This is a genomic window from Ulvibacterium sp., from assembly GCF_028285715.1.
Taxonomy (GTDB): Bacteria; Bacteroidota; Bacteroidia; order Flavobacteriales; family Flavobacteriaceae; genus Ulvibacterium.
The window spans coordinates 57672-101314 of sequence record NZ_JANQOO010000005.1; the positions used below are offsets into that span (position 1 = coordinate 57672).

At 41.7% G+C, this 43643-nt stretch carries 49 protein-coding genes (1 of these 49 only partly in view); 8 read left to right on the top strand and 41 right to left on the bottom strand.

The window, feature by feature from the left end; genetic code table 11:
* The 6 genes from Q0993_RS01550 to Q0993_RS01575 form a co-directional block, all read right to left on the bottom strand.
* A protein-coding gene (locus Q0993_RS01550; protein ID WP_299529139.1) for an amidohydrolase family protein crosses the window boundary here: on the bottom strand, window positions 1-1265 show its 5' portion. 277 nt of this gene lie to the left of the window's left edge; the window shows 1265 of its 1542 coding nt (coding positions 1-1265); the start codon lies at window positions 1263-1265; the stop codon falls past the left edge of the window.
* Window positions 1266-1347: 82 nt separating this feature from the next.
* The gene (locus Q0993_RS01555) at window positions 1348-1941 is read right to left on the bottom strand and encodes a Crp/Fnr family transcriptional regulator (RefSeq protein WP_299529141.1); all 594 of its coding nucleotides are present in this window, start codon (window positions 1939-1941) and stop codon (window positions 1348-1350) included.
* Window positions 1942-2029: 88 nt separating this feature from the next.
* Window positions 2030-3580: an ankyrin repeat domain-containing protein gene (locus Q0993_RS01560; RefSeq protein ID WP_299529143.1), complete on the bottom strand. Its 1551-nt coding sequence runs from the start codon at window positions 3578-3580 to the stop codon at window positions 2030-2032.
* A 159-nt stretch (window positions 3581-3739) separates the two neighbouring features.
* Window positions 3740-4774 carry an aldo/keto reductase gene (locus Q0993_RS01565; RefSeq protein ID WP_299529145.1) on the bottom strand — a complete coding sequence of 345 codons (1035 nt, stop codon included), beginning with the start codon at window positions 4772-4774 and terminating at the stop codon, window positions 3740-3742.
* Between the two features lie 27 nt (window positions 4775-4801).
* The gene (locus Q0993_RS01570; RefSeq protein ID WP_299529147.1) at window positions 4802-6721 is read right to left on the bottom strand and encodes a nuclear transport factor 2 family protein; all 1920 of its coding nucleotides are present in this window, start codon (window positions 6719-6721) and stop codon (window positions 4802-4804) included.
* A 124-nt stretch (window positions 6722-6845) separates the two neighbouring features.
* The gene (locus Q0993_RS01575; protein ID WP_299529149.1) at window positions 6846-7760 is read right to left on the bottom strand and encodes a helix-turn-helix transcriptional regulator; all 915 of its coding nucleotides are present in this window, start codon (window positions 7758-7760) and stop codon (window positions 6846-6848) included.
* Window positions 7761-8087: 327 nt separating this feature from the next.
* On the opposite strand from Q0993_RS01575, the gene Q0993_RS01580 reads away from it, so the two are divergent.
* Together Q0993_RS01580 and Q0993_RS01585 are read left to right on the top strand one after the other, a co-directional pair.
* Window positions 8088-8978 carry a leucine-rich repeat domain-containing protein gene (locus tag Q0993_RS01580; RefSeq protein ID WP_299529151.1) on the top strand — a complete coding sequence of 297 codons (891 nt, stop codon included), beginning with the start codon at window positions 8088-8090 and terminating at the stop codon, window positions 8976-8978.
* A gap of 331 nt (window positions 8979-9309) precedes the next feature.
* Window positions 9310-9702 carry a response regulator gene (locus tag Q0993_RS01585; RefSeq protein WP_299529153.1) on the top strand — a complete coding sequence of 131 codons (393 nt, stop codon included), beginning with the start codon at window positions 9310-9312 and terminating at the stop codon, window positions 9700-9702.
* A 45-nt stretch (window positions 9703-9747) separates the two neighbouring features.
* On the opposite strand, the gene Q0993_RS01590 is transcribed toward Q0993_RS01585, so the two are convergent.
* The 7 genes from Q0993_RS01590 to Q0993_RS01620 form a co-directional block, all read right to left on the bottom strand.
* Window positions 9748-10371: a trans-aconitate 2-methyltransferase gene (locus tag Q0993_RS01590; protein WP_299529155.1), complete on the bottom strand. Its 624-nt coding sequence runs from the start codon at window positions 10369-10371 to the stop codon at window positions 9748-9750.
* Complete coding sequence (locus Q0993_RS01595) at window positions 10358-11053, bottom strand: hypothetical protein (RefSeq protein ID WP_299529157.1); 696 nt, start codon at window positions 11051-11053, stop codon at window positions 10358-10360. Before Q0993_RS01595 ends, Q0993_RS01590 begins: the two co-directional genes overlap by 14 nt.
* Before the next feature lie 72 nt (window positions 11054-11125).
* Window positions 11126-11704: a Crp/Fnr family transcriptional regulator gene (locus Q0993_RS01600; RefSeq protein ID WP_299529159.1), complete on the bottom strand. Its 579-nt coding sequence runs from the start codon at window positions 11702-11704 to the stop codon at window positions 11126-11128.
* An 89-nt stretch (window positions 11705-11793) separates the two neighbouring features.
* Window positions 11794-13227: a DUF1501 domain-containing protein gene (locus Q0993_RS01605; RefSeq protein WP_299529161.1), complete on the bottom strand. Its 1434-nt coding sequence runs from the start codon at window positions 13225-13227 to the stop codon at window positions 11794-11796.
* Window positions 13228-13238: 11 nt separating this feature from the next.
* Window positions 13239-16091, bottom strand: coding sequence for a DUF1549 domain-containing protein (locus Q0993_RS01610; RefSeq protein ID WP_299529163.1), 2853 nt, complete (start codon window positions 16089-16091; stop codon window positions 13239-13241).
* 280 nt (window positions 16092-16371) lie between these two features.
* Entirely contained in the window at window positions 16372-17109 is a 738-nt protein-coding gene (locus Q0993_RS01615) for a DUF6503 family protein (protein ID WP_299529165.1), read from the bottom strand.
* A gap of 318 nt (window positions 17110-17427) precedes the next feature.
* Window positions 17428-18420 carry a GlxA family transcriptional regulator gene (locus Q0993_RS01620; RefSeq protein ID WP_299529167.1) on the bottom strand — a complete coding sequence of 331 codons (993 nt, stop codon included), beginning with the start codon at window positions 18418-18420 and terminating at the stop codon, window positions 17428-17430.
* A gap of 135 nt (window positions 18421-18555) precedes the next feature.
* On the opposite strand from Q0993_RS01620, the gene Q0993_RS01625 reads away from it, so the two are divergent.
* Window positions 18556-18936, top strand: a complete 381-nt coding sequence (locus tag Q0993_RS01625; protein WP_299529169.1) for an antibiotic biosynthesis monooxygenase — start codon at window positions 18556-18558, stop codon at window positions 18934-18936.
* A gap of 114 nt (window positions 18937-19050) precedes the next feature.
* On the opposite strand, the gene Q0993_RS01630 is transcribed toward Q0993_RS01625, so the two are convergent.
* The 16 genes from Q0993_RS01630 to Q0993_RS01705 form a co-directional block, all read right to left on the bottom strand.
* Window positions 19051-20247, bottom strand: coding sequence for a putative Ig domain-containing protein (locus tag Q0993_RS01630; RefSeq protein WP_299529171.1), 1197 nt, complete (start codon window positions 20245-20247; stop codon window positions 19051-19053).
* 117 nt (window positions 20248-20364) lie between these two features.
* Window positions 20365-20772: an EthD family reductase gene (locus Q0993_RS01635; RefSeq protein WP_299529173.1), complete on the bottom strand. Its 408-nt coding sequence runs from the start codon at window positions 20770-20772 to the stop codon at window positions 20365-20367.
* Between the two features lie 310 nt (window positions 20773-21082).
* Window positions 21083-22675: an aryl-sulfate sulfotransferase gene (locus Q0993_RS01640; RefSeq protein WP_299529175.1), complete on the bottom strand. Its 1593-nt coding sequence runs from the start codon at window positions 22673-22675 to the stop codon at window positions 21083-21085.
* 112 nt (window positions 22676-22787) lie between these two features.
* Window positions 22788-23255, bottom strand: coding sequence for a GNAT family N-acetyltransferase (locus Q0993_RS01645; RefSeq protein WP_299529177.1), 468 nt, complete (start codon window positions 23253-23255; stop codon window positions 22788-22790).
* A 36-nt stretch (window positions 23256-23291) separates the two neighbouring features.
* Window positions 23292-23756, bottom strand: a complete 465-nt coding sequence (locus tag Q0993_RS01650; protein WP_299529179.1) for a nuclear transport factor 2 family protein — start codon at window positions 23754-23756, stop codon at window positions 23292-23294.
* A gap of 147 nt (window positions 23757-23903) precedes the next feature.
* Entirely contained in the window at window positions 23904-24482 is a 579-nt protein-coding gene (locus Q0993_RS01655; protein WP_299529181.1) for a hypothetical protein, read from the bottom strand.
* A gap of 124 nt (window positions 24483-24606) precedes the next feature.
* A complete protein-coding gene (locus Q0993_RS01660) occupies window positions 24607-25713 on the bottom strand; it encodes a hypothetical protein (protein WP_299529183.1) in 1107 nt (368 codons plus the stop codon).
* 64 nt (window positions 25714-25777) lie between these two features.
* A complete protein-coding gene (locus Q0993_RS01665; protein ID WP_299529185.1) occupies window positions 25778-26581 on the bottom strand; it encodes an AraC family transcriptional regulator in 804 nt (267 codons plus the stop codon).
* Between the two features lie 167 nt (window positions 26582-26748).
* Window positions 26749-27273, bottom strand: a complete 525-nt coding sequence (locus tag Q0993_RS01670; RefSeq protein WP_299529186.1) for a hypothetical protein — start codon at window positions 27271-27273, stop codon at window positions 26749-26751.
* A gap of 214 nt (window positions 27274-27487) precedes the next feature.
* Entirely contained in the window at window positions 27488-27838 is a 351-nt protein-coding gene (locus Q0993_RS01675; protein WP_299529188.1) for a YciI family protein, read from the bottom strand.
* Between the two features lie 256 nt (window positions 27839-28094).
* Window positions 28095-29069 (bottom strand): polysaccharide deacetylase family protein, encoded by a 975-nt coding sequence (locus tag Q0993_RS01680; protein WP_299529190.1) that lies wholly within the window; start codon window positions 29067-29069, stop codon window positions 28095-28097.
* A 65-nt stretch (window positions 29070-29134) separates the two neighbouring features.
* Entirely contained in the window at window positions 29135-29659 is a 525-nt protein-coding gene (locus Q0993_RS01685) for a GNAT family N-acetyltransferase (protein ID WP_299529192.1), read from the bottom strand.
* A gap of 72 nt (window positions 29660-29731) precedes the next feature.
* A complete protein-coding gene (locus Q0993_RS01690; protein WP_299529194.1) occupies window positions 29732-30688 on the bottom strand; it encodes an MBL fold metallo-hydrolase in 957 nt (318 codons plus the stop codon).
* Between the two features lie 116 nt (window positions 30689-30804).
* On the bottom strand, window positions 30805-31221 hold the full coding sequence (locus Q0993_RS01695; protein ID WP_299529196.1) for a hypothetical protein: 417 nt from the start codon (window positions 31219-31221) through the stop codon (window positions 30805-30807).
* Window positions 31222-31296: 75 nt separating this feature from the next.
* Window positions 31297-31593, bottom strand: coding sequence for an antibiotic biosynthesis monooxygenase (locus tag Q0993_RS01700; RefSeq protein WP_299529197.1), 297 nt, complete (start codon window positions 31591-31593; stop codon window positions 31297-31299).
* A gap of 78 nt (window positions 31594-31671) precedes the next feature.
* The gene (locus Q0993_RS01705; protein ID WP_299529199.1) at window positions 31672-32085 is read right to left on the bottom strand and encodes a helix-turn-helix domain-containing protein; all 414 of its coding nucleotides are present in this window, start codon (window positions 32083-32085) and stop codon (window positions 31672-31674) included.
* Window positions 32086-32191: 106 nt separating this feature from the next.
* On the opposite strand from Q0993_RS01705, the gene Q0993_RS01710 reads away from it, so the two are divergent.
* On the top strand, window positions 32192-32773 hold the full coding sequence (locus Q0993_RS01710) for an NAD(P)H-dependent oxidoreductase (RefSeq protein WP_299529201.1): 582 nt from the start codon (window positions 32192-32194) through the stop codon (window positions 32771-32773).
* Window positions 32774-32784: 11 nt separating this feature from the next.
* On the top strand, window positions 32785-33303 hold the full coding sequence (locus Q0993_RS01715; RefSeq protein WP_299529203.1) for a peroxiredoxin-like family protein: 519 nt from the start codon (window positions 32785-32787) through the stop codon (window positions 33301-33303).
* Window positions 33304-33403: 100 nt separating this feature from the next.
* Here the strand turns inward: Q0993_RS01715 and Q0993_RS01720 are convergent, their stop codons facing one another.
* From Q0993_RS01720 to Q0993_RS01735, 4 genes are read right to left on the bottom strand one after another with little or no spacing between them, the layout of a single operon-like run.
* A complete protein-coding gene (locus tag Q0993_RS01720) occupies window positions 33404-34075 on the bottom strand; it encodes an SCO family protein (protein WP_299529205.1) in 672 nt (223 codons plus the stop codon).
* A complete protein-coding gene (locus tag Q0993_RS01725) occupies window positions 34056-34637 on the bottom strand; it encodes a hypothetical protein (RefSeq protein ID WP_299529207.1) in 582 nt (193 codons plus the stop codon). Before Q0993_RS01725 ends, Q0993_RS01720 begins: the two co-directional genes overlap by 20 nt.
* Complete coding sequence (locus Q0993_RS01730) at window positions 34624-35400, bottom strand: YHYH protein (protein ID WP_299529209.1); 777 nt, start codon at window positions 35398-35400, stop codon at window positions 34624-34626. Before Q0993_RS01730 ends, Q0993_RS01725 begins: the two co-directional genes overlap by 14 nt.
* 16 nt (window positions 35401-35416) lie before the next feature.
* The gene (locus Q0993_RS01735; protein WP_299529211.1) at window positions 35417-35716 is read right to left on the bottom strand and encodes an EF-hand domain-containing protein; all 300 of its coding nucleotides are present in this window, start codon (window positions 35714-35716) and stop codon (window positions 35417-35419) included.
* Window positions 35717-35791: 75 nt separating this feature from the next.
* Here Q0993_RS01735 and Q0993_RS01740 point away from each other — a divergent pair, with 75 nt between their 5' ends.
* From Q0993_RS01740 to Q0993_RS01750, 3 genes are read left to right on the top strand one after another with little or no spacing between them, the layout of a single operon-like run.
* Entirely contained in the window at window positions 35792-36415 is a 624-nt protein-coding gene (locus Q0993_RS01740) for an RNA polymerase sigma factor (protein ID WP_299529213.1), read from the top strand.
* Window positions 36416-36470: 55 nt separating this feature from the next.
* Window positions 36471-36782: a hypothetical protein gene (locus Q0993_RS01745; RefSeq protein WP_299529215.1), complete on the top strand. Its 312-nt coding sequence runs from the start codon at window positions 36471-36473 to the stop codon at window positions 36780-36782.
* 5 nt (window positions 36783-36787) lie between these two features.
* On the top strand, window positions 36788-37252 hold the full coding sequence (locus Q0993_RS01750; protein WP_299529217.1) for a Spy/CpxP family protein refolding chaperone: 465 nt from the start codon (window positions 36788-36790) through the stop codon (window positions 37250-37252).
* Between the two features lie 65 nt (window positions 37253-37317).
* Here the strand turns inward: Q0993_RS01750 and Q0993_RS01755 are convergent, their stop codons facing one another.
* The 8 genes from Q0993_RS01755 to Q0993_RS01790 all read right to left on the bottom strand — a co-directional run bounded on the left by Q0993_RS01755 (window position 37318) and on the right by Q0993_RS01790 (window position 43536).
* The gene (locus tag Q0993_RS01755) at window positions 37318-38007 is read right to left on the bottom strand and encodes a DUF3667 domain-containing protein (protein ID WP_299529219.1); all 690 of its coding nucleotides are present in this window, start codon (window positions 38005-38007) and stop codon (window positions 37318-37320) included.
* A gap of 250 nt (window positions 38008-38257) precedes the next feature.
* Window positions 38258-38632: a hypothetical protein gene (locus Q0993_RS01760; RefSeq protein ID WP_299529221.1), complete on the bottom strand. Its 375-nt coding sequence runs from the start codon at window positions 38630-38632 to the stop codon at window positions 38258-38260.
* Between the two features lie 325 nt (window positions 38633-38957).
* Complete coding sequence (locus tag Q0993_RS01765) at window positions 38958-39332, bottom strand: DUF4242 domain-containing protein (protein WP_299529223.1); 375 nt, start codon at window positions 39330-39332, stop codon at window positions 38958-38960.
* A gap of 117 nt (window positions 39333-39449) precedes the next feature.
* Window positions 39450-40313 carry a helix-turn-helix transcriptional regulator gene (locus tag Q0993_RS01770; RefSeq protein WP_299529225.1) on the bottom strand — a complete coding sequence of 288 codons (864 nt, stop codon included), beginning with the start codon at window positions 40311-40313 and terminating at the stop codon, window positions 39450-39452.
* 112 nt (window positions 40314-40425) lie between these two features.
* A complete protein-coding gene (locus tag Q0993_RS01775; RefSeq protein WP_299529227.1) occupies window positions 40426-40806 on the bottom strand; it encodes a DUF2200 domain-containing protein in 381 nt (126 codons plus the stop codon).
* A 94-nt stretch (window positions 40807-40900) separates the two neighbouring features.
* Entirely contained in the window at window positions 40901-41992 is a 1092-nt protein-coding gene (locus Q0993_RS01780; RefSeq protein WP_299529229.1) for an adenylate/guanylate cyclase domain-containing protein, read from the bottom strand.
* Between the two features lie 100 nt (window positions 41993-42092).
* Window positions 42093-42626 carry a GNAT family N-acetyltransferase gene (locus Q0993_RS01785; protein ID WP_299529231.1) on the bottom strand — a complete coding sequence of 178 codons (534 nt, stop codon included), beginning with the start codon at window positions 42624-42626 and terminating at the stop codon, window positions 42093-42095.
* A gap of 268 nt (window positions 42627-42894) precedes the next feature.
* Complete coding sequence (locus tag Q0993_RS01790) at window positions 42895-43536, bottom strand: hypothetical protein (protein WP_299529233.1); 642 nt, start codon at window positions 43534-43536, stop codon at window positions 42895-42897.
* Window positions 43537-43643: the final 107 nt, after the last annotated feature.

Here is a 43643-nt window from a genome sequence, read left to right on the forward strand (position 1 = left end):
TTATTTAAACTGAGTAATTCGTCGTGCAACGAAAAACCGGGTACTGCACAAGGTACATTGGCGTCGGTTCCCGCCAGTATTTTTACACCCTTGTCGTTTAGGTTTCGCAGTGTAATCCTACATGCCTCGGCATAAGCGGCCCAAAATATTTTTATTCGTTCTAACTCCGAGGGCGTAAAGGTTTCCACATCCAAAATTCGATATCGATTCACGGCCGGTAACCATCCCAGGCCGGGAATATTTTTGTCCCACTCACTTAAACCGGGGTTTACATAGGCCAGCTCCACTTCGCTTAATATCTGGTCTATATTGAATTTTTGTTGTACAAAGCTCTCCATGAGCCAGAGGGTGGTGGTTACGACGACATCCTTTTCGGCCAACCTTGGTGCTAATTCCTTGGTTTTTTTGTCCACTTTGCTCAGAAAACTATCGGCATCCGCTTGGTTCTTTATGGCATCAAATCCCCCGTTGTCCCACAGTATCGGCTTCATGAGTTCCTCCAAGTGGGCTACCTCTTCCTGGTTGGACCTTAAAAAGCCCTCATAATCCACATCATAGGGAATATGGCCTATAACATCCAAGTCGCTTTTTGGAGCGAGCTCATTTAAGGAGGTATAACCGTCCGTATTTAATTGAGTATAAATCTTGATGCCATCATAGCCCTTGTCTACCGTTTTTTCGATAAGCCGTTTCGCCTCTTCTTCATTACTGACGGATTCAAATCCTTGGGTCCAATTCATAAACCAGCCCTCAACCCTTCCAAAGCTGGCTATTCTTGGGGAGGCAATGTACATGTCCGGCCCGATCCGTTTCCCTTGCCCAATTTCCTGTCGCCATTGCAAATGAACTTCATCGCCCATCATTTCCCGAATTTCCGTAACCCCATTGGCGATATACAGCAGTAGATCGTTGGGGCTCTTCAACAAGTGCACGTGGGAGTCTATAAGCCCGGGAATCAAGAATTTATGGGTCCCGTCAATGATTTTTGCGTCCGGGGAAGCGTCTATAATCGAGTCAATGGATGCAATGATGCCTTCTTTTATCAATACCGATTGATGGGGTATAAAGCGTTTCCCATCTTCGGATAGGACGCTAATATTTTGAATCAGGACAGGATGTGCATCAAGAAGGAATTTATCGGGGGCCACTTTCTCGGTAAGATCGCCATATATCATCTGTATTTTGCGTTCCGAGAAATACCAAAGTAATACGAAGCTCAGGGTAAGCAACATAAGAATGTATTTCCATATTTTTTTCCTTTTCATAGGGTGCATTTTTAAGTACGTAAGACGATAATGCGAAGATGATTTTTTAAGCTGACCAAAACCTGACACCTTTGTGACAAAATCATTTTTTGGCGATTCTTTTTCGAATCCTACTCAAGGACTGTCTTTCAATTCCCAGAAAGGAAGACAAATGGGTTAAGCTTACGCGATTCATCAATTCCGGATGTTCCCTAATAAATTTCAAATACCTTTCTTCCGCGGTATAAAATAAAAAGCCTTCAATGCGATCGTTTAGGATCGTTAGGGTCTGTTCGGCCATCAATCGACCGTATAACTGCCCGTTCGTGAATTCCTCGTAACTTAATTGAATAATGGTATAGGGTATGCCAATAATTACGGAAGGTTCTATGCACTGTAGAAAATATTTGGTCGGCCGCTGTTGTATAAAGGCCGGATAGTCTGTAAGATATTCGTTTTCCTTGGCAAAGCCTGTTGTGATTTGATTGCCTTTTTCATTGATGTAGTATCGGCGTACAAGACCTTCGGAAATGAATCCCATGTCCTTTTGCACCTCTCCCCGTTTTAGGAAAAAGTCCCCTTTGCCATACGCCGTGATTTTAAGGTCAGGTTTAATGGAATCGATTTCCTGGGGGGTGGAATGGCTCAAATTTTTTAGATAGGAAGTAAGATAGTTTTCATATTTCGTATTCATCATGTGTGTATTGTACGTGTGATAAACTAGATTACTGTTTCTAGGCAATCATGCAAATTATAGGCGAAAGTTAGATTGGGCCTAGAGAATATTACCGCAAATTTTGCTTGATTTCATGTATTACTTTGGTGCTCACCCAATAAATATCCTGATTACTGGTATAAAATAGATATTTTCCATCCTTGGTCACAAAGGGGCAATATTCATAATTTTTGGTGTTTATTTCTTTACCCATATTTAAGGCCTTTGTCCAAATGCCATCTTCGTTCTTAAAACTTATATACAGATCGCCACGGCCAAATCCATTATCCCGTGTTGAACAGAAAATGATGTAAGACTCGTCCGATGAAACAAACACATCCGCTTCATAATCGGCCGTATTGATCTTATCGTTTAATACCACCGGTTTTTGATAGGTGCCGTTTACATTCCTGGAATAATAGATGTCGTAGTCCATTTTGGTCGGATTGTGGCCGTTCGATGAAAAATATAGAGAACCGTCCTTGGTAAAGGAAATATAGTATTCGTTTCCTTTTGTGTTGATATTAGTGCCGGCATTAATGGGTTCCGACCATCCTTGCTTTTCTTTTTCGGCATACCAAATGTCGACGTCCTTTGGTTCTCCCATGCCGTCCAAGGCCCTTTTGGAAATAAAGTACAATCTGTTTTCATCATTGGAAAGAAAAGGGTCATTGTAACCATATTGGGCATGCGAGAAAATGATTTCGGGTTTGCTCCATTGATTGTTTGTCATTTTGGAATACCGAATTTCACTTTTCCCGTTTACATCTACCCCGAAATAAAACTCGGTGCCCTGGGCATTAAAAACAGAACCAAATTCGGATTCTTCGGTCGAAATAAAATTTGGGGCAAATAATTTCGGGATATGCCCCGGAGGTTTTTCTCCCATATATTCACCCTTCATAGTGAAATTACGAATTTGGCTTTCATCGCCACCCAGGGACAGCAACAATTCATAGATTTCCTGGGCATCGACTCGTTTTGCTATTTCCAGTGGGGTACTTCCCCGTTCGTTCTTGGTATTGCTATCGACCCCTAATCTCACTAACTTTTCAACAAACCGTGTGCTCTTGTTTAACAAGGCACGTTCCAAGAGTGCAGTTCCATAATTTTCAACCCAAGAATCGTTTGCCTGTAATTTTTGAAGCCGATCAAAGGAGTATTCATCATTAAAGTTAACGGCTACGATCATAGGTGTCCGTCTTTCATTGTCCTCTAGGTTAATCTCGATTCCCCTGTCGATTAAAAAGTCAAAAACTTCTTTTTTTTGGCAACCTATGGCCCAATGTAGTAGCGACCTGCCCCTGTCATCTTTTTGGTCAATATCTTGATGGACAAGTAGTGAATCCAACTGGTCTAAGTCTCCTCGGCACGCTGTTCTGAATACGTTTTGGGACATAGCGGTAAAACTGGTTAGAAGGAGCGTTAGGAGTATTACCTTTTTAGAGTTCATTTTTCGGATAGCTGTAATGATTTTCATTGAAATCCCAATATAATACCAGGCCAACGAACCATTCTCACGGATAGTATTCCCTTGGAAAAGCCAGTCATCAGTAGGATCTTTCCCAAGAGAAATCAGTCGGCCGCCGCTTGATTTTAAGGTTGGTGTTAAACATGCCATACCCACCCCAATTTACACTTTTATCCTGTGTCATGGGTTGTTGTTGGGAAGTTTGGGAGGTTAAGGTCATTTTCAACCTTTTAAGAACCCCTTTAGTAGGAGCCAAAAAAATAGGACTGTTCTGAACAATCCTATTTTGTCGAAAAAAGCATTCAAAGTTTAATAGACATTCGGCCGCGTATGGATTATGTTTTCCAATTGGCCTCCATAGGTTACGGCCTGTGTGGCCTTTAGAAAATCATGTGGAAATCCCATTTCAATGGCGCTTTCCTTCTCAAGTAGGGCCATGTCCCCGGAATTCAGTTCAAAATCGATGCTCTCCAAGTTAGATTCGATATGACGCAGTTTGGTGCCACCGAGTATGGGAATCAACCCTTGTTGTTTTACAAAACTGATAGCTACGGTAGCCGGGCTTACGTCATTCTTTTTGGCAATCGCTATGACCTTGGCGGCTATACCCAAGTTTCGCTCCGAAAGCGCGGCAAATTCCGATACATCCAACCTCCGGTTTCCTTTATCATCATCCGTATTGTACTTTCCGGTCAAGATTCCGGAGGATAGGGGAGACCAGGCCAGGGTGGTCATCCCTTCATCCTTTGCCATGGGCAACAATTCGCGTTCCCCGGTACGTTGTATCAAACTGTATTCGATCTGGGAAGCCTCGAATGGGGTCAATCCGTTTTGTCGGGCATACATATTGGCCTTGCTGATAACCCAGGCGGGGGCGTCCGAAACTCCTAGGTACAACACCTTACCCTGCCGTATCATATCGTCCATGGATCGCATAACTTCTTCCACCGGGGACATAAAGTCCCAAGAGTGAAGCCAAAAGATATCGATATATTCCGTATCCAAGCGTTTGAGGCTTCTATGTAAGGATTGCATCATACTTTTTCTACTGTTGCCGGCCCTATTGGGGTCGGTTCCGGGCATGGCATCCGTATACTTGGTGCCTAATACAATGGAATCCCTTTCACTTTTAATAAACTCGCCTACAAATTTTTCGCTGGTTCCTCCGGTGTATATCTCGTTGGCGGTATCGATAAAGTTTCCCCCCGCCTTTATAAAGGCATCGTACATCTGTCGACTTGTTGCCTTGTCCGCACCCCAGCCGGCCTCAGTACCAAAGGTCATGGTTCCCAAGGCGATTTCCGATACGCGCAATCCTGTATTTCCCAATAATCTATAGTTCATTTTTTTCGTTTTTAAGGTTACCAATTTTTATTGCAAATAGTTTACCACCTCGGTCATGGCGGCCTGTACCGCATCTTCCTCAAAGTAAAGCTGTTGTTGGTTGTATTCGTTGAGCCATTTAATGTCCTTTTTCCCTTTGATCAATTCATAGAACTCCTTGGTTCCCTGGGGTACGGCACCACTCTCACTGTGTACGATAAACACGGGTTGTGCAATATCCTTACCTATGGAGATGCCGTCAAAGGTAAGCCATGGTTCCCAACTGCTTACGGCAAAACGGTTATCGTATTTTGGTCCGGCGGCCTTGGCCGGATTCAAATAGTAATCAAAGGCACCCTGGGGCACGTACATGGCACTTAGGGGGTCTAGTTCGCTGGCGGCCAATACATATTCCATGGTACCAGTTTCTGCATACTTCCGTTTTGCTTGTTTAGAAGCTTCCAATAAACCCTCGGTACCTCCGGGACGCATGTCATAAATACTTTTTGCTATGGCAGGGTTGTGCAACCAAGGGGCTACCAGGACCAATTTCTTGATACGGGTATCTTGGGCAGTGGCATGTGCCATATAACCGGAGCTGGCGCAGACACCGAGAGCGGATAGCTCATCCGTATCAATATTGGGATGTGTCTCCAAGTAATCCACGGCCGCCCTGATATCCGCTATTTTTAGACGGTAATCCTCCACTTGCCTCGGCTGTCCCTCACTTTCTCCAAACCCTGTGAAATCAAAGGTCATAGTAATAAAACCATCTTGGGCCAATACACTGGCATATTCATCGGGCATCTGTTCCTTGATGCTTGTCCAACTTCCGGTAACGATGGCGGCCGGATACTTTTGAGTCGCATCAAAGTTCGGTGGAAGGAACAGATGTCCTTTCAGGTTTGCACCGTTACTATTAAAGGTGATTTCCTTTAGGGTTACGCCGCTGTCCGTAGCAGCCCCGGCTTTATGTACCGAATAATGGGCAGGCTTTAATCCGGGCCATCCGTTGAGGAGAACGTTGGGATTAAAATACTCCACAAAGTTCTCTATTTTATGGTCTTTCAAGGTGAATATCCCTATGTAGCTGTTATTGTAGGGTTTACCTTCGTTGGTGGTAATCGTACCCTGGTACTTGGCTATATATACATCGGGATTTTGGGTGGTGAAATACGCGGTTTCATAGGACTGCTGATAGCCCATTACACCGGTATACTGATTTTTGATGGCATTTGTTCCCTCCAGTTGTTTTGGAAAGTTCCCAGGGGCAAGGGGCATTATTTGTTTGGCATCGGTAGTAAAGGAGGACAAAACATTTTCCAATTTTCGGGCTTCAAGCGCTTCAAAGAAGTTTTGGATTGCGGCTGTCTTTTGGGAATCGGTCTTGGCAAAGGCATTGATATTTCCATCCTGAACGCGCTTTAGGGCCAATTGCGGTAAGGAGGTGTCGCCGGCCTGATCATAAAGTGAGGCATCGATACGGGCCAATTTCCACGCCCCATTTTCTTTGATGTATTCGGTATCATAACCCACAAAGACGGTCCAATCCCTATTGTCCAAATAATGTGTGGCGATACCGTCAAAAGTGGCCGTTGCCCGATTTCCCGCGATCCAAATCGCAAAGTTGTGTATCTGGTGTACAGTCCTGTCAAAACCGGGTAATAATTGTCGCCATCCGTTAACAATGGTTTCCGGGGTCTTAAATCCGGCGTCGCCGCCCAAAGAGGTGTAATCAACATATACCGAATCCGTCATAGTGGATTTTACGGTTTCCCAATTCCTTTGGTCCGTGGCGCTAAAAAGTAGTTCCGCTACGGTTTGGATGCTTGCCTTTTCGGTCGCCATTTCTTTCTGTATGGTCTCTGTGGTATTCATAGCTTTTTCATTTTGATTTTTGTTTTTTTGATTTCCGTTCGTGCAGGCCGATAATCCGATTATCATTCCTGCGAGTATCCAAGCTTTCATAGTATTTCTTGTTTTTTAATTTGATACTACAAAACTATGGGCCTTGAGAGCCTAATGCACTACGGAATTCGAAGCAAGAAGTACGGAATTCAAATGAACCGCAAAAAAAGAATAAAATGTATACCTATTTCAAGGTATTTCTATACTGTGAAGGGGTCATTTTCATCCTGCTTTTAAAGAAGTTGGCAAAATGATTGGGATAGTTGTAATACAGATCAAAGGCAATTTCCTTTACACTTTTATCGGTATGGGAAAGCTTGGATTTGGCTAGATTTAGAACATGGGCATAAATGATATCCGAAGCAGACCGATCGGTAATTCGTTTTACTATAGCGTTAAAATGATTGGGATGTAAATTCAGTTGCTCGGCATAATACTGTACCTGGCTGGGCAAGGCATTGGGATAGCGCTGCCCGGGATGAAAGGCGAGGTCCAATTGCGTTTTAAAACGACTTACCACCGCTAGGTCCTGGGAGCGTTGTGCCGTGGTTACCGAGGACTTGTCCACGGAATAGTCGTAAAGTCGGGCTACCTTATTTAACGCAATGTGAACGTAGTGTCTAATAATTTCCTCGGCATTGGCTTTATCGGAGCGATGCTCCTTATACATATCCTCAAAAAGGTCCACAAACAAATGGGCATCCTCTTCGCTTATTTCCAGGGGAATGGTATTATCGATAAGCAAAAAGGGAAACGTTTCCGTTATACGCTTGCGCGAAAGGGCCCCGCGATAGAAGTCTTCGGAGAAAATGATATAGAAACCTTCCCAGTCGGGCGCTATATCCCATTGTATGATTTGATAGGGCGAGTTAAAAAATAGCGTGGCTTTTTTGTTTTCCGTGGTATAGTTTCCGGACTTGGCATATCCACCGCCGTCCAGTTTCAAGGCCAGCGCATAAAACTCGTGCTTAAAAGGGGGCATTTGTGGCTTTACTTGGCCCATATTTTCCTCAAAACTTCGGATATCAAAGAAATCCCACTTTGGTTCCGAGATGCCTATACCCTTACAATAGGCCTCCAATGTTGAAAAGTGCTGCATTGCCCTGAAATGCTTTAAGGGTATAAAGTACTAAAGAATCGCAAATCCAAATAATATCGGACACAACTATTTTTAATGGGGAAAGTTGAAATGAAGATTTGGAAATCAAATCCTTTCCTTTTTATAAGGTTTTGAGGATATAGCAGGGCTCGAAATACGGCAACTGTTTCCACACCACAATATCCTCCGGTTTCACAACAAAAGGAGACCTCCGGACTGCGTTTCATCGATTAATTTTGTACTTTTTCCGAAAACATAACTTTTTTGTAAGTAAATTCTTTATAAATCCAGATTTTGACTTAGTACTGGAACCTATACTTTTTAACTATGCAAAAACGTTTCTACCTCGTACTAGTTTTTCTATACACCTCCGCAACACTTTTTGCCGGGGTCTCCAAAAGGGAAAAGGAAATACTTATCGATTTTTATAAAAGTACCCAAGGTGAAGGTTGGACCATTAAGTGGGATTTCTCCGAACCGGTTTCCACATGGCATGGTGTGGAAGTAAGAAAAGGGAAGGTGGTATCCCTTTCGCTCTTCAACAATAATCTGGGTGGGACCTTGCCTTATTCCTTGGGCAAGTTGAAGCATTTGGAAGTATTGAACCTGGCCTTTAACCGTATAAGCGGAACTATTCCGGAAAGTATTGTGCTTTTAAAGGAATTAAGGGTGCTGCGATTGGGAAAGAACGACTTTACGGGCACAATCCCCAAGGCCATAGAAAATCTTATAAATTTGGAGGTACTGGATCTGTTTGCCAATACACTTTCCGGTGAAATTCCCAAAGGTCTGGGAAATTTGAAAAAAATGAAATCACTTTATCTTTCGGACAACCAGTTTATCGGTTCACTTCCTGAGGAATTGGGGAACATGGAATCTTTGGAACGTTTGGAACTGTCCGAGAACCGAATAGAGGGAAGTATTCCTGAGGATATGGCACGGCTCAAAAACTTGAATACCTTGGTCCTTTCCGAAAATGCATTTTCAGGGAGGGTTCCCGAAGGTATTTTGTCCTTGCCACAACTTGGGCAGCTTCAGCTTCAACATAACCTTTTGAATACCTTTGATCTTGGGAATATCGATACAATGCGTGAAAACCTGGCCATTTTTGATTTTGACGGAAATGGGCAGGACTTCAAGAAAAGGGATTTCAAAAACTTTAGTCTCGACGCGGAAATTGGTACCGCGGATACGAAGTTTGAGGATATCGACGATTAGGTTTATTCTTTTCTTCCTTTCTTACTTACTTTCAGATAGAATTTCTACTATCCTATCTACACCTGCGCATTCGGGGAAACGAATGCTTTGTAGAATATCCCTACCTGGATATTTGGGGACTACACCTTAAATTACTTCAAAAAATTAAGAAATTCCATATACTGAATAATCAACTCCGTACGTTTTAAATAAGAGGATTCGCTCAAAAATAAAAATAAAAACCACATGTTTTTTTTGTTTTACAATTAAAAACAAAGGGTTGGCAACAAGTATTTTCCTAGAACCCTTTGCTCTTTTACATTGTAATCCTAATTCATAAAATTACGTAACGATGTACACAGAAATCTATTTGGTAGACGATTTGGAAATGACGAATGTAATGCATCAGGTGCTGTTTCGGCAATTGGGAATGGAGGACAGGATAAATGCCTATACCAATCCCGAAGAAGCTTTGGATTCCTTGCGTATGGACAAGGACAATGCCGCGCAGAAATTGGTTCTTTTGGATATATGCATGCCCGAAATGACAGGTTTTGAATTTTTGGAATTCATGGTTCTGGAGGAATTTCCGGAGAGCATAGATGTGATTATCGTGACTTCTTCGACGGAACCGGCTGATAAAATTTTGGCGGAACAATATCCACAGTTTGTAAAAGGCTTTGTTCAAAAACCCCTACAGATCGAAAACTTGGTGGAGATTATGTCCGGTTCTTATTGTATGTAGTTTTCCCGGGCCTCAACCCCTTTTTGATGGTATAGTAGTTTCCTATCAATTTTTTGCGCCGAGCAATACTAGGGAATCTCCCTGGTCAAATTCGGTATAACTTTCAATGGAAAGGATCTTAAAGTATGGCCCAAAGGCTTCTTTGAGACTTTCTTTGGTATGATACTTTACAAAAAGACCCTTAAAAATTTCTGAACCTTTCCCCTTCCAAAAGGAATGACAGATTACACCCTTCGTCTGAAGCACTTCATGTTGTCTTTTGACCGAGTCAACCAGTTCATTTTCATTGAGATGGTGCAGTACTTTATTGGAATACAGGCCATCAAATTTCGTATCGGTCCGTAAAGTCGTTGCATCCAATTCAAGAAACGTTTGGTTCGGGTTTTCCGTCTTTAGATGATTCAAAAACGCAATAGAGCTGTCCGACCCGGTAACACGGTAGGATTTATTCAAAATTTTCCAATCCGTTCCAGGACCTGAACCTATTTCGAGCAAAGTGGATCCTGGTTCCAAAACGTGCTGCAATTTTTCAATAAGTTGTTTTCCGTTGACATCCTTTGCCAGACGGATGTATTCTTCTACAGATTCTTTGGTTTTATAATATTCCCCTTCCATCCTTATTTCAGAATCCTTTGCTTTCGGCTTTTCGAATTGTTTAATTGGGTTCAATTCCTTTTTTCCTACGTAAAGATAGAATTTGCCCAATACTTGCCAAATGTGAGAGAAATACCAAGGGAACAATTATCGTTGGAAGCCAGACCAACGGAAAATAGGTTACCCCGATATTCGGTTGGTCAAAGGCCATTTTCTGAAACGGTGTTTGCCCACTTAACACGGCAATGGTGAGGATATTCAACAATAGTCCCAGACAAACCATGTTCCAAAGCAGTAGCCCGTTGAGATTAACCTTCTTGTTTACGAAGACCAAATAATACAGAATAGGTGCCGAAAGCCCGGAGAGAATATCAAAATTGTAGCCTTCGAATGTCATCAATTTCGGTACCAAGCCTTCTAGGAACACAGAATAGAGTACCAATTCCACCGGTATCCTGACAACGTGTACTAATGTTAACCATTTTAAATCCAGGTTTTCCATAAACCTTTTACCCTTTTTGGTAATGGGCAATAACAGGACAAAAAGCAGTACGGGCCCCAACAAAAAAACAAACCGGGGCGGTATGGTATCCTGTTCTAGATAAAAACCGTTGAGCCCTAGAATGCCTACTAGGCTACCCCATATAAGGATGAATAGTACCACCCTTCTATTTCCCGAAGCCTTGAAAAATAACCAAACAGAGGCTATTGTGGTAAGGGTAAACCCAAGTGCGGTGAAAACTGATATTCCTGCCATTTTTTGATTTTAGGCCAAAGTTCCAACGAATTTTATGAGGATCAATTGACAAAAGGCAAGAAATGGAAAGGGTTACCGTTTTTTTCGCAACCTGCTTAACGTACTGTCCGTAATACCCAGATAAGAGGCCACATACTTTAAAGGCGAGTATTGTAAAATCTTGGGTTTTGAAAATAACAGATCTTGATAGCGTTGTTCGGCCGTGCGATTGATCATCCCATAGTTTCTTTTTTTAGAGGAGATAAATTCCTTTACCAGGATGGCCCGTCCAAAATCCCTAAAAGCAACTTTATTGTGAAAAAGCGCATTGAGTTCCTCATAGGAAATTCTAAAGCCAAAACATTCTGTAATCGCTTGAATGTTAGCTTCCGATTGGACACGGTTGAAAAAGGAAGTGACCTCAAAGACTACATTGTTTTCCGTAAAAAAATCCGTAGTGATTTCGTCACCATTTAAATCGTACAAAAAAGTCCGCATCAAACCTTGTTGAAGGTAGAAATAATCATCACTGATTTGATTTTCATTTACCAGGAGCTCCCCCTTTTTAAGTTGCAATGGACGGAAAGCGTTGGCAATTTCAGAAGCATCCTCCTGCGAAATGGGAACGATATCCAAAATGAAGTCTATGAGTAAATCCCGATTTTTAGTCATCTTTTCGGGTATTGGAAAGGTTTGTCGGCATGGGTTTCATGTAACAATTGCAGTGTACAGTACTAGCAATCCATATTCTTTGCCTTGATTTAGGCAAACAGATCCAAAATAGGTTTTCCTTGTCCGTCCGGGGTGGTATAGAAAGGTCTTCCCTCAATAACATAGTTTGTTTCGGGATGAATGCCCAAAGCGTGATATAAGGTCTGATGTACTTGGTCTATCACTACGGTGTTTTCAATGGACGAACAAGGTCTTTCATCCGCTGTTTTCCCGTAGACCAATCCTTTCTTTATCCCACCTCCCCATAGTAGAATGGAACTCCCGTCCGTAAAATGTCGATGCATTCCATAGAATTTTTCATCCTCAATGATATCCGGTTGATTTACCTGATCTTTTACTTTTTTTCCAGGACGACCTTCTAGCAAGGCATCCCGACTAAATTCACTTGCCAGCACAATGAGGGTTCTTTCCAAATGTCCCGATTCGTCCAGGTCCTTGACAAGTTGGGCCACAGGACCATCTATCAGTTCCTTCATTTTAACTACACGGCTATGTCCGTTCTCATGGGTGTCCCATCCGAGAAAGGGTTCATATTCCGTTGAAACGCTTACGAACCGGGCACCGTTCATGGCCAATCTTTTAGCGGTAAGACATCCTAAACCAAATCTTCCGGTATTATAAATGGCATATTTCTCCTTGGGCTCTTGAGTTAAATCAAATACTTGGGATTCGGGTGAATTCAATAGGCGGTAGGATTGCTCCATGGATCGTATCAAGGATTCTCGCTGGTAGTCACTGCCTTGTTCCATTAGACTGCTCTTATTGGTCAACTCCTTATATAGTTTATACCGGGCTTCGAACCTTTTTAAGGACATACCTTGTGGAGGCCGCACGCTATCAAGTCCGCTTGACGGGTCCGGGATTAAAAAAGGGCCATATTCACTTCCAAGGAATCCGGCAGAATGAAAAGCCTTTAATTCCTCGCCTTCTCCCACGGTAAAACGTTGGCCCATGGCAATAAAAGGGGGAATGACCGGATTTTTCGGTCCTAGTTCCTTTGCGATCCAGGCCCCGATATGTGGCGCTTGTACGGATTGTGGGGGTTCATAGCACGTATGCCAATGATACTGATGTCTGGTATGAAGAATATGCCCCAGATCGGCCGATTTGTACGATCTAATGATAGCGCCCTTGTCCATAACGTTGCCAATAGATTCGAGACCCTCGGAAAAATAGAGGCCATCCACCGCTGTTGGTACTTTCGGAAATGTGCTAAGGACGCGTTTGCTCTCCACTCCCTTTTCGTAAGGCACATAGGCCTTGGGGTCGAACGTTTCGGTATGGGCCATACCTCCGGCCATCCAAAGCAGGATTACGGTATCCGCCTTGGAAGTAATGGTCGGTGCACTATTGCAGGAGCTCAAGAAACTGGCTGCGGGAATGCTCGTGGTCGCGGCGGCAAGGCTGGCCGCCCCCATTTTTTTCATAAACGCCCTACGTGAATTTTCCACAGGTTCTTCCATAATCCATATTCTTAATAGATGAACTGAAATTCGGGTAATAGTAGGGTGGCCCAAAACAGGTCCTGAATCCCTTCTTTATCCGGTGAATTCCCCAATGCGGTAACGGTAATATCCTTTTCTTTTTTCGTAGGCTTTCGGCCCAGCGATTTTAGATATAAGGAAGTTACTATATTTTCCGCATTATAATCATATTGCCTTAACCACCTGTTTGCCCCTTCTTCCAATACCTTGTTAAAATAGGCCCCATTGGTAAGTTCAAGGGCCTGCAATAGGGTAGCTTGGTCATCCCGGGAGGTGGTCACGTTTTCCCTGCTAGGTCGTCCCAGGGCCTTCATAAAAGGATGTTGCCTTACCAGACTGGCGCGGGCAAACGAAGGGATACTATCCCCGAATTTGAAACCCAAAAGCCTATCCCAATGCTTGGAACCGTAATTTCGTACCGCTTGCCAATGCGTATCATCGAATGCCACATCCCGCCATTTCTCATCCTGAGGTACGTCCATACTTTTCCAACTTTGCCCATTACCGGATTCTATAATCGTTTCTAGGCTATCTTCCTGATGGATTTTCATCCGGAACAATATTCCGGCCGGGTTGGCAATATTCCCTTCATTGGTCCCTTCTATGGCTATTGTATTCCTTCCGGGATTCAGGAACTTTGTTACATCCGGTTTATCTACTTTTCTCCAGTCGGTACCCGTGCAAACCTTTTGGCCATTTAGATAAAATATATAGGAATGATCTACCGAAATCAGGGCATCGGCCTTAATAACTTCTTTATTGGCCAAGGAGAAGGTATGGCGGAAATACCGTTTTCCTGGATTAGGGAGTACATCCCGATCGGATTTTATCTCCCTATGCCAAATTCTGTTGGGGGAGCTTTCCATTCCGGAAGGATCATAGGCTGCTGCATAATACACCGGTGCTATGATCTGGCTAACGACATCCGCAAACTGTTCGGCGCTCATGCGCCTGATTACCGGGCCGTTAAATATATATTGGGCCGATTTTATTTGCTCTAATTTTTTATAACTCACTGCTGGGAGCTGATAGGTCTTTGAAGTCATTATGGTTCGTATCAACTGCTTCAAGTCATGCCCCGAATCAATAAGATCTGCCGCCAACCAATCTAGCAAGGCCCCTTCCCATGGAGTGTTGTCCATCTCGTCCACCGGTTCTATGATACCTCTTCCCATAAGCCTTTCCCAAATTCTATTCGTAATGGTCCGGTATAACCGCCCGTTCTCTGGCTTTACCATGAGTTCCGAAAGTTGGGACAAACGTTCCCCCAGGCTTTCCGCTTTTATCGACCCCAATTCGGGATATAGGAAATTGACCTTGGCCATTTTTCCAATAGGCTTGTCACATCGGTTCAGTTCCAATACCGAATCGGCAAATATGGAAGCGAAGCCATAGGCCTGATCGAGGGTGAGGTTGCTTACAAAACTATTGTGACAAGAGGCACATTTAACATTGACCCCCATCAAGGATTGCCCGATATTTTGGGCGGCCTGCATTTCGGTCCGCTGGCTGGCATTGACCACTCCGCGCCATTGTATGCCTTTAATGAACCCCTCGGACTCGGGAGTGGGATCTACCAACTCACGGATCATACGGTCATACGGTTTGTTTTCCAACAAGGATTTGTACAACCAATCCGTAATCTGTTTCCGTCCTCCGGTAATAAAACCAGTACCCGAATAATCGTTCCGGAGCAAATCGTTCCAAAAACTCAACCAATGTTGGGTGTAATTATGGGTATCGTTTAATAGGCTATCAATTAATTTACTTCGCTTGTTCGGGTCCGAACTGCTCGCAAATCGCTGAATTACCCCAGGCTGGGGGAGCAGGCCTACAATATCTAAATAAGACCTTCGCAAGAACGTTTTGTCATCCACTGTTTCGGGCCATTCCAAGTCATTTTTTTCAAAATAGGCATCGACCCACTTATCTATGGGATGTGCTTCCCCGTTCGATTTTGGCAGATCGGGTTTCTCCAAGGCAAGGGGTGCTTCCGGAAATATTTTAAGGGCGCGATCGGACCAGTGTGCCCCTTTTTCGATCCATAACCGAATCAGTGCAATTTCATTGTCCTTCAATACCTTTCCCTTTTTTGGCATTACCCCGTCCGCATCGGGGGGCAAGGTTATTCTCCTATAGATTTCGCTTTCTTCGGGTTTTCCCGCAATAATCACTTTGCCGGATTCCCCTCCTTTAAAAACCCCTCTTTTGTTTTCTAGGACCAGCTCCCCTTTTTGCTTGTTTTCGCTATGGCATTGATAGCAGTTGTGGGCAAAAATGGCCCGTACTTCCAAATTAAGGTTGTCTAAATCGGTCTCCGATAAGGAATCCGATCTACTCAATTGGGCCAATAAGGCTACTGTTTTACTGTTGTCATAGGAATTGCGGTTTCGAGGTAGGGCACTGGACAAAAAATCCTCTCCATGCGTAAGGCTGGCCCCCAGATGACCGGTTATGGAAAGAGAAATGACCGATAGTGCCAAAACGGATCGATAGGCCATATAGCTCCCAAATTTTCCCAGAAGTGTCCGCTGCAAAAGAAAGGCTGTTATGACACTGAGTACTGCCGTGAGTATCCCTAAATTTTGATGGATCTGTACCAGTTCTCCGGAATAGTCGTCAGACGTGCGGAGCAACCATCCCAGGATAGTGGCCAATACGGCAAAAAATGCCCCGATGTATATCATCCAATTGATTCCTTCCCGAAGTCCGGGGCGTTTTCCCTTTAGGGTCAGGAATTCCAAAAAAAGCGCAACGACCAAAAGCCCTATGGGAAAGTGAACGATTAAAGGGTGTAGCCGACCCAATAGTTGAAGCACCCAAGTCCATGCATTTTCTTCCATGCTTGAAAATACGCATATTTTTTATAGAATCATTCCCTACCCACATGCTTTGCGCACGATTTGACAAAGACCTAAAAAAGGTTTTTTATCTGGGGAGGTTTACGGCAGATGACAGCATTTGGCTCATTGCATGCATCAACAGCCGTTGCCGGTAGCATGAATACCAAAAGTGAGTAGCGCTGTATTTTAACTTCAGGTAATTAAAGCATGATGGTATGACCAGAAGTGCTATTCAACGATTGGTGGGCATTGAGGTTCTAGGCCTTGTTCACAATCCGTTTTAGTTCAGTTCTTCCACAATAATATCCGTTCCCAGATATTCATCGGTCCCTTTGATATACCAATTTCTAATTCTGGGAATCTTTATTTCATCAATTTCAAATTCACCTTCAAACGTCAGGATTTCCTCCTCTTTTCCCGGATCTTCTGGATGATTAAACTCGATTCCCAATAGCGTATAGGTTTCGACTTCAATAAGCAAAGTCCAATGCTTGCTGATCATTTCTTCGTTTAATACCACGGCTACCCGATACACTTCCTTACCCTTATACTCCGCTTTTTGAGCTGGTTGAATCTGTTTCCAAAGGTCATCCGATAGGGACATCGGAAGCCCATACATTAGCTTGTAAAATTTTTTATGCCCTCTGCTCCGTTCCACATTTAGGCTGTATTGCTCTATAATGGTCTTTGGCAGTTCCGACTCTCCGTTGAGAAATATTTTGCTTTCCCCGTCACCGGTAAGTATCCTTTTAACGATTCCATCTTCCCTGAACCTTTCCATTTCAAAGTAGTCATTGGAATTCTTAAGGCTCAGTTTGGTATATCTCTGCGGGTTGTTTACCCTTGGTTCCTGGATGTGTACCTTTATTTCCGATGTTTCCCAAACCTGGTTACTATCGTATTTTTCTTTTACCTGGTCTAGAATGTAAACGCTGTTTTTGCAATTGGGAGTATTCGTTTTCCAGCCCAATGTTACCAAAATGAATAAGAATACGGAAAGTAGTTTAGCTGTTTTCATGGTACTGCTTTTTATGATTGTTTTCAGTGGCCTTTTTTGACATAGCACTAAGATAACTTTTTTGTAGCGGATTTACCGGCTCCCATGTTTTGAAAATGGTTGCGAAACAACTGTTTAAGAGTTTCAATGTGTTGATGGCAAGCTAGTGATTCTTAATTTTTAAAACATAACGGAACAGAATACAATACATCCCATGACCAAACTTGCCGAATCTCGGGTTGGAGGCTGAAAAGACCCTACAATGGATTTGTCTAAAGCCGTATGGATATCTATTCCGAACAACAGGTGGGGTTGTAGATTGCCATTGGTTCTATGGACTTAGGCAATGGCCATTTCGCGGTTGTACTTTTTTTGATACTCCTTGGGGGACAATCCCGAATATTTTCTGAAAGTGGCCCTAAATGCCTTTTCATCATTATATCCGATACCGTACATAATCTCCAGAACAGTTTTTGCAGTAGATTCCAGTTTCTTTTTTGCCGCTTCAACCTTAACCCGCTGTATGTACTCCAATGGTGTATTGTGGGTAGCTTTCTTAAATCTCCTCAAAAAACTCCGACCGTTCAAATTTATCATTTGCGCAATCTCGTCCACGTTCAATTTGTGTTGATAATTATGCTCAATGTAAAGTTGGGCTTTTTTGATGGGTTCATCAGAATGGTCCTTTTGTCCACTAAAAATGATGAATTCACTCTGACTTAATCTATCGAATTCTATTTCGGAAACCTTTGAGCACCATATGGCGGTTTCCCTCCCAAAATAGCGTTCTATGAGATAAAGTGTGAAATTTAGAATGGAATAGGCTCCGCCGCTTGAATAGATACCATTGTCTTCACAGATAATCTTTTCAGGAACAAGTTGTACCTCGGGATATTTACTTCGAAAAAGATTGTGGGAGGTCCAGTGCGTGGTACAGGATTTCCCATTTACCAAACCTGTCTCGGCAAGGATAAATGCACCCTTACATAAACTTGCGATATCGGAACCATTTTCAATTCTTTGGGTTTTGATCCATTTCACAAAATCCATATTATTTTGGATTTCCTTTTCCAAATCCCCACTTATGGGAGAAATGAGTATTAGATCGGTTTGGGATATCTCATCAATGGTGGTGGTCGGTTTAATACTAAACAGGTCCTGATATATTACCGCCTCCTTAGATAACCCTACCAAGTCGATTTTAAAAAGATTCCCCGTCTGTCCATTTAACCGTCTATAATGTGCATTTGCCATTTTAAACAGGTTAAATGGCGCAATTATGGTATCTACAATACTGTTGCCCGATGGAACAATGATGCTAATGTGTTTCACAATCAACAAATTGACTACAAAGATAATTCATTATAGTGTCGAAAACAACCCCCTAAATAGTCGTAAAAGACACATTTTAATACCCAAATTACGTCATAAATTTGATACAGCATCAATAACAAAAAAACAAGTAGTATGGAAAATCAAGAAGTAATGGTAGTGTATTCATGGACGGCGAGAGCAGGTAAATCGGAAGAGTTAAAAGCAATCTATCGAGAAGTTGAAAATCAAATGCGTTCCAATGAACCGGGAGCTTTGAAAGTTCAGTGCTATTTTGACGATACATCTTCTAAGCTTGTGGTCGTGGATCTTTTTCTCGATGCCGGTGCGGTCGGATTCCATTTGGGAACGACAGCCGCTGGACATTTCCAGGATTTACTGGAAATAGCGGTACCTGGGGAGTTCCTTTTTTGCGGTGAAGTCCCTGATGAGATGAAGCAGGCAGCCCTTGGAATGGGCCTTAACGCCACTTTTGCAACGGGAATTTTTGGATTTGAAAGAGCTTTAAATCAATAAAAATACGGTTGAAAAAGGCGGAACCATAGAGATATGCTCCGTCTTTTTTAGACGAAATTGAACAGTTTACAAATACGATGTACCGGTCTAGGGCGGCTATATCCTAATACGGAATTAGTCAACTTTTTCCCCGAGCTTAATTTTGAATTCTCCCGAATTCCCCGAACTATCGGTCGCCGTCACCTTTATGGTCAGAGGAATTTTGGATTTCCAAACCCCTTTTAGGGATAAATCATGCGGATCGAATTCGATCCATTTTGGTAATTCGGAACCATCCGCCATTGCCACCTGATAGGATAATGCCTGGTCATCGATGTCCTTGAACAAGTCTGGTGGAAAGTTCACTTCAAACGCTTCATCATAGCTTACCCTAGTCTCAATTTCAGTGTTGTAGGGATATGGTGTAAAGACCGACTTGGTACTTACCCAATAGATATCGGAGTCGTATATCTCCTGTCCATTCTCCTGTGTGATGTGCATTCTACTAAAAAACAAGAATCTGTTATCCGGCAATACAAAGGGTCGCTGTTCGATTTCTTTACTGTTTATAGTGGAGTCCATCCTTTCGGGAGTTGTCCATAGGCCATCTTTGGTCCTGTAACTGATATAGAGGTCGTGTTTGGACCCAAATTCATTTTTCCATGCTTGAATAAGGATGTAGTCCTCGTTAGGGGACAAAAACAGGCTTTCTTCATCCGAATTGGAATTTAGCACGTCCACTTTTTGAATTTTTACATAACCCTCCGGTTCTAGCTCAGAACGATAGATATCTCCACAACATTCGTTTTGATCGTCTCGGTTGGAGGTAAAATACAACGTCCCACTTTTTGAGATACCGTGCCCGGCCTCCCTGGATCTGGAATTAACTATGGAATCCATGGGCCTGGGGTCAATGAGCTTGTGGTTTTTATATTGCGCTACCCATAAATCCGTTTCCGAACTGTCCGTTGATTTGGCAAAATAGAATTTATCCCCTGTAGGACTGAACATGGGAAAGAAGGTATTGCTATTATCGGGAAGAAATGATCGGTCCGGGGAACTCCACTTTCCGTCCACATAGTTCATAAGATAGATACAGGTTTCCTCGGGATTGGATTCATGGGCCGTTCCAAAAGCCATGCTCCTACCATCTGGTGAAATGGCAAAGCCCATGTCAAACCTACCCTTGACCGACACAACGCCTTCCCCAAAAATTTGGGGAATGGTGTCCGGATTCTTTTGCCCCAAATAGTTGGGGCTTGAATTCTCCGGGTCGTTCTTGCCAGCACATGAGAATAGCAAAAGCAGGATAAGGGGAACACAATACTTCATCCGAAATTATTCATTTTGGTATGCATAAATAGATTAGCGACCTGTTGCCCGTCATAGCGTCTTTTAAAAAACCGAAACAGGCCTTATCACGTTTCTATCTTACAAACCTTAAGCTGGTTACTGCAATACCTCACTAATTTGAACAACGGGCTGGGTATTGGTATAGTTTGGAATATCCCCAACGATTTTTTCCGCATTGGGTCCAAAGGAATTTTGATAGGCCGAAAGCTTGTCAAAGTACAAATATCCAATGGCCAAATACGGAACGGGTTCATCCGGTGTACGGCCCGAAATACCCTTATCGATTTCCAAAAGCTTTAGGGAGTCGCCCATTAGGGTTTTGAGCATAGGCATATGTTTTTTGGAATAGTAGTCCATATCAAAGGTTTTCCCTTCACCGTTGGGATAAAGGATGGTTACTTTTATCATTCCTTTTTTGGATTTGACATCGGCCGAGGTATTCTGCTGAAAGGCGGAAAGGACCAGTACAGCCCCAAAGATCAAGGCGATAATTTTGATTTTCATTTCGTTAGGATTTAATGATTCTGTTGAAAGATAAGACTTTTTCATAAAGGTGCACCTATGCCGGGCTATAGGAAAATCCAACAAAAATTTTGTATGGTAGTCCTCAGCTATTATGTAATTGGGTAATTGTATATCGATTTGCTAAATTCCAATCCCTCAAAGAAATTTTTGAGACAGAAATACGCGCCTTTCGTTAATATTTTTGTCCTTCCCAGAGTGGTTGATCCTAACCGAGAACCATCCTACCGAATTTCAACCTTTCCTGACGAATATTGGGGTGGAACGTTGTTGCGATTTCATAGTATGGGATTCAATAAAAATTCGCAATTCTTTCTGAGCTAAATAATACCCAGCCAATGGAATCCTCAGAATTTTCCAAGGGCCATAGTTGAAGTTCCCAAACCAAATCAGTCGGTGAAGTATTGGTAAATTCGCGAACCATAGACCATGAATTTTTCCTTCCGTAGTCATCGTTGGCATCCAGACTACCATAGGATACCAAAACATTGTTCGTTTCATTTAGAAAATCGACATCGCCCATGGCACTACTCCTAACTCCCGGTAAATCTGCAGTTTCCGAAGACCAGATTAACTCGGCGGACATTTCGGCTTCGTTTATTTCAAACTCCATGGCATAGCTAAAGCCGCTATCATCCTTTTCCTTGAAAGGCCAAGCCCTGATTAAATTGTTATTGAATATGAGTATAGTGCCATTGGGGGTAAAGCTTGCAGAATGTTGATGCCAAAACCAATCGCCATTTTTTAGTTGAAGCGATTTAGAACGCAAGTTTTCCGAAAGTCCGGTAGGCTCTCCAAAAATCCACTTAAGGCTACCATCTTTATTGATTTTTGTCAACGAACTCAGATATCTCGAGTTCATTACAATAGTATTGTCAGTGGAATCATGAAGTATGGTATTGGCATGTGACCAATCCAAAACCCCGGGATATCCCCTGGAGTACCAATACTTACTAAAAGTCTCATAACCAATTCTCATAGGGTCCAGATGGTCAAAGGCATTCCATTTCCATACAATTTCACCTTCCGGAGTGAATTCCAATAAAACATCGCCCATCACCTTTTGTCTTTTTCTTGGCGCATTACTATTGGTTTCCGAGGTATAATAATTATCAATTTCCTTACAATCCGAACCTAAAATCAAATAGTTTCCATTGGGTAACAACGTGGCATCATGGTGAAAAGTAAGGGACTTTACGGGGATGGCATCTTTTAAGGGGCCATCTGGTCTGTCCGATGCAAACCAAGATTTAATAACATTACCCAATAGATCAATTTCTACCAAACGATGGTCCGCTGTCATATAACTGATGTGTTTGTTGGGGAGAAAATTAAAATCACTAATTCTGGCATCACATCTATAGTACCAAACGATATCTCCAAGGGAGTCCACCGCTGCCAGCATACCAAATTTACTGCCATCGTGCCCTTTTGCCCTCAATCTGGGATTAAGTAGCGTTATACCGGGTTCCATAGGTATCCCCTTATTTCGTTTTACGGTAAACCTCAACATCTCATGGGGATCGGAAGGTAATTCCGGGGTGATATAGGTGAGTTTCCCTTCATAATCAAAACTTCTATCCTTTACCTGTATTTTAAGGTAAACCTCATACTTCCTATTGGGTTTCATACCGATAATCGGCAAACCTTTACGGGCATCGGACACATCATCGAAAGAAATTGCGAATGTATGGTCATGAGCCTCGAACTTGGCGGTAACTGAAATAGGGCGATCTGTTGCAAATTTTAAAATGGCCGCAAGGGGAACACTCGCATTGCTGTTTTTTTCTATTGTTGGTGCCTGATCGAACGTTACGTGTTTGCCACATGATAGTATCAATAGGCCGAAAAGTGGGAGCAATATGAGCTTAATCGATTGCTGCATGATTATTCTGGTTTGGAGCACTGCTTTTACGGAACAACTTTCTTATAATCCACTTTTATTTGTTGATGGGCCTTAAGTTAACGAATTCCGTCCTACGGGCCGTACCTATACGTTATGGTACATTGTCCTTATCCAATTTCAATTCATAAATCCTGGATTCCTCGCCCCAAGGATGGTATCCCTGGCCAATGTAGTGAAATCCATATTTTTCATAGTATCCGGTATGTTCCGTGCAGAGATACACATACTCGAATCCCGCTTTTTTTGTATCCTCTTTTGCTTTTTCCATTAGCAAGGAACCATAGGCATTGCCTCGATGCCTTTCCTCGATAAATAGTGCACAAATCCAAGGATACAAATCTCCCCTACTTATAAAATCATTGGTAATAAGTCCGGCGCAACCGATGATTTCTCCGTTTTTTTCCAAAATGTACCATTGGGGCAGGGGGTTCCTTGCGCCTATACTATGAGTAATGCAATCCTCATAGATGATGGGAAGGACACTTTTCCAGTTTTTTTGAAAATAGGCTATGGCCTTGTCTTTGTAGTCCGGGTTTTCCCGTACAGATATTACTTTCATTTTCTTTTAGGTGGTGTTGTTCGCCGAGCTCTAATTTTACCGAATTTGTCTTTTACAATTCTCCTTTTCCACGGTATAAGCCACACTAATAATTTTCCATTTTCCGTCCACTTCGAACAGCGTAAAGGCATCTACGCCACAATGCGAAAATGTATCTTCGACCCAGAATTCATAGGGTACCCATGCCATGGCAATGCCATGCCCTAGAGAGATCTCAAATTCCAACGCGATCTCTTTCACATCGGGCAAGGTGTGCATTTTGGGAAGATCGTCCTTTGAAAAACGCATGTCCGTTTCAATAGGCTTTTTATGGTTATTCCTACGCCATATTTGCGCTTCGTTCATAGTCGTCTTTTGCATAAGTGCGGCATCCTTTTTTTCTAAGGATTCAAAAAATTGGTTTATCACCTGCTTGATTTTTTGTTCCTCGGTAACCTTTGCACCCTGGGAATAAGTGCTAAAGGCAAGAACCAATGCCAAGAAAAATACCATTTTTTTCATTCAAAATGCTTTTTGTGTTATGCTTATGCCGAATGCGGGGTTCTGTGCAATGTGTTATTCATAGAACCGTCCAGTAAGGCCTATAAGATAATTCTTTTAAAGGGTTTCTGGCCATCAAATCTAAAGGTATCTTGTGCATGAAGTGCCTCAGTCCAGTTTTGTGGGATGCCCTTTGGAATTGGATCGGATCATCCATTTTTCCTCGTACAAGGAAGCGTATTCGATCAAGACGTCAAACGGCAACTCATAGGATTCCGAAATGTTTAAGTAATTATTGATTTTGTCTTCATCAATACGCCGGTATTGATAGGTAAAAATAGCAACCGTTTTAGATGCAGGAAGAGCTTCTCCTATTTTTAGTTCTGTAATCTGGGTAAAAACCCCGTACTCCCTCAATTTTGGGTAAACCGTATCAAAGAATGTGAGAATGTCATACGGATTACCCCTGTCCACAATATGATTAGACTCGATTATTGCAGGTCCCAACCCGTCGTTTCTTAAAGTTAAGCTTATATTGATAAGCGTGGACTGGATTGAATCCAAATCATTTACGGTCATGGATTGCGTAATATTCTTGCTGAAACTCAATCTGGGTCGTACTGACAATCTGCTTTGCTCCTTCAACAAATGAGTTTGATATAGAAAAATAAATAGGGTCAGCAGGCTAATTAGTATGGCGGAGGCCCCTATGGCACGGTCTGCATTTATGGCTACTTTCTTTTTCATGTACGGGCCTTTTCTTTATAATATGGATATTCAGGGTGGGGCCGAAGCGGGTCTCGAAAGGGAATATAAGGCCCAAACTCTTTTTCTTTGATCTCCGTATCGGGAAAAAATGTTGGGGTAATCCCTATAAAGTAGTGATGTAGGCTTCTACAGAATCGGCTCCCATGGACTTTAATTTTTTAGAGTGGGCTTTCAGTAACTTCAGCGCAACCCTGTTGATTTCTTTTCTTGAGACACCCTCCCATTTTTCAAGATCAGGTTCAAAGCCCGTTTTCAGTATTTTCTGGGACAAGGATTGGATTACCGTATAGTTTGCATAGGGATGCGCAAAAGAGGCGTCATTTTTCGCGTTGGCAATAAACTTTTTAAGTATTTCATAGGTGGTCTCCTTTGCGAGGGAAAGTTCGGTCAACTTAGCCCTGAATTCCAAGTCTGCCTGTTTTAGTTTTGGAAATGTTTTATAATCCAAAAAGTGTTGGCCTTCATGTGATACATAACTGATTAGGAATTCTTCCTCATCTTTGGGTCCATAGGATTCCTCCACACAGAACAATTCCTTTGAAGTGGCCCATCCACCGCTAAAACTATGACCGAAGGTAGTATAATGGGACCATCCATTGCTGATGAAATCTCGCATAAAGACTATCGGTACTTCAATGGTCTGCCCCTCTGGAAGGTCTATACTGTATTTCTTTCTTTCTTGATCTTTCCAAAGATATAGATCAAATAGGTGGCCGGTCTTTCCCATTGCAATGCCGCGCATGTTCTTGGACTTAAAAAAATCTTGAAATAGCGTATAATATTCTTTATCTATTTGCTCAATACTGAAGTCCGGTGCGACGTATTTTTTTAAAAAATAGGTCATCTCACCCCTAAACAGGCTATCAGCTAGCTTTTGGGCCACATTTTCAATGATTATTGATCGCCAGTAGTTCTGAAAGCGTTGGAATAGGTCTATTATTTCGGGATCATCAGTGTTATACTCAAAATCTTCTGTTCTGTATAAAAAACGTTGGTAGTAATCCTTCTTTGTAGCCTTTTGGTCGTGGGTTAAGGAACTGTCCTCGGCCATTTCCAAAATTTCGAAAACAGCACGCATGTCGCCCCTTAGGGCGTAAGGATATAATGTATCGAAATTACTGCTATCGATTTTCGTGTAGGGAGTCGCTTTGTTTTGGGCCGTTGACACTAAACAAATACCACCAATTAAAAAGGACGCTAGTAGCCTCATAACACAGGAGTTTAATATGAAGGCACAAAGAAAAAGCGGGTGGAGGACAAAAAATTGTACAGGGTTAACCTTTTACAATTGCTCTGTAACGGAATGGGGTAGTACCAAAAAAACGCTTAAAATGTCGTATAAAATGGCTCTGATCGTAAAAACCGCACTCACTGGCTATTTCGGTCAGGGATTTTGAGGAATGCAACATCAGGTCCGCCCCTCTGGAAACACGTTGTCTCAATAAAAATTCGCCAAACGTAAAACCTGTTTTCTCCTTGAATTTTCGGACAAAATAATTGGGATGTATGTGCAATGACCAAGCAACCTCATCCAGGCGGTACGTTTTTTCGGGATACCGCCTAATTTCCTTTTTGATATTTTCCACCCAGAATGCCCTCCCTGTTGCATTTTCAGAATGCTGATGTTGAAATAAATGATATAAATTTTCCTCCACCGTTAGGGTCAAAAGTTCATCGGAAAAGTCATCTTGAAAAGCGTAGAAGATTTTTAGAAGCTCAAGGTTGTTCCGTTCAAACCGTATATGATTCGATACTTTAGAATAATGTCCCTTGTCCGGTAACTCTTTTTCAATTTCAATATTGAAGCAAAAGCTATTTTCCGTCCCGATTTCGTTTTTATGTTCAAATCCTTTGGGCCTAAATAATGAGCTTCCTGGCTTCATATCATATTCCGAGATCTTCGATTCTTCATGGTAAATGCCAAAGAGCAATAAACTTATATAGGGATTTTCATGTTCATGCCTTGGGACTTTCATATTTTGGTCATGGCCCGTTTTTGAAAGTGTAAAACCATGTAAGGTTCTCATTTTCTGCATGTGCCCCATAAAGGTCCCTACTTTCAGTTTTTTAGTTTTCATAAACCGTTATGAATAGCTTGTAAGGTATGTCTTATTTGAATATCTGGATAAATAGTTAATAAATGATTAAAAATGCATTCTTCTTTTTGATTACAGCTTTTGGCAATTCTGTACAGTCCATAGGGGTTTCTTCAACAGGTCCTGATGACCTGTTTGATACGGTCATTTCATTGGGTCAATTTAGTGATCATCTTTTTTGCCCGACCTGAAACCGATTTTCTTTCGTCGGAAGCCAATCGTTCCAAATGTGGTAGTAGCCAGACTTTCAAATCTGCATCTTTTTTGGACCAATTCGTCAAAGTATCCATGGTCTGGTTGAGTACGATCCAATCGTTATGATGTGCAAGGTTGCCTTTCATGATTTTTTTGGCCTGTCCTATTTGCTTTTCGGTCATATCCTGCTCCAGCATCCCGAATAATTGGGCCAAGGTCCACTGGGTCGATGCCTGATCAATTTTGGCAATATCGGTCAGAAATCGGTCAATGTAGGGAATTAGCATAGGTTTTTTCGCCTTACAGATTCGTTTCATGGCATTTGAAGTCCGTAATCGTACCACCTCATCCGTACTGAAATAGCAATGGAACAATTCGTTAAAAAGCTCATTTTCCGCTAATACGGCTTCAACGACTTCTACCGTATTTCCCAATGAGTTGGGATGTCCACCCTTAAGTCGGTTTTCAAAATCTTTCATTTGGCTACATACTTTGTTCCATAATGGAGTACAAGTGAATATAGGCAAAGTAGATGATTTCGGGGCGGTTTTCCCTCAACAATGTCCTCTAAATATTGCAAATCGGTCAATCCATAATACGCAAGTACAGCAATTAAGTTGCTGTACTCGCATTTAGGTATCACGGAAAGTCGATTATCGCTGATATGATCACATTTTCTATGGGAACGGAACGTTACATGCCCTCAAAAACCATAATATCCCGTACTTCTACCTTTCCGCCACTAGCCAACACCGGACAACCCTTACCCAATTGAATGGCCTCTTCAATGGAATCCGCGGAAACCATGATAAAACCTCCGATAATCTCCTTGACTTCTGCATATGGACCATCCGTAATGGCACCGTTGGCATGCATGGTCTTACCTTCAAAACCCAGGGCCTCTCCTGGATTTTTGAGTTTCCCCTGTGCACCAATTCCTTCCATCCAATCTTGCCAAGCTTTTACTTCCTCCTGTATTTGATCGGGAGTGGGGTTAAAATCGGGATCAGGTTCGCTATGGAACAGCATCATAAAATCTTTCATGTTTTTTGTTTTTAGTTGATAAATAGTAAACGTTTACTTATATAATGATTGAAAACTTGAAAACTGGACAGGAATTTAATTTTTTTATCCACTAACATTCTAAAAATTGTGGTTATGTTATGTTCTTGCCTCTTGTGATTCCGCCATTGGAGGAGCATAAAAAGTATTTTAGGATGCTTTGTCCGGTGTTGATTTGACGGTAATTGGTTGGGTCTTGCGGTATGCCATGAATTATAGCTATTGAAGGCTTACATCTTCATAACCCAAGTTGATCCATTTTGCCTTTTTCGTATCGACTGTCCTCTGCGGGATATCGCAACGTAAGGTCATATTCTCCGGATTGTTTGGCCAAAGCATAAATGATACTTTCCCCGGCAAAGTCGGATTTTGGTATTTTTTCAAAAACCGGGTCCTCATAAGCTTCGTCCGCATTTGTCACAGCCCACCCTTTTTCCTTGAATGTTTTGATAAGGTCGCCCAAGAACAAGGCCGAAGATAGGTTATGGTGAAGTAGTAGTGTATGTGGAATATGCCTGCCGTTTATCTCGTAAGAAAGCTTTTCATAGTAATTGGCCCTTTCTAGCAGGTGCTCAACATAAAAGTCCCTGAATTTTTCGATTTCGGTACGTTCAAGGCCTATCTCCTTAATTCTTTTTTTTAGGCGTTGGTCAATGTACCAATCCGAGGCATCAATGGTCACATACCCGTTGCGGTACTCATAATTGGCTAGGACGTTCCTAATGCTATCTACCTTCGCTGTATTCCGGCCTTCCTTCAAGTAGGGAAACCGGAACAGTTTTATGGAGTTGCTGAATTTCGAAATGACTGCATCCGTTTTCTTCAGTTCACGCTCAAAAACCAAGGACGAATTCTTTTCCGAATTGAAATTGGGATGACTAAAGGAGTGATTGGCAATTCTATGCCCACGGTCGTTCCAACTGTTTAGCAGAAATTGGCCTTTTTCGTCCGATTTGTTATTTCCGGTGACGAAAAAAACGGCCTTTAGATTTTCTTTTTCAAGATGGGCCAAAATCATTTGGTTCCATTCCTCAAAGGGGAAACCAACCAAATCCGAAGTGTTTCCATCGTCGAAAGTAAAACTGACGGTGGGTTTGGTCACTGTAATTCTTTCCGGTTTTTCTGGTTCCTTTTTAGATTTGTCCGTTTTTGAATCCTTACAGCCTAGGAAGAGCATTAAAAGTGGCAAGATCAAGCCTATAATTCGTTTCATTGGTTTTGTCATATGCAATGCCTAAGGTTTTGTAGGTTTAGGACCAGTTTTAAGGACAACGTCCGTCATCCCATTTGTTCGCGGCTGGCTTCCTTTAATTTCTTTACACTGTAATACGATAGGGTTTCATTCCCTTTTTTATGATCACCTTGGTATTTTAGACCGAGTTTCTCCAATAGACCAATCGATCTTTGATTATGGGGTAAGGTAATCGCAATGATGTTCCCATATTGATTCGATTGCTTCACTTTCTTCAAGTATTCCCTACTCGCTTCAAGGGTATATCCCTTTTTCTCAAATTCGGGTAATAGCGCAAAGCCAATATCAGGAAACTTTTCATCTGTCCTATGAAGAAAAGTCACTATTCCAATGGCTTTTTGCAATTCCTTGAGCTCAAAAACGCTATAAAAATAGTTGGGATTGTCCAGTATTTTTTGAATATACTTTTTGGCCAGTATTGTATTGGAGATATTCCTGTCTCCAATATACTTCAACCACCCTTTGGAATTGGTCAATGTAAGGATGAATCCCGCATCCGCTAATTTGATCGGTCTTATTCTGAGCCTCTTCGTTTCTAGATTTATGTACATTATCCTGTTTCACTTATGGATAGTGGCATTCTATGTGATTGGTAAGGATCGTCGATCCAAATGCATTCCGTTTTATCCATCATAAATCCACTTCCATTTTTGCCCATTTCTTTCGGCAAATCCAAGGCCGGGGAAATCAAAATGAAAGGCGTTGATTTTCATACTCTCCTTTTCGGCGAGCTCCAATAGTTTACTTCTTGTATCCTTCGCCTTTTTATGGTCTAGGTCAAAGTTAGTCCGCCAATGCAACTGCTCTATATGCAAGGGGTGTAGAAACGCATCGGAAATGTAAAGCAATCGTTCCCTTTCTTCTCCTATTATCAAGGCGATTTGCCCTGCGGTATGGCCTTGGGCGTTCACCGAAATCAAACCCTTACTGATTTTTTGATAGTCTTGGGTGATGAGGTTTAGGTTCCCATTTTTCAGGGGCGTAATATTCTTTTCAATAAAAAATTTGAACAAGGGTGGTTGGGAATCCGATTTTGAAGTATGCCAGAAATCCCATTCGTCCTGGTGTATATGAAATTTCGCGTTTCTAAAGACAAGTTGGCCGTCACTGGAATGAACGCCTCCTATATGGTCTGGATGAAAATGGGTTATTACAACATCCGTTATATTATCAGTATCAATGTTCTCCTTGGCCAATAATTGTTTCAATTTACCCTTAAGGACAAAGGTCTTACCCTTAAAAACTATAGGTTCTTCCGAAAAACCTATTCCGGAATCAATAAGTATTTTTTGATTCCCGTTTTGTAGTAACATAGCAATATAGGGAGAAGGGATGCTTTCAGGATCGACTTGATATTTGTTCAAGGCATCGTTCAATTCACTTTTATCCGCGTTTATAAAATAATCCTTGGCTTGGTAGGTGAACATCAAATCCTTGAATATGGTACACTCAAAACCTCCTATCTTGCATTTAAAAATTTCGGTGTCCATAAGGTCAAAGATTGAATGGGGTTGTAGGTTTATAAAAGGAATTGTGGCCAAAAGACCTGTATTTTTCTTGATAAATTGTCTTCTTTCCATGGCAAGTGGAGATTTCAGATTTCATCACCGCAATGGCGTGCAATTCGTTAGCTCGCCCTAATTTACGCTTTTATCCAATAGCTCGGGGCCGGTAAAATTTTGCGAATATCTTTTGCTTAGGCGTCCTGTTGGTGTTCAGATGAAAACCCAAAACCATGAAAAAGTCCTAACATTAATAACAGGCCCAAAACAGAAGCTGTAAGATCATAGGGATCATATACATTGTTCCCACCCATATTATGATAGCCCAACTCTTGGGCAATGACATAGATTGCGGTTAGAGCTACCGAAATCAGGTAAATGGAAGAATTCCCAATAGTTCGCTTTAAATGTCTTTTCGCTCCAAATGCCAATCCGGTCACTACAATGGTCCCCATAATGGCTTCGATCAAATTGGGTAGGGACAGCACCGAGATTTGAAACACATAGGGCAAATCATTTTTCAAGACCCAAGGCCGTATATAGAATTTGTTCAAGGCAAAGGTGACAAATGAGGTCCAAAACAGAATCCTAAGGTATTTTTTTATTCGCACGCTATGGTTGCTTTTGGCATACTACTTTTTTACGGGTATTCACGATGTTGAAGAATACTTCGCGCATACTTCTTGCTACCTGGTAAAATCGTCCACTTCCCTAAAAATCTCTACGGAAACCCGTTCGCCCAGCTCATGCATAGACTGCATTTGGCCGCGGTCGCTACCTTGCCAAAACTTTTTCCAGTCATTGAGGGAATCCCATTTGGCTATGGTCTTTAGGGCTTTGGTATCCTCATCATTCTGAAGCATAAAACTACCCCTAGCTCCGGTAACCTTTTTGTGGATGGCATTTGTTGTTTTTTTCCAGGTCTCGATGAACGGCTCCAAATTGTCTGGTTCTACCCGCCAACTATAGATTATGCGTATCATATTTACTCCTACTTTGGGTTGTTTTCTTAGGCACCAATTGGCTTCTATATTTTTCTGATGGGTCTAGAAAGGGTTATCCTATTCCCTGGCCTTCCTTTCTTCATTGTAGAGGTCTTCATAAGCCGGTATCTTGTGAATATCAATGATTTTACATTCTTCAAAATTTATTTTGGGGTAGGCCTTATTGGCCCATTCGCTCAATTTTTTTAGGGCTGGTAGTAGTCCGATGGATTTTTCGGTCAGGGAATATTCCACCCTTGGCGGAATCTCCGCAAAGGATTCCCTAAAAAGCAATCCATCGTTCTCCAATTCCTTGAGCTGGTTGGTCAATACTTTCTTTGAAATTGTCGGGATCAAAGCATTTAACCGCCCAAATCGCAAAGAACCATTGGATAATAAGTAGATGATAATGGGCTTCCATTTGTTACCAATGATGTTCATGGTGTGGACAAGTGTGCAGGCATTGGGATTTTCAATATACTTTCTCGCCATTGGTTACTTTTCGGTTACCACTATTTTGTCCTTTATGGATATAAATAGTTTCTATAATAAACTATAATTAGTTTCTTTGTGAAACAAATGTAATAAAAACTATGAAATGAAGCATGTTTTTATAATCAATGGTCATCATAAATATCCATTTTCTGAGGGCAGATTAAATGCAAGCCTAGTGGAAAGGGCCGAACAATTTTTTAAGAATAAGGGTTTTGAAATCAGAAAAACGATTACCCAAGACGCTTATGATGTAGACGAGGAGATTGGAAAATTCAAATGGGCGGACATCGTGTTTTTTCAAACGCCACTCAACTGGATGGGGGTTAGTTGGTCGTTTAAAAAATATATTGACGAAGTCTTTTCAATGGGAATGATGGGCGAAATGTCCGATGGTGATGGTAGAAGCAAAAATGCGCCAAAAAAGGGATATGGCCTGGGAGGGAAGTTGAAGGGGAAATATATGATGTCCATAACCGCTAATGCACCCAAGGAGGCCTTCAACGATCCGGAGGAATCTTTTTTTAATGGAATCAAGGAGGACGATCTGTTAAAACCGATGCATTTAAATTTCAAATGGTTTGGTTTTGAACCTATGCCTACGTTTATGGCGTATGATGTGATGAAAAATCCAGAAATAGAGAATGACTTTAAACGCTTTGACCAACATTTAATCCACAATTTTTAATACGATACAGAATGAACAGACCTACACCAAAACGGACTGCGCCCGATTTAAGATTCCCGGTATTGGGAGGAAACGAATGGAGTTTAGGGGACCAAAGTCCGGATACTTTTACCTTGATCGTATTTTATCGTGGCCTACATTGCCCTATCTGTAAAAAGTACTTGCAACAATTACAGAAACTCCTACCGGAATTTGACCAAAACGGTGTACAAGTGGTCGCAGTAAGTATGGACACGGAAAAAAGGGCACGCCTGTCCCGCCAAAAATGGGAAATTCCAAATCTATCCCTGGGGTATGGTTTAGAGGAAGCAACCGCGAGACAATGGGCGCTGTACCTAAGCGCGGGGGTAAAGGAAGGAGAACCGGATATCTTTAGCGAGCCGGGTTTGTTTTTGATCGATAGCAAAAATCAAGTGTATTATTCGGCGATAAACTCCAATCCTTGGGGAAGACCATATTTGCCCTCTTTTGTAAAGGCGGTCGATTATATCATACAATCTGGATATCCTGCTCGCGGAGAACTACTTTAACAGAAGTTTGGACTAGTATATGGTTGTCTATTTCGTTCTTCTAAGAGGACGGCAAAAGCTATAACAAAGAAGAATTAACCATTTATGGCCCAAGAACATTTTAACCCTCCTTCTTTAAAGTTTTGATATCGGCGATCAATTGGGCTATGGCCGTCATGTTCAATCCATTATAAATGCCGCGGATATGTCTGTTTTTATCCACAAGGATAAAGTTTTCCGTATGCAAGAAATCGTTCTCTCCCTTGGGTACTCCCAGATCTTCCTCTACAAAATACGCATAGCGGCCCAAATCATAGATGATGTTGCGTTCCCCGGTCACCAAATGCCATTTATTGGGTATAACCCCCTTGGCATCCGCATAGGTCCTTAAAATGGGCACGGAATCGTACTCCGGTGTAACGGAATGGGACAGTAACAAAACGCTTTTATCCTCTTTAAATGCCTCTTGTACCAGGGCCATGTTCGCGGTCATCTTGGGACAGATACCAGGGCAGGAGGTAAAAAAGAAGTCCGCTACATAGATTTTGCCGGTAAAGGTCTTTTGGGTAACGGTATCCCCCAATTGGTTTATCAGTTGAAAAGGGGCTATCTGATGCAAGCCAAAAATAGAATCACTATTTTGGGCCAACCATTGGGGCGTAAATGAGGTATCAGTATAATAAGGTAAGGTCGCTACCCGGCTTACTACCTCCTTCTTGGTTTTGGTACGGCATCCTAATGTTGCAAGAATGAGTACCAACAACAAAACCAGTTTATCTTTGAATCGTTTCATCCTTTAGTTGATAACATAGATTTGATCGTCTAAGGCCAAAAACACGTCCGTTCTTGGCCTCATAATTGGCATACAATTTTCCGGTCCTCAACCAAGCCTGCTGTAAGCCTTTTTCTTGACCCCGGTAATACTGCATCAATCGGGCAATTTGTCCATTCGGATACCATTTTTTCTGCTCTCCATGGCGCTGGCGGTGCACATAACGGGATTCAGAGCTCAACACTCCATTGGGCCACCATGTGTGGGCCAACCCTTCCAAACGATTTTCCACATAATTCCTTTTACATGCCAGTATACCGTTGGCGTACCATTTAAGGGCAATACCTTGCTTTTTCCCATTATGGAAGCCGATTTTTTCAGCTAGCGCACCATTGGGGTGACAGGTGAGGGCAAATCCGTTAAAGGGATGGCCCTGATACAACCATTGCCCCGTATTGGGATATAAGCGTAGTTCACTTTTGTGTACCTCGGTTACGGGAATTTGGACGACCTCCTCATTAGGATTCCCCGAGAAGAAAATAAAAAGCAGCACGGCCCAGCCAAAAACCTTAATTGATGGCATACGGCGTTCCTTGATAATCCCCTGGGAAAATAATATAGTAGGCATTCAAATAAAGCTCGTTTTCAATATGATAATGGTAAAAGGCCTCATCCGAATGCTGCGTAGTTGAGATATGACCGCCCGAGGCATCCAAATCTGTAGGATAGTCCCCTGTGGAATGGCATTTTCTTCCATAAATAAAGAAACCATCGGCCATAATACCGATTAGCGCATCATCATCCTCGGACCAGGCGGTGGGCTCCAGATGATAGTGGTATACCGAAGGACCAATATGGCCGCCGGTATAGTCCAAACTGGCCGCGGCCCCGTCCAACGGACCGTTCCCTTCCTGGTCGTTAAAAATGGCTGCGCCGCTTACGGCAATACCAATGGCCCCTAGATTGGTAGAGGTACTACGTGCCGCCAACTCCGGATTCGCCGGTACCGTTAAGGTGGCCGAACCATCAAAATTGGGGATAATGCTCGGGGTAAGCGCTACGCCCGGTTCCTCTTGGTAAAGAGGGTGGCCTTCCCCCCAGTATACCGTACTATGGTTGGGAAAGCCCGTGGTTTCAATGACTACATTGGAACCGTCCAAATAGATATCCGTCTCATCTTCATCGAATTCGGCGAATGCCGCACTCAGGGTTACTTCTCCGGTAAAATCATTATCATCCGTCAAGTCTATGCTTTCATCGTCTGTAATCGCATCGTTGTCCGAGCTACAGGCTAGAAAGACAATGAACAACAATGCCGCGCCTAATACAAAGGGATTTCTTTTCATGATCTGTTTTTTAGTATTATTCTCCTTGTGGTGGTCCGTTTCTTTCCGGTCTAGGGGCTTTTTCCAGTTCTTCCCGGGAGAGGTAGCCATCCTCATTGGCATCTATTTTGGCAAAATCTCTTTTTAAAGGCCCTTTTACCTCTTTTGTGGAAAGCTTGCCGTCCTCATTGGCATCCAGATCTTTGAAAACCTGATCTATTGAAGGTCGGGCCCTATTTTCGCGCCGGCCATCCGTGGACTGGGCCACAACAACATGCGAACTTAAAAGTCCCACGGCCATCAGTACCGTTCCTAGTGTCACATTTTTACGATTCATATCATTTCTATTTAATTGTTTTAGGTTTAGATGAGGAATCCCAAAAAAACTTGCGCTAGGATGCATTATTTTTAAATGCCGTTACTTTGTAGGCACACCAACGCACCCATTTTACTTTTGGACAAGAGTCAATTTCTATCGGAGTTAAAAGCGCAAAGGCAATCGGCCTACGCCCAACTTTTGGACCTTTATCAAAAGAAGGTTTTTAACACCTGTCTTTCTTTTGTACCCAATGTGGAGGATGCCGAGGATATTGCCCAGGAAGTATTTGTGGAGATTTACAATTCCATTGGAACGTTTAAAGGGAATGCTATGCTCTCTACCTGGATTTACAGGATTTCGGTCAATAAAAGTTTGGAGTTTATCCGTAGGAAAAATACCCAAAAAAGATTTGGCTTTATGCAATCACTTACCGGAAATACGGTACTTCTGGACAAATCGCGGTATTTTACGGAGTTCAACCACCCCGGGGTACAGCTGGAGGAAAAGGAAAAGAAGGAAATCCTGTTCCGGGCCATAGATCGATTGCCCGAGGCCCAAAGAATAGTGTTTACCTTGCACAATATAGACGGATTAAGCTATAAGGAGGTCGGTGCCATTTCGCAAAAGAGTATCTCCTCCGTGGAGTCCCTACTGTTTCGGGCGAAAAGGAATCTAAGAAAAATTTTAACGACATATTATAAAAAAGAGGATCGGTAACGCAAGTTTTGTTGCAGATCGGCATCTAAATCCAAGAATACCAATAACCATGAATATGAAAAAGAATACCTCTGAACGCATTGATGAGCTTATTGACTCGGCCCCGGACATTGAGACGGTAAATACGCCGCCCTTTTTTAAGGATAAGGTGCTCCAAAGACTTTCCCAGCCCAGGGACTCCCAACCGCAGTTAGGCTGGCTCCCCTGGTTTACACCGAAATATCAGATGGCGGCCCTGTTCCTTTTTGTCCTTTTGAACGCGCTCGTGCTCTATACCTATAGCGATTCCAACCGGGAAGAAGAAATCCAGACCTTTGCCGAGGCTTATGGCCTGTCATCTGCTCAGGAAGAAACCCTTTTAAATTGACCGTTATGAAGAAAAATCTACTCCTTAGCCTCTTGATGATTTTCTTGATGGTCATGAACGGGGTACTGTTGTATATGACCGTAAAGGAACCGGACGGAAAACCGGGACCACCACGGGATTTTATTTTCAAGGAATTGAATTTTACCGCAGCACAGCGGATGGAATTTCAGGAGATCAATGCGGAGCACCATCGTAAAATGCGGGCCCTTGATGACCGTACCCGGAAATTGAAGGAATTGCTTTTTTCCAATTTGGGTTCGGAGGGTTTTTCAGATCAGGAGTTGGACTCCATAACGTCCAGTATCGGCAATTTGAGCCAGGAAAGGGAAAAGGAAATCTTTTCCTTTTTCAACACCCTGGAGCGGATGTGCGATGCCGAACAAAAAAGAAAGCTCAAACGTATCGTTCGTGGAGCGCTAAGAAGGCCTGGTCCCGGGGGCGGACCACCGCCACCGCCACCGCATCGGTAAAAAAGGTGTACGTACTATCCCTGCTTGGATGCCAAGCATATGTAAAACGTATTCCTTGTACCCTATTAGCCGCTTTTGTTGAAGAGGTCAATTAGAATGCCAATGAGCACCAAGAGGAATGAGCCCGTCATGGTACCAAAAAAATAGGAAAGCAACCCTTTGAAATAACTCAGGATTTTGTTTTTATTGAAAAAGCTTCCAATGGCCCAAACCGAATAGGACATGGCCATAAGATAAGTAAGACCGTAACTTTCAAAACCCGTGATACTTTCTACAATTCCGAAGAAAGTGAAGATCAAGTTTCCGATACCAATGATGAAAAAGACCAAAATGAATATTTCGTAAATATTATATTTTGATTTTAGAAAAAACAACCGCGTCCAAAATCCAATAAAAAACCCCAATGTGATATTAAAGATCCCAAAATTCTCCTCCACCCATTGAAACGTTTTCGTCACTCCGGCGCTATCCGTATTTTGGGGTGCCGCACCCGTATTGAAGTCCAGGATTTTTTGCAGTATTATAAAGACCAATGAACTGAAAATCACAAAAATAATAGGCTTTACCAACCTTTTTCGGTCATATAGGATGAATTCCCGTACAGTATTCCCGGGTCTTAGCAACAATTCCTTTATGGTGTATAAGATACCCTTGTCAAAGTTTAAAACGCTACTAATTTCTCTCCAGATGTACGTTCCGTCAATTCGCTCCAAGGTTTTGGGATTTTCGGGCGCCTCCAATTCTTTATTGTTCATTTTTCATCCTTTCGTAAATTATAGCTAACCCTTTCAGTTATGATTTGTTAGCGCTGTTCACTTTTCTAGGAATAGTATTACCTTCTACGAATCACCAACCAGAGCAGAGGCAGGCACTTTTCCAGAAAACCCCAAGTTAGCAAATAAACCAGGATTTCCTCATCCGATTCGAAACGTTTGGGAACCTGGTATGTGATACGATATTGATTTTGTTAAAGAAAAGATTTCCTTAAATACACAAGAGAGGGGTTTATTCCTTATCGGAAATCATACAGGCCCTCCAGCGATTGTTTTGTAAGGAGATGATAAGATAGCCAAAATCATCGGATTCGCAGGAGCCCCTATTTTTGCCTCCCGAACTAAAAAGCGTTGTAATGTTTCCGGATGCATCCCGGGAATAGTCGATGGTTATGGCCTTGTCCAGATGGTGCAAAATAGCGATTCGGGATTGTAACTCCTTTTCATTCATGTCCTTGTCTATACGAATCAGCATATCGGACTCGGATTCCACCATAGCTTGGAACATCTTGATCTCTGGAATTTTTGTACTATTGCCTTGCCCAAAACTAGGCCGGAAACCGATCAATAGGATAACCGCAATAGAAATCTTTGTGAGGTGTTGCATTACTTTGAATTTTAATCGGTTTATAACAATTCCTGCGTTTATTTGCGGGCAACGTGAAAACAGGTAGTATTGCTCCCTATGAAATCTAGCTTCCCGATAACTATCGGGCAATGATTTTTAATTTTGAGATTGCTGAATTACAGCTACTTGACACCAATAGGTTGGGTAGGTTATAAAACTAGTTGACCCACTTTCTTTCTTTTAAGCACAGTAGCGAACAATACCCTTATAATTTTAAAAAGTAATCTGTGTACAATATACAAAAACGGTCCAGGATATTCCCGAACCGCCATTGCTTTACTACTCTAATTGGCAATAGTTTCAACTATTGTCTTGCAGTCTCTGGGCTAATTGTAGTGGCGACTTCACTTATTGAGTTTGCAGGGAAATTTCCTTTTGTAGCGTGCTCTTCAATCAGGGCCTTATTTTCAGCTTTGTAAACACAATATACCTTGTCACCGGTAACATAGCTGTGTTGCCATTCAATTGTCGGTCCCATCTCGTCCAAGACGGCACAGGATGCTTGAGAGATTCCTTTAAGTTGCTCTGCCGTTAAATCACCGGCACCTGGAATAACACGTTCAATTACATAAGTTTTCAGGGCGTCGTTGTTTTTGGTTGTAGGTTCATTTTCATTTTGTTGGGCATGTACGGAACAAAGGGTGAATAACAATAACGGTACTACTAGTAAAGACTTCATAATTCTAAATTTTAGTGATTAATAAATACATCACAAATCTAGGCGTGTAGGCAATACTTCGTTTTTCTTAAAAACCCAATCTTTTTACTTTGGAGTTCATATGGGGTTAACTACGGTTTAATTGTTCCCGCGATATTCAGTTGGAGATAAGCTGAACTTTTCCTTAAAGATTCTGCTAAAATGGGATACGTTTTTAAAACCACATTCAAATGTAATTTCACTTACGGTTTTTTGGGAAGTTTGAATAAGTCTTTTGGCACGTTCCAAACGCTTTTCGAGAATCCATTTTCCTGGGGTAGTGCCATAAAATTCCTCAAATTCCCTTTTAAAGGAAGAAAGGCTCTTATTGGCTAATTGGGCATAGTCCGATAGTTTCAGGTTATACATATAATTAGCCTCCATTATTTCCCAAATAGGGGTTTTATAACCGTTGGCCAGACTATTGACGTACGAAAGAAGTATGCGGTTTTTGGGATTTATGAAAACGTTGTACAGCAATTCCTTTAACTTGATTAGTAAGATTTCTTGTGGTAGGGAATCCGATTGATTAAAGTAGGGAATGAGACTGAGGTAACAACTTCGGATGCGATCATTAATATCCATCGGAATAACCATTTCATTGGTTTGTGGAGGAAGATCTCTTAAGGGCAGGTGTGGTCTGAACTCATTGAATATTTTTTTTAGGAATTCATCTTTTAGGTAAAATGCCATTAATTCCCAGCCTTTAATAGTATCATCCATTTCTTGTAGAAAAGCGGCCCTTCGTAAAAGAAATCCGGAATTCTTGTTAACCGTATACGTATGCTCGCCTTGGTGGAAGATCCTCCTTCCAGAAATGGAAAATGTAAGTTGATTGTATGGGGAATGCAACTTGAGTATTTTTTCTTTTTGTGGGCAGTGGTAGTATAAAAACAAGACATCCTTTATGGAGAACTGCTTAAAAATATCCGGATTGGCTTTATGGAGGTCATATACGTTCATTAGGTTTCAGTTTCTTTTTACCCTACTTGCTTGTTAAATTTAGCTTAATTGTTGCAAACAGTTCCGGCTAAATTGCTTTTTAATGTAGTTTAGGTATTGTTAGGACCAATTCCTACTTTTTTTCTTGACGCAAAATTTTCTCCATTTTACGACCTTTTGCTAATTCATCAATCAGCTTTTCCATACGTCTGCAATCGCGGTACAAAGCAAACTCTTCAGATATTTCTTCTATACGATAACCACATACTACGCCTTTAATCATGTACGCATTTTGATGGATTTTGGCGCCCTCGAAAAAATCTCCAAAAGTTCCATTACCGGCAATAAAGGATTCTAATTTATTCTGATCATAACTTGTGAACCACAAAATAACCCGGTCGAGTTCTTCTTTGGTTCTGCCATGCTTTTTTATTCTATTCAGGTAATGCGGATAAATGGATCCGAAGTTCATTTTCGCGATTTTCTCATTCTTTTCCACTGTGACTTCTGGCATGACTTTGAATTTATTGGTGTTAACGGTTTGTATATGGTGCGTATCCCGAAGGGTATGCACTATATACGATGTTATGCATAAGTTAGTTCCTTCATTACACAGTATAGAGCATCACTGATTCCTGTTTTCCACGCAGTTGCAGTTTACCCAGTGCAATTGATTTGAAAGGTTTAGGTAAGGGCTCCAACTTTTCCAACAGATATTTTGAGAGTAATATATCCTTACCCAGTTCATTGCACTTTGACTGAATACGAGCTGTCGTATTGAGTACATCACCTGAATAAACAATATCCCGTTTTACAACACCAATTTCACCAACCATTGCATTACCATAGTGAAGTCCTGCTTTAAACTGAGGAATTAAACCGTCATATTTATCCAGGTAGTATTTAGCCTTGTCCAACAAGCGTTGTTTGATGTCGAAAAAGCACTGTAGGCAGTTAGAGTTTTTTGTACCTGAATCCATCTCCCAACTTATTACGATTTCGTCACCTACATACTGATAGATTTGTCCTTTTGAATTGAGGATTGCCGGTGTTGCGTCTGTAAAGAGGTCTTTTAGGAGACTGAAATATTTTTCTTCGCCCAGTTTCTCTGCGATGGTAGTGGAACCACGAAGATCAAGGAACATGAATATTCGTTCTTCTCGTTTCGGATGGAAATACTCTCCCAGGATAAATGACTTGAAAACTCCTGGACCATATTTATCGTTTACAGATAAAGCTACCAGGGTGATTATAACTACTGACATCCAGGACAGATAAACAAAGATCTGACCGAATGAAAAAAACTGAGCCCACTGCGCCTTCCAAAGCTCCTCACTGAACAAGGAAACACCTAATTGACCGGCATTGAAAAACAATCCACTTATTAAGGCAACAACGGTAAAAATGAGGGTAAACGACAGGGCCATGCTTAATAAAGCCCTACCGTAAGGCTTAGTTCTTAGCCAGTTTTCCCAAAAGAAGACGATACTGCTTCCACCGATTAGCCCTGCAACTAGACCTGTGATCAGGCTACCCGTCAAATAAACCATGGCGTTCATTTCTTCAATAGTACAATTGAATTGGATCAAAGTGATATAACCTCGGATGAATTGTGTTAAGGAGACTAGTATCCAGAAGAACGTGATCCATGCTACCTTCTCGGCTTGGCTCTTCAGTTTATTGTAAACGGATGATTTCACGTATAAAAAATTGAAGCAATCGAATGGTATCCATTATCGCTAGAGTTATAATTAACGGTTTGCATAAACGCAGTATGGGCGCTTAGGTCATATTGAGGTTTTATGCTTTGTTAGCATCAGTTATGTGGTTTTTATTAATTCTATAAACTAGACTATCTTCTTCATTAGGGACATCAGATAAAGTATCAAAAACAAGCATATTACATTTTTCGAGTACCCTTACAGATGCGAGATTTTCAGGTCGTACTAAGCCATAAATATATTTTTCATTTAATTCATTAAAACCATATTCTATTGTATCCTTTGCAAACTCTGTCGCGTAGCCCTTTCCCCAAAATAATTTATCAAATCTAAATCCTAAATTCAGCTTTAATTTATCTCCATATTTCCTATTCGATAGTCCTCCAAATCCAATAACATAGTTAGCGGTTTCTCTCTCGGATATTTTCCAATTTCCAAACTTATTTTCTTCCCAATGCTCAAGTGTCTTTTTGAATACTGTTAATGCAATATTGTAATTCATGGCGCCATGAGGGTTATATATATTTGTGTCTGGGTCAGAATTAATTTCATAAAATCTTTTAAAGTCCTCTTTATTAGGTTTTTCTAGAATTAATCTATTCGTAATTCTCATTTTAAATTATAACTTTTCTAGCCTAATCAATTTGCATTGATATTCGAAATTTTTTTAGCGTTAATTTGTCTTCTTATAATCATACTAACCTTTTTATTCTAAATATTTTAATCTCTTGACTTAAGCCCTGAGGGAATCCATAATTGATGCTAACGGTCTCGGTTAGGATTTCTCAATAAAGAAATCGAGCCATTTTAAAGTTAGCGGTTTTGTTTTAGGTTCAAAAACGAAAGTTGAATTATAGCCATTGTTGTACAACGTATTATTTTTAGAGTTGGTCAACAATATCTCTCAATTCCCGAAAAGGTAATAGATTAGTAGTGTCCCCTTCTTCTAGCCCATGCCATTCAATCCAATCAATTTTGGTTTCTGTATCATATTCACCCAATAGCGCATCCATTAATATGAATATCGCATTTTGCTGATAGCCTTTTTCGGTATAGTTTTTTATATACAGTTCTAAACCAATAAGGTTGTTCTCTTGAACGTGATTAAAGTATATGTCTTTGTATGATATAGAAAAATCTTCCATTTGAATACCTAAATCATCTCCAGGTATTCTTTGTCTGAACGCAATTATGTTCCATTTTGGAATTTCGGGAGCAGCCTCGGTAAGCTCTAGAACGGCTGGAAAAACTTCTTTTAGGCCATCTGCAGAAATAGTCAATTCCTTTTTTTTTATGTTTTCTAGTTCACCGATTTCCCAAACCAAATCGGGATGAACGGATTTCAGTTTCTGAGTTAACGTATTGGCCAACTCAGATTTTGGATTCATATTGTCAGCATTGTCAAAATAGACTGTACTATTTTCCTCAAACCAATTCCAAAAGATTTCTTCTTTAGATTTTTGAGAACATCCAACAACTGCAATTATTAGAAAAAAGGCTAAAACTCTAGATAACATTTTCATATGTTGTACAACGATTTGCACATGGCTTGTGGCGGTTTCGAAGCACTTTCCTCTCCACCGAAACATAAGCTAGCTAAGGAGCAAAAGCCTGGTTAACAGCCAGCCAC

Bases quoted from the DNA above. Each gene is read 5' to 3' on its own strand.
- Q0993_RS01690 (WP_299529194.1), bottom strand. From the start codon at position 30,688: ATGGAAAGAAGACAATTTATCAAGAAAAATACAGGTCTTTTGGCCACA.
- Q0993_RS01760 (WP_299529221.1), bottom strand. From the start codon at position 38,632: ATGCAACACCTCACAAAGATTTCTATTGCGGTTATCCTATTGATCGGT.
- Q0993_RS01730 (WP_299529209.1), bottom strand. From the start codon at position 35,400: ATGAAAAGAAATCCCTTTGTATTAGGCGCGGCATTGTTGTTCATTGTC.
- Q0993_RS01750 (WP_299529217.1), top strand. From the start codon at position 36,788: ATGAAGAAAAATCTACTCCTTAGCCTCTTGATGATTTTCTTGATGGTC.
- Q0993_RS01770 (WP_299529225.1), bottom strand. From the start codon at position 40,313: ATGAACGTATATGACCTCCATAAAGCCAATCCGGATATTTTTAAGCAG.
- Q0993_RS01655 (WP_299529181.1), bottom strand. From the start codon at position 24,482: ATGAAAAAGAAAGTAGCCATAAATGCAGACCGTGCCATAGGGGCCTCC.
- Q0993_RS01765 (WP_299529223.1), bottom strand. From the start codon at position 39,332: ATGAAGTCTTTACTAGTAGTACCGTTATTGTTATTCACCCTTTGTTCC.
- Q0993_RS01685 (WP_299529192.1), bottom strand. From the start codon at position 29,659: ATGTACATAAATCTAGAAACGAAGAGGCTCAGAATAAGACCGATCAAA.
- Q0993_RS01710 (WP_299529201.1), top strand. From the start codon at position 32,192: ATGAAGCATGTTTTTATAATCAATGGTCATCATAAATATCCATTTTCT.
- Q0993_RS01700 (WP_299529197.1), bottom strand. From the start codon at position 31,593: ATGATACGCATAATCTATAGTTGGCGGGTAGAACCAGACAATTTGGAG.
- Q0993_RS01650 (WP_299529179.1), bottom strand. From the start codon at position 23,756: ATGAAAAAAATGGTATTTTTCTTGGCATTGGTTCTTGCCTTTAGCACT.
- Q0993_RS01790 (WP_299529233.1), bottom strand. From the start codon at position 43,536: ATGAAAATGTTATCTAGAGTTTTAGCCTTTTTTCTAATAATTGCAGTT.
- Q0993_RS01675 (WP_299529188.1), bottom strand. From the start codon at position 27,838: ATGAAAGATTTTATGATGCTGTTCCATAGCGAACCTGATCCCGATTTT.
- Q0993_RS01630 (WP_299529171.1), bottom strand. From the start codon at position 20,247: ATGAAGTATTGTGTTCCCCTTATCCTGCTTTTGCTATTCTCATGTGCT.
- Q0993_RS01610 (WP_299529163.1), bottom strand. From the start codon at position 16,091: ATGGAAGAAAATGCATGGACTTGGGTGCTTCAACTATTGGGTCGGCTA.
- Q0993_RS01570 (WP_299529147.1), bottom strand. From the start codon at position 6,721: ATGAAAGCTTGGATACTCGCAGGAATGATAATCGGATTATCGGCCTGC.
- Q0993_RS01715 (WP_299529203.1), top strand. From the start codon at position 32,785: ATGAACAGACCTACACCAAAACGGACTGCGCCCGATTTAAGATTCCCG.
- Q0993_RS01635 (WP_299529173.1), bottom strand. From the start codon at position 20,772: ATGAAAATCAAAATTATCGCCTTGATCTTTGGGGCTGTACTGGTCCTT.
- Q0993_RS01565 (WP_299529145.1), bottom strand. From the start codon at position 4,774: ATGAACTATAGATTATTGGGAAATACAGGATTGCGCGTATCGGAAATC.
- Q0993_RS01615 (WP_299529165.1), bottom strand. From the start codon at position 17,109: ATGAAAACAGCTAAACTACTTTCCGTATTCTTATTCATTTTGGTAACA.
- Q0993_RS01625 (WP_299529169.1), top strand. From the start codon at position 18,556: ATGGAAAATCAAGAAGTAATGGTAGTGTATTCATGGACGGCGAGAGCA.
- Q0993_RS01585 (WP_299529153.1), top strand. From the start codon at position 9,310: ATGTACACAGAAATCTATTTGGTAGACGATTTGGAAATGACGAATGTA.
- Q0993_RS01785 (WP_299529231.1), bottom strand. From the start codon at position 42,626: ATGAGAATTACGAATAGATTAATTCTAGAAAAACCTAATAAAGAGGAC.
- Q0993_RS01745 (WP_299529215.1), top strand. From the start codon at position 36,471: ATGAAAAAGAATACCTCTGAACGCATTGATGAGCTTATTGACTCGGCC.
- Q0993_RS01595 (WP_299529157.1), bottom strand. From the start codon at position 11,053: ATGGCAGGAATATCAGTTTTCACCGCACTTGGGTTTACCCTTACCACA.
- Q0993_RS01645 (WP_299529177.1), bottom strand. From the start codon at position 23,255: ATGAAAGTAATATCTGTACGGGAAAACCCGGACTACAAAGACAAGGCC.
- Q0993_RS01665 (WP_299529185.1), bottom strand. From the start codon at position 26,581: ATGAAAACTAAAAAACTGAAAGTAGGGACCTTTATGGGGCACATGCAG.
- Q0993_RS01605 (WP_299529161.1), bottom strand. From the start codon at position 13,227: ATGGAAGAACCTGTGGAAAATTCACGTAGGGCGTTTATGAAAAAAATG.
- Q0993_RS01735 (WP_299529211.1), bottom strand. From the start codon at position 35,716: ATGAATCGTAAAAATGTGACACTAGGAACGGTACTGATGGCCGTGGGA.
- Q0993_RS01755 (WP_299529219.1), bottom strand. From the start codon at position 38,007: ATGAACAATAAAGAATTGGAGGCGCCCGAAAATCCCAAAACCTTGGAG.
- Q0993_RS01640 (WP_299529175.1), bottom strand. From the start codon at position 22,675: ATGCAGCAATCGATTAAGCTCATATTGCTCCCACTTTTCGGCCTATTG.
- Q0993_RS01740 (WP_299529213.1), top strand. From the start codon at position 35,792: ATGCCGTTACTTTGTAGGCACACCAACGCACCCATTTTACTTTTGGAC.
- Q0993_RS01580 (WP_299529151.1), top strand. From the start codon at position 8,088: ATGCAAAAACGTTTCTACCTCGTACTAGTTTTTCTATACACCTCCGCA.
- Q0993_RS01720 (WP_299529205.1), bottom strand. From the start codon at position 34,075: ATGAAACGATTCAAAGATAAACTGGTTTTGTTGTTGGTACTCATTCTT.
- Q0993_RS01660 (WP_299529183.1), bottom strand. From the start codon at position 25,713: ATGAGGCTACTAGCGTCCTTTTTAATTGGTGGTATTTGTTTAGTGTCA.
- Q0993_RS01560 (WP_299529143.1), bottom strand. From the start codon at position 3,580: ATGGCATGTTTAACACCAACCTTAAAATCAAGCGGCGGCCGACTGATT.
- Q0993_RS01575 (WP_299529149.1), bottom strand. From the start codon at position 7,760: ATGCAGCACTTTTCAACATTGGAGGCCTATTGTAAGGGTATAGGCATC.
- Q0993_RS01670 (WP_299529186.1), bottom strand. From the start codon at position 27,273: ATGAAAGATTTTGAAAACCGACTTAAGGGTGGACATCCCAACTCATTG.
- Q0993_RS01725 (WP_299529207.1), bottom strand. From the start codon at position 34,637: ATGCCATCAATTAAGGTTTTTGGCTGGGCCGTGCTGCTTTTTATTTTC.
- Q0993_RS01775 (WP_299529227.1), bottom strand. From the start codon at position 40,806: ATGCCAGAAGTCACAGTGGAAAAGAATGAGAAAATCGCGAAAATGAAC.
- Q0993_RS01680 (WP_299529190.1), bottom strand. From the start codon at position 29,069: ATGAAACGAATTATAGGCTTGATCTTGCCACTTTTAATGCTCTTCCTA.
- Q0993_RS01555 (WP_299529141.1), bottom strand. From the start codon at position 1,941: ATGATGAATACGAAATATGAAAACTATCTTACTTCCTATCTAAAAAAT.
- Q0993_RS01705 (WP_299529199.1), bottom strand. From the start codon at position 32,085: ATGGCGAGAAAGTATATTGAAAATCCCAATGCCTGCACACTTGTCCAC.
- Q0993_RS01600 (WP_299529159.1), bottom strand. From the start codon at position 11,704: ATGACTAAAAATCGGGATTTACTCATAGACTTCATTTTGGATATCGTT.